This window comes from Hassallia byssoidea VB512170 (assembly GCF_000817785.2).
Taxonomy (GTDB): domain Bacteria; phylum Cyanobacteriota; class Cyanobacteriia; order Cyanobacteriales; family Nostocaceae; genus Hassallia; species Hassallia carrinoi.
Map to the genome: position 1 here is coordinate 1 of NZ_JTCM02000042.1, position 53479 is coordinate 53479.

Consider the following 53479-nt stretch of genomic DNA (forward strand, 5'->3'; position numbering starts at 1 on the left):
ACGACAAATGTGGACAGCCTTCATCCGAGGTTGTCGTGGGGCATCGAGGATCTATTAAACAAGGCTGTCCACATTTGTCTAGGGAAGGACTCGCCCATTGACGATTCCAGCGATCATACAGTCTTCTTCAAGCGTCCCCCAAATCCACGCACATGGCGATCGCCAACACGAACAATCCAGATTTGAGCGTCTGGATGATGAGCTTCGAGACGATTGCAAGCAGCTACTTCGCACTTATCAATTTCCCAGTCACCCGTTTCAATGTCAATCGCCACAATCTTGCCGTAATTGCCAGCTTCGACTTGTTGACAAATCTGAGTTTGGTAGATTTCGTCACCACGTCTAGCAAATTCTTCTTTGCTGTAGCGGGGTTGTCGGAGTGTCATAGGGTTGACCTCGTTTCAGCTTTATTCCTCTATTTTAATTTGGGTGACAGCTTGGGGATATTACTCTGTTGTGGGAGTTAGGAGAATGATTTGCTGCCGAGTCATATTATGTCCGCTTAATTACTTACTAAACAAAGGAGAACCCCACCCCTTTCAAAGCGTAGCTTTGTCTCCCCTCCCCGCTTGCGGGGAGGGGATGCGCTCTTCTTGGGGTGCAATGACTATGGGAATCATAAGTAATTACCCGGACATGATATCAGAGCGATCGCACCGCAATATAACTGTTACAGGCAGCATGTACCCCGCAGTATGCTTGTTGCCTTTCTTCTGTAAAATATCTTCAATCTCGAATCCAAAGCGCTAACCCACCTCCACGACCACGTGCTGCAATCAAGTCTGGTGTCACTAAAAAGAAAGCGAAAAAAGGCAGAACAGAAACAGGTCTATTGTCAAAATCTTCAAGCTTAGTCTTACCCCCGCGAATCTCACCGTTATATATAGTCCGATTAAATAAACTGATTTGCATTTGAATAAATTCAAACGCTAGTAAATTTTTCTTACCCACGTATTTAGCTGGTCCAGTTAGTTTCAGTTTCAGTGAAGCAAATTCAACGGAATTACTAATTTCCCCTTTGTCAGCATCTTCGGTGGCACTAAAACAAATATGTGCTGCTGCAAATTTGGGGAGATAAAAGCCGTTGCCTAACTTAATTCCCCTACGATGCTTAACTTTCTTGGTTCCAGTTGTAAAGCACAGGCGCCATTTACCAAGTATTGATTCAAATGGGTAGAGGAGTCGTTGTTGTTTGGCAGCTTTTTCTGCTTGTAACAAGGCATTGACAACCGATAAAGCAGGAGGACGTTCTATTTTTTGCCCGCGATAAGCTTCTTGGGTCTGTGTTAATAAGGTGATAAAGTCTTGGGTAATAGTTTTTTCCAATGTTCTGTTAAATGGTGAATAAGTTTGTAGTAAGGACTTTAGTCCTTGATTTGAGCGCTGAAGCGCTCACTACGAATCGCTTTTAATTATAAGTTTGTAGTAAGGACTTTAGTCCTTGATTTGAATTAACTGTTTTTGTATAGCAATCATAACAGCAGCGTGGCGATCGCTTACTCCCAGTTTATGTAAAATCGCATGAACGTGGACTCTGACAGTTCCCGGTGTTATGTAAAGTGCTTCGGCTATTTCTTGATTAGTTTTCCGGTTTGCTAACAATGATAAGATTTCTTGTTCGCGCTGCGTGAGAGGATTTGCAACTGTAGATAACTTAGAATCAAGCTGGATGGGTTGAGACGCAAAGGTAGAACGTATTTCTTTAGTAGCATTTTCATCCCACCAGGAAGCCCCAGCAGCTACAGAACGCAGTGCTAAAACTAACTTTTCTGCGGCAATTCCTTTCAAACAATAGCCTTGAGCGCCGGCTTCTATCAACCGCGCAATCAGTGATTTCTGGGAATGGGAAGTCAAAACTAATATCGGTAAATTGGGAAATCGCTGCTTTATTTGCCGACAAGCTTCAATTCCCCCAATTCCTGGTAATCCTACATCCAAGAGAACAATATCAACAGCTTGGTGATTTACTAACTCGATCGCAGTTTCTCCATCTTCAGCTTCGGCTACAATTTCTAAGTTAGTTTCTTGTTGCAATCGTACTTGCAATCCCAAGCGGAAAAGTTCATCATCCTCAACCAAGAGAATTTTTAGTTCAGTAGATGGCATCACAGCACAGCTTAAGATGGCTGATATGGGTAAACTGAGAGCTTGAACCCAAAGATAGCTCCACTTTTAGCAGTTGCGGAGATATCTTTAGAATCAGTTCTGTTCTCTGCCCAAATTATACCGTTATGCGCTTCAATAATTTGCCGAGATAAATAAAGCCCTAATCCTGAACCTTTAGCTTGGCGATCGCTATTTCCCTGATAAAATCGTTCAAATAAGTGGGGGAACTGTTCTGGTTGAATACCTGCACCAGTATCTAAAATTTTCACAACTTGATAATCAGCTTGAGATTCTAATATTACTTCCACGCGATCGCCTCTTCTGGAATGATTTATTGCATTAATCAGCAGATTTGTCAATACTCGTTGCAATTGCCAAGCATCACCTTTTACCCACAACGACGAGCGAAAATCCGAGTCACCATAACGAAACGATAAATTAACTCGTCGGGTTGCAGCGACTTCCATAAGAGTAGTAGCTACCTCTTCAGCCAATACAGTTAAATCTACAGGTTCTAAATGCAGCTTTAAACCTTCAGTATCATTACGATAAACATCTAATAAAGTTTCCACAAATTGCAGAGAACTATCATGACTGTGAATCATCGTTGCTAAGACTTTCTGCTGTTGCGAGGAAACGCTGCCAAATTTTTCTTTTTGGAAAGCTTTGAGAGTTTCAATTGCTCCCAAAAGAGGTGTTTTTAAATCGTGAGTGAGTGTAGAAGCAAAATCTTCTCTTAGTTTAACTAATTGTTCTTGTGCTTGTAACTTCGCTTGGGTGAGTGCGATCGCTTCTTGCGTTCGTCGCAGACGTAAACTTAAAAGTCCCGTTACCATCAAAGCCATAACAGCGATCGCTCGATTAGCTACTGTCGAAGCAATAATCACCTCACCCCCAGGTACCCACACATTCAACATCGTTAAAAACATTGCTACGCATGTTGCGTGCAACGTTGCTTTATCCTTCAACCAAGAAGGTGAAACTTACATGAGTTACGCCAGCCAAATGTTGGGATTGGGGTATCATATGTTCACCTCAGCAGCTACGGGAATAGCAGTAGCGATCGCTTTTATTCGCGGTTTAACAGGTAGACCTTTAGGCAACTTCTATGTAGACTTAATTCGTATAATTATGCGGATTTTGCTACCCATTAGTATTGTCGGGGCAATTGTGCTGATAGCAGCTGGAGTTCCAGAAACTTTGGCGGGGACTGTAGTAGTTCCCACCTTAGAAAATCCTAGCATTAGTCAGGCGATCGCGATCGGTCCAGTTGCTCACTTTGAAATTATCAAAGAACTAGGGGAAAATGGCGGTGGATTTTTTGCGATTAACTCAGCACATCCATTTGAAAATCCAAATCCCTTAGTTAACTTAATTCAGCTTGTCGCAATTTTGTCAGTGCCTACCTCATTGATATACACCTATGGAGTGTTTGCTAACAACCTCAAACAAGCGTGGTTAGTTTACAGCATTCCCTTTGCCATCTTGGTAGTGTTTATCATTATTACAGCGATTGGTGAATACAACGGTAATCCTGCCATCAACGCACTTTTAGGTTCACAGCAGCCAAACTTAGAAGGTAAAGAAGTTAGATTTGGCTGGGCGCAATCTGCATTGTACGCCGTTTTCACCACCGCAACCATGTGCGGTGCGGTTAATAGTTTGCACGATTCCTTTATGCCCAATGGTGGTTTCGTCACCCTATCAAATATGTTCTTTCAAATTGTCTTTGGGGGACAGGGTACAGGAACAGCTTATTTATTTGCTTATCTAATTTTGGCAGTGTTTGTCACCGGTTTGATGGTGGGGCGCACCCCGGAATTTCTCGGACGCAAAATAGAAAAGCGGGAAGTAGTGCTTGCCAGTTTCCTAATTTTGTTAGTCCACCCCATTGCGATTTTAATACCTGCGGGGATAACTTTAGCATTTCCCGATCAATTAGCCGGAATTAGCAATCCTGGTTTCCACGGCTTTTCGCAAGTTATTTACGAATACGCCTCAGCCGCAGCTAATAACGGATCTGGATTTGAAGGCTTAGGCGATTCTCAACCCTCCCCTAGTGCGATCGCCACAGGTACAGCACCAACCGCAACCGCTTTATGGTGGAACCTGAGTACTTGCTTCAGCTTGCTAGCTGGACGTTATATCCCCATCGTCGGTTTATTATTTCTTGCTGATAGTATATCGCGCAAACAACCGGTTCCCCTCACAGTTGGGACATTGCGAACCGACACCGGACTATTTACAGGTGTAACTGCCGGTGTAATTCTCATCCTCGGCGCCCTCACCTTCTTCCCAGTCTTGGCATTGGGACCAATTGGTGAAGCCTTTCAAATAGCAAAAGGTATTGGGTAATAGGGAATAGGTAATGGGTAATAGGTAATGGGTAATCGGTGAGAAAGAAGAAATGTTTTTCGCTTTTCCCCTTCAAGAATGCCCAATCCCCAATTACCCATTACCCATTACCCATTCCCCATTCCCCATTTTCCATTCCCAATTCCCCATAATGTATGCAAACCACCACTTCCCCCCAGCAAACCCGTGAATCACACAAACGCGCACCCAAAGCAGATATGCGCGGACTTTACCAAAAAGCAATTCGTGAGTCATTTGTCAAGCTAAATCCGCGAACTGCTGTGAGAAATCCGGTAATGTTCATAGTCTGGATTGGGACAATTATCGTTTTTTTAGTCACTTTGAACCCCAACTTATTCGGCACAATTAACGCAAACATCAACCAGCAACGCTTGTTAAACGGCTTGATTACCTTGATTTTATTTTTTACAGTTGTATTTGCCAACTTTGCCGAAGCCGTTGCGGAAGGACGCGGGAAAGCTCAAGCAGATGCACTTAAATCTACGCGATCGCATACCACCGCCCGGAAAATGCTACCAGATGGTACAATTCAAGAAGTTAATTCTACCGACTTGCGCCGGGGCGATCGAGTAAAAGTAATTGCTAATGATATGATGCCCGCTGATGGCGAAGTTATACAAGGTATCGGCTCAGTCGATGAGTCGGCGATCACTGGAGAATCTGCCCCTGTACTGAAGCAACCGGGCACAGATATTGCGAGTTCGGTTACTGGTGGTACGCGGCTTTTGTCAGACGAATTAATCATTCGGATTACTGCCGATCCCGGTCAAGGCTTTATCGATCGCATGATTTCTCTGGTCGAAGGCGCCGAACGCAGCAAAACACCCAACGAAATCGCGCTGACAGTGCTGCTTTCGGTGCTGACGCAAGTATTTTTAATCGTCGTTTCCACAGTTCCCCCTTTCGCCGGCTACATCGCTAACTTTGTCAGCACATTGTATGGTGCAGAAGCGGGTAACAGTTTGCGTGCTGGTGTCAGCGTTGCCATTTTAATCTCGCTGTTAGTCGCTTTGATTCCCACTACTATCGGTGGATTGCTGAGTGCGATCGGTATTGCCGGGATGGACAGAGTTGCCCAATTCAACGTTATTGCCACATCCGGACGAGCAGTAGAAGCTTGCGGTGACATCAACACCTTAGTACTAGATAAAACCGGCACCATCACCCTAGGCAACCGGATGGCTGATGAGTTTATTCCCGTCAACAATCACTCAGTAGAAGATGTAGCTCAAATATCCTTGAATGGTAGTGTTTTTGACGATACACCAGAAGGTAAGTCCATCGTCGGACTAGCAGAAAAGTACGGGGCTAAGGTAGACTTCAACAGCAACAATGCAGAGGCTGTGGAGTTTTCCGCCAAAACAAAAATGAGTGGCACTAATTTACCCAATGGTAAAGAAGTCCGTAAGGGAGCGGTGGAAGCGATTAAAGGCTTTGTCCGTTCTCGTGGAGGTCAAATTCCCAACGACTTAGACGCAGCCTATGAGCGAGTTTCCCGCTTAGGAGGTACACCCTTAGCCGTGTGTCAGGAGAATGATATTTACGGCGTTATTTATCTCAAAGATATAGTCAAATCAGGTTTGCGCGTTAGCGAAGCTCGCCGAAGGCATCGCTTTGACCAACTCCGCCGCATGGGTGTAAAAACCATCATGCTCACAGGCGATAACCGTATTACTGCTGAGGTAATTGCTACTGAAGCGGGAGTTGATGATTTCATTGCCGAAGCCACTCCAGAAGACAAAATAGAGGTAATTCGCTTGGAACAATCAGAAGGTAAACTAGTAGCCATGACCGGAGATGGCACCAACGATGCACCCGCACTAGCTCAAGCAAACGTCGGGGTAGCAATGAACTCAGGGACGCAAGCTGCCAAAGAAGCTGCGAACATGGTAGACTTAGACTCCGACCCGACAAAGTTAATTGACTTAGTAACAATTGGTAAACAGTTACTAATTACCCGTGGCGCATTGACGACATTTTCTATTGCCAACGACATCGCCAAATATTTTGCGATCATTCCCACAATCTTCGCAGCATCGGGAATTGGCGCACTTAACATTATGGGACTCAAAAGCGCTCAATCTGCAATCATCTCAGCACTAATTTATAATGCTCTGATTATCCCCGCACTCATTCCCCTAGCACTCAAAGGAGTAAAATTCCGTCCCCTCACAGCAGATCAACTGCTACAACGCAACATCCTACTTTATGGTGTTGGCGGCGTAATTGCACCTTTTATCGCCATCAAACTAATCGATATTATCCTACCTTTGTCTTAATTTTTCTTTTTCGTAGTAAGCGCTTCAGCGCTAAAGCGCCGACTACAAAGCAACACAATGTTATCAAAATAAACTCAAAGAGCGCTAAAGCGCCGACTACAAAACAATACATATGAAAAAACATCTTATACCATCACAACAAATCTCGGAACAAACATTAGAAACAGCAACCGAAATTTGGTCACAATGGCGTAGACAAAAGCTGCCGTTGTATCTGTTCTTAGCAATGTGTTTCAACTTAATAGTAGCGCCTATAGTCTACGCCGCTACTGGTGAAACACTCTCCCGCCCTCAATCTTGGGCATTAGGACTATTAGGATTAGTCGTTCTAAGTCTTTCAATATATCTCTTTTTCGTCATGTTTGTACCGGAGAAATTCTAATGAGTTTTGCACGCGATGCCGGCAGAGCCGTTCGTTCTACCTTATTACTGTGGGTGATTACAGCTATTATTTATCCTTTGCTGATGATTGCCTTGGGACAAATTGTATTTCCCTTTCAAGCAAATGGTAGTCTAATTAAGAATGCCCAAAATCAAGTTATCGGTTCTGCCTTAATTGGTCAGCCTTTTACTTCAGACCGCTACTTTAACAGTCGTCCCAGCACCACCAGCTATAGTACAGCAGACCCGAAAAAAGATGAAGCAGGAGTGTTGAAAACTGGAGTATCCGGTGCTAGCAACTTGGCGCCGAGTAATCCTGCATTGCGCGATCGCATCGCTGGAAAAAACGACGAAGGTGACTTCAATCGCTTGAAAAATGCCGGCGTGCAACCGACAGCAGATTTAGTTTACACCTCTGGTTCTAGCCTTGACCCCCACATCACCCCCGAAGCCGCAAAAACGCAAATTGCCAGAGTAGCAAAAGCGCGAGGAATTCAGCCCAACCAACTCGAAACCCTAATTGCCCAAAACACCGATAATCGCTTTCTCGGCATCTTTGGTGAACCTGGAGTCAACGTCTTGAAGTTAAATCTCGCTTTGGACGGGTTTTAAGCTGGAAGTTAGCGCGATCGCCGAACACCATCACATACCCAAAATCTTTACAATATTAACTAAGGTAAAGATGTTATTCAAAAATTAAAGCAAAAACAATGGCGATATTTGGATTTGGTAAAAAACTAACCGTGCCCACTCCTGAAGAAGCTTTGCCAGGACGGGCAGAAGAAATGCCACTAACCAACCGTCACTATGTCAACGGTAATCCCCTCAAGCCACCATTCCCCCAAGGTATGGAAATGGCAGTGTTTGGTATGGGCTGCTTTTGGGGTGCAGAACGCAAATTTTGGCAACTTGACGGAGTATTCACCACTGCTGTAGGTTACGCTGCGGGTTCAACTCCCAACCCCACCTATAAAGAAGTATGCAGCGGCATGACCGGTCACAACGAAGTAGTGCTGGTTGTGTTTGACCCCAAGGTAATAAGTTACTCAGACTTGCTCAAAACCTTCTGGGAAAGCCACAACCCCACCCAAGGAATGCGTCAGGGAAATGACACCGGCACTCAATATCGTTCCGGAATTTACGTGTATTCTGACACTCAAAAGCAAGAAGCCGAAGCATCAAGAAATGCTTATCAAGAAGCCCTCAATGCCGCAGGTTATGGCAAGATTACTACAGAAATTTTAGATGCTTCTGAGTTTTATTACGCAGAAGACTACCATCAACAGTATCTTGCCAAAAATCCCGGCGGTTATTGCGGCTTAGGTGGAACAAATGTTGCTTGTCCTGTAGGTATAGGGCAAGGGGCATAGGGCATTTTTTCAGAGGGGAAAAGGTTAAAGGGTAAAGGGTTTTTGAAGAGGGGTAAAGGGAAAAGGAAAAAAGGGGAAAGGGGCGTCCTTGATTTAAAATTAGTACAAATGTTTAAAACTACTTCTTCCTTTTCCCTTTACCCTTTACCCTTTTCCCGGCACGAAGTGCCCTTTACCCTTTCCCCTTTCCCCTCTTTCTCATAGCATCGAGGCAACAAAAGCGATCGCACCCCACCACATCAGCAAACTAATTGGTACGCCAATCATCAGTCCGGCGATCGCCCAGCCTCTTTGATGTTCTTTAAATTGTTCGATACTGCGCCACCTTCTACTTTTCCAAGCCCATTCATTACCTTTTGCACCGAGAGCGAGGGTGACGACAAAACCAGTTTGCGGTACAAAACATAACAATCCTACCCAAACTTGATTAGTCCACAACCAAAACCAAGGTAATAGAAATGCACCCCAGTTCCACCCCTTAATCTCATCAGGAACTTCTTCGGCAGTATTATTTATCCCGCACCCAGAGTTATTTATTACTTCTTTGCGCGGTAACTCTCGATTGTGTTTAGCCGGTTTGAGAGCAAGACCATTTTTAAGCACCTCCAAAGCTTGACGAGCGCTTGCAAATCGTTGTTCTGGCGCAGGTTCTAGTATCTTTTCCAGCCAACTCACAAAACCCGAATTAAGATTAACTCGGTCAGCGAATTGAATCCGCAATTCGCGCACTGGTAAATCAGATGGAGCAGTACCTGTTAACAAGTGTATTAAAGACGCTCCCAGCGCATACAAATCCGATGCTGGAACCGCTCTACCTCCAAATTGTTCCATCGGTGCATAGCCATAAGTTCCCACCACAGTGAAAGTTACACCCTCTTTTGCGGCTTTATCTTGAACTGCGCCGAAATCAACTAAATAAATATGATTATCTTCACCCCAAATTAAATTACTCGGTTTAATATCGCGATGCAATACTGTAGGATTCAACTCATGCAAATGTATGAGAATATTTAAAATCTCTACAGCAATTTTTCTAACTTCTTTTTGGCTAAACCTTTTCCCGGCATTAAGTTGTTCTTTGAGCGATTCACCAGGAATATATTCTTGCACCAAGCCAAACCAAAGTGTTCGGTCATCGACACAAAAATAATCGAGATACTGGGGAATGCGGGGATGATTTAGCTGTTTGAGAATTTGTGCTTCTCGTTCAAAAAGTTTCAGGTCATCCCATTGTACAGTACCGCCAAAAGCAAGGAGTTTAACTACAACAAGAGAATTATCAACATCAGTAGCTTGTAAATCTGTTGCTAGCCAAGTTTGACGAACTCCATTATTGCCGAGTTGACGTTGAATTTGGTAACGATTTTGTAATATCTGTTCTGCTTGCAGCATTCGACACCTGCGCGACTTACCAGCCTAGTTTCTCTAATTTAGCGAGAAGTTACCCAGTACTGACAACTTTGATAGTAAGAAAGCTACTTTCAGTTACTAATTGTTACGAAACCGTGATGTAAAGCTCCGTAGTAAGCACTTTAGTGCTTAAGAAAGCGCTGAAGCGCTTACTACGGTTTAAGCTAACTCGCAGATTGAAGATAATTTTTGCGATAATAAGCCTGATATTCTTCAGATAAAAGTGGTTCCCACCAATCGCGGTGAGTGAGATACCATTCAACGGTGAGACGTAAACCTTCTTCTACTGTTACCGAAGGTGTCCAGCCTAACTGAGTTTGCAGTTTATTACTATTAATTGCATATCTTCGGTCATGTCCCAATCTATCTTTAACAAAAGTAATCAAATTTTGGGAAGGACGCACCGGCAAATCGAGTGCTAATTCATCCATTAACTGACACAACATCTGCACAAGGTTGATATTTTCCACTTCATTATTGCCACCGATATTATAAGTTTCTCCTGGTGTGCCGCGCTGAATCACTACTTCTATTGCACTACAATGGTCGTTGACATAAAGCCAATCTCGCACGTTTTTACCATCACCGTAAATCGGTAAAGGTTTACCCATCAAAATGTTGATGCACATCAGAGGAATTAGCTTTTCTGGAAACTGATAGGAACCGTAATTATTGGAACAATTCGTAATAATTGCTGGAAGTCCATAAGTATGGTAATATGCACGAACTAAGTGATCGCTGCCAGCTTTAGAAGCTGAATAAGGACTATTGGGAGCATAAGGTGTAGTTTCGCAAAAAGCTGGGTCATTTGGTGCTAAACTACCATAAACCTCATCTGTAGAAACGTGTAAGAATCGATAATTTAAAGGTTGATTGTTTGTTTGCCAATGTTGACGAAAAGCTTCTAATAAAGTGAAAGTTCCGACTACATTGGTTTGCACAAAAGCACCAGGACCGAGAATTGAGCGGTCAACGTGAGATTCGGCGGCAAAATGGGCTATTATGTCGATATTTTCTGTTTGGAGTAATTTGTCAACGAGAGTGCGATCGCAAATATCCCCCCTCACAAAGCGAAAATTCTCTTTCCCCTCCAAAGAAGCTAAATTACCACGATTTCCCGCGTAAGTTAAAGCATCTAGCACCACCACTCGGTCATCTGGATAAGTTTTACACCAGTGATGGACAAAATTCGAGCCAATAAATCCAGCACCACCCGTCACCAATAACTTACGACTCATCACACCTCTTGTGTTTAAGTTTTGTAAAGTAGTAAGTACTTTAGTACTTGAAAGCGCTAAAGCGCTTACTACTTAGAAAAATATTTCTTTCTTAATTTATCAAAAATGCTTTTTGTTCGTAATTTTGCGATCCGCATTTTCGTTAAACTTTTGATATTGCCAGGGTAATGCATTTTGTGATCAAAAAAATCATTGAGTTCATCTATAATTACTTGCAACCGCTGATTAATATTTTCTATTCTATATTCTGCTAAAATATGTTCTGGGATTGAATATGATGGATGTTCAAGTGCTTTTAAAATACGTTTTACATCATATTCTTTTGAATATCCAGCAATTTTATAGCAATTAAATCCCGGATCTAAATAATCAGAAAGTCCGCCGTTAATGCTAGAAAAAACTTGACACCCACAAGCTAAAGCCTCTAGCGGTTGCATTCCAAAGCCTTCACTGACAGCTTGTTGTGCCCAATACTCTGCGGAGTCGTAGAGGTATACTTTAGCTTGATTAAACAGCTTTGCTAAATCTTCGACATACGAATCAACAACTAATACTTTACATTGCTGCTGCAAAGCGGGAATTAATTCTTTAATTAAATATTCCGAAGATTTTCGAGCCTGAATTAAAACATCAATATCGCGCTGAATATTTAAGTTTTGAAATTGATTACCAATTTGATTGGGCAAATAATAGATAAGAGAGTGCGGAGAATGTTGTCCCCAATATCCGATTGTATTTCGGCTGACAGCGATGATGGGAATATTCGCCGGCAGCTTAAATTTATAACCTGCACTGTGGGCATGATAAACTATATTATGTGGCTGTAATTTGCGAGCAAGTTTAGCTACATCAAATCCCCAACTGATAACAAAAATAACATCATCTAAATTTTTCTCTTTCAACACATCATCTAAAAAAAGCTTACCTGATTCTCTTTGTCGATAAGTCACAACATCAGCATGACAAAATTGTTGAGCGAGTTTAATTGTATTTAACTCTACCCAAAGACCACCGCAGGCAAATTTGCCATCTGTCCCAGGTAGTAAAAAATAAAGTTTTCTCATGATAAAAATTCCTTGACAATATTAATCCTGGGAAAAGGATTTTATATTTTTGCTGTCGCTTGCATGGGATTGTAATAAAATACAGCTTCCGGGTTCTCCATCAGGATATCCATTTCAGCAGCGACTTTTTCCCATTCAGAAAATGTGGTGTATCCAGCTTGAATCATGCTGTCGAGATGACTGTACATCAAATCTTTCCAATACTGTAGAAAAGTTAATCTTTGGTGAGGCGATCGCTTATCTAAGTGTATGATGCAGGGTGTAACTTCGATATCCCGATAGCCAGTATCGCTCAACAGTACACCAAGACGAGCGCCGACGTTAGGATCTCCCTGAATAGAATATTGAAAATCGATGCTGTTACGCCAATAATTCATCACTGCTGGACATGGCGGGTACAAAAATAAGCTATCATTAAAAACTTCGGTAATACTTATTAAAGAATTTGTTGGTATAACGCGGCGTACTTCTGCTAATACTTCTTTTGGTTGGGGTATATGTTCTAACACCCAGATAAATAAAACAGCATCTATACCCGCAGTATCCAAATTATCCAGCTTTTTCGCATCAGCCTGAATTATCTCGTATCGCTTGGCAAACTGCGGAAACATCGCCAGATTTTCCTTTGCTTGAGCAAGTTGTACTTCTGACAATTCCACCCCAGTAATGTGCAGATGCGGAAATTTTTCTAACAGTAAGATAGTCTGTGCGCCTACACCCACACCAATTTCTAACAGGTGTTGGCAATTTGTCAAGTCAATATTTCGGAAAATGTATTCTGATAATATTCGGCTTTGTCCTAATAAACGCTTTTGTTCGGTGGTGCTGTATCCGTGAATGTATTCCGTTTCCATACGCTGGTTTTAATACTTAATCAAATCACGCACAGTTCAGGATAACAGCTTATTTGATTTTACGAAAAGCCTAATAAAAGTAATTCTCCCCTGCCCCCTGCCCCCTGCCCCCTGCCCCCTGCCCCCTGCCTTATTCTTGCCAGCGCACCTTGACAAAATGCGCTTCGCGTCCCCACATATCGCGAGTGACGGTAATATTTTCAATTGCCAAGTTAAACGGTATCGCAGTTGTCACATATCGCTGCGCTAAAGCACCGATATCTGGTGCTATTTCAGCCGCTGTCGTTGCTGCCAAACCCAAACCGACTAATTGCTCAATTGGACGAAATGGAAGCAGCAGATGCATCCCCACCGCTAACCCAGCTGTCAGCAGCATAGCGACTGATGCATTTGTACCACACCTCGGATGCACGGCTAAATCAACTTCTCCATTGGTGAGGCGATGTAAAGCCAATGTTACCGCACGTCGCAAGTTACTAATATTCACTTCACCATAAAGGTAAAATCCTTGCTCGGTAGATAAACCGCTTAATAGTTCGTTATCAACTTGAAAATTGCTTGAGTATGAAGTTGATTGACCCAGAACCCATACAGTAGCATGTTCTAAGGCGTGAACCTGCCGCAGCATGAGAATTTCTTTTAACCCTGGTACAAAGGATAGCTGTTTAAGTAAATCGGCATCTTGTGTGGGTTGCCCAAAGTCTGAGTCAATAAAACCGACATTAGCAACTTTTTCAGACATTGATGCCGTTAAATCAAAGTTAAAAAAATCAAAGAAAGATGAGGTTTGTTTGGCAGAAGCAGAGGTATTCATAGCAACACTGCTCCCTACGAAAAAATGGAGCAACATAGATTTGTTTCAAATGTAGCGTTTCAGCCCGTAGATTGTTGCTAATTTTTGTTAGGGAATGGGGAATGGGGCTTTTTTAAGAGGGGGAAAGGGGAAAGGGGAAAGGGGAAGGGAGAAAGGGGAAAGGGGAAGGGGGAAAGGGGAAAGGGGAAAGGAAAAAAGGGGAGGCAGTGCGGTGAGACCAGCCCCCGACGGGCGCGGTCTCCCTGATCGATGGGGGACTGGCGAACCCGAAGGGTCTTGGGGTTCACCTGCGTGGAGCACCTGCCGTGAAAGGAAAGGAGTTATTTAAAATTAGTACGAATGTTTAAAAGTACTTCTGACTTTTCCCCTTTAACCTTTCCCCCTCTTAAATCCCCTTTCCCCTTTCCCCTTTAACCTTTCCCCCTCTTAAATCCCCTTTCCCCTTTTTTCCTTTACCCTTTGACCCAAATTAAAAAAGCCCTATGCCCTTTATTATGATGACAGACGCGATAAATCGCGTCACTACTAGGCGTTTAATCGTTCGGATTAGGCAGAGCACAGCAATTTACATCATTTAAACAGACTTTGCCCCACTGCAAAGCCCAGCGCACAAGCGCTACTCGGTTTTCTGTCTGCGTTTTGGTGAGGATGTTGCTGATATGGTTATCAACTGTACGTTTGCTTATTTCCAGTTTCCCTGCAATTTCTTGGTTAGTTAAGCCAGCGGCTACTAAATCGATTATTTGCAGTTCTCTATCTGACAGACTAACAGGGGTCTGAGATTCGCCACCAGCCATGACTTTTTCAATCCTCCCTTGGTATATGTACTCAATCGCTCTCTCTAATTCTAGAAGATTCTTTGCTAGCTAGGGATTTCAAGTCTTAGCAGTAATACGATTGTCAATATTCTCTTTATAATTAAAATTTATGGCACTCAAACCAAATGCAAATAATTTGCTCTTATTTTTATACATTAAATTAAAGAATTTAGCGAAGTATTACTTAGAAGTTTTTCCCAAATAGGAGCATTTACAGCTTATATAAGTAGCAAAAATGGCTATTTAATTCTGTGAACAACTGGCGACAGAAGAACCAGATTGTTGTAGATTTTATACTGGAAATTCCTAGTGAAAAATCGAAAATCTATAATGAAATGAGCAATCCCCGTGTTTTGTGCTTGGGTGAAGTTTTGTTTGATCTTTTAGCCGATCAATTAGGGCTAAAGCTAGAAGAAGTTAAATCGTGGACTCCTTATCCAGGAGGGGCACCAGCTAACGTAGCCTGTGCTTTAATGAAGCTGGGAACGCCAGCAGGCTTTATCGGTTGTGTGGGTGAAGATGAACCTGGGAATTCTCTGGTAAAGTTGTTAGAAGAAGTAGGTGTAGATACAACGGGGGTGCAAAGACATCCTACAGCACCAACGCGGCAAGTTTATGTTACACGCTCTTTAGAGGGCGATCGCACTTTTGCCGGCTTTGGCGAATATGATACTTCTGAATTTGCTGATGCTCGCCTCAAAGCTGAAGAATTATCACAATCGCTATTTCAAGAAGCAGATTTTCTGGTTTTGGGTACTTTAGAATTAGCATATCCGGAAAGTGCTTCGTCAATTCACCGCGCTCTTGATTTAGCAGAACAATTTGACTTGAAAATTATGCTAGATGTCAATTGGCGTGAGGTATTTTGGACTAATCCTGATATTGCACCGGCAAAAATTCGCTCGTTATTTAAGCGGGTGGATTTTCTCAAATTAGCATTAGAAGAAGCCGAATGGTTATTTGATACCACAGATGCGGGGGCGATCGCTCATCGTCTTGATTCGATTGAAGGTGTATTAGTAACAGATGGAGATAAAGGTAGTGCTTATTGTCTTGGAGAAAATGAAGGCAAATTACCTGCTTTTTCCATTCCTGTGGTTGATACAACTGGTGCGGGGGATAGCTTTTTAGCAGGGTTAATTCATCAATTACTCATTCATGGTATCCAAAACTTGAGCAACCCGGAAACAGCACGCGCAATTGTTACTTATGCTAGCGCGGTAGGGGCGCTGACGACAATGAAACCAGGAGCGATCGCTTCTCAACCCACCGCAAATGAAGTTGAAGCTTTTCTTGCTTCGCATCAACTTTAGAATGTAGCATAAATTGGGATATCAGTTGCGTCGTCGGCTGATATTCCCAACTAGTAAATATTACTGGAGTTTAGACTAAGGGACTTCCAAAGAATAAATTATTCCAAAAAAACAAGAGGCAACAGATATTTCATAATAATAATTATTATCTTTGGTGGAAATGTTTTGTTTTTTGGAAGTCCCTGATGTCCTCAAAGCAATTACACCTAAAATGATTGCATCTCTCACATATAAGCGACTTTATCCTTGAAGCCTTATTTAGCGCAGCTTCATAAAGAATTGGTATCAGGACGATTGATGGTAGAATTATCAGACCAGATGGAATAACCATCCGCACAACATCATCAATAAAGAATGGAGACAGCCGTATCATGAACGACTGGAATTTGCCTTGGGAAGGCGGATGCCGTTGCGGACAGCTGCGGCTTAAGGTGAGTGCCGCGCCTCTGCTGACGATGGCTTGCCACTGCACGGGTTGCCAGCGAATGACCGCCAGCGCTTTTTCTTTAAGCGTCGCGATCCCAAGCGTTGGGTTCTCGGTACTGAAAGGTCAGCCGGTTATCGGTGGCTTGCACGGTGCAGCCCGCCATTACTTCTGCCCGCACTGCATGAGTTGGATATTTACTCGACCGGAAGGAATAGACGAGTTTGTCAACCTTCGGGCGACGATGCTAGACGATGCGTCATGGTTCATGCCATTCATCGAAACTTGGACTACAGAAAGGCTGTCATGGGCGACGACCCCTGCGGTTCATAGCTTTGAGACTTTGCCCGCTTACGAAGAATATCCAGGGCTGGTAGAAGAATACGCTCAACAAGCGTCGAAACCTGCATCCAAGACTGCAACTTAAGACAAACTCAATCTTCGCCCCCGTTCTTGGCATCTCGCCATGTTGCAATCAGAGCGAATGTCGTATTTCCACCCAACGCAGAAATCCAAACTGAGACACTACCTTTTTGCTGGTGCTGATTGTCTCAAAAATCTTGAATTATGAGAAAGATTTTAAGCTTATGCTTTTACATAACCTTTGTAAAAGTATTTATTATAATTTAATTACTAGTATTAGAATTGATGAACCGAAAGTACCACTTGCTGAAATAAATAAATCGCTAATCTGAAATTCCTAAAGATACTCTAATATTTTGCACAATTTCCTCTGGCGACTGGGAAACATTAACCGAAATCGCCTCTGTTGGCTCCTCAAGGGTATCAAACTGGCTTTTGAGAAGTTTTTCACTCATAAAATGATTGTGACGCTTTTGCAAGCGTTTTTGAATCAACTCAAACGAACCCTTCAGATAAACTAACTTAACACCTTCATTACCAATTAAAAGATACTGACGATAGCTAGCTTTCAGTGCCGAACACGCCAAAACTACATTTTTATTTTCTTGCAGCCAATGTTGTATTGCTTGTTGCATTGCTAGCAACCACGGCATTCTATCTAAATCGTTGAGGGGAATACCGTGGCGCATTTTCTCAATATTTTCTAGGGAGTGAAAAGAATCGGCATCTCTAAATTCCCAATGCAAAGATTCCGCCAGCAGTTGCCCGATGGTAGTTTTACCGGAGCCAGAGACACCCATCACGATAATTATCATACAAGGCTATTTGAGACAGGTTTCAAGAAAAATATTGTCTATGATATTTGTCACCTAATTATCGGGCATTTCAGTATATTGAGGTAAGCGATCGCTGATTTCAAACCAGGGTGCTTTGTCAGCAACAAAGATATGAACAGAGGGTTTAATACCAGCATCATCGTCTAAAGTTCCCATCGGGATACGCACATGATTCGTCTGTGGAAACACTGATGGAATGTTCGATCCGCAAACTCTACAGAAATTGCGTAAGTTTTTTTCTGATGATTTGTAGCTTGTAATTAAATCTTCACCGCGCAGCCAGCGGAAATTTTCTGCCTTTGCATGACTGAATGTTGCAAATGCTGAACCATGAAGCTTTCGACAAATTGAGCAGTGACAATGATTTGCAGCAAACAGATTGTCAGATAGTTCGTATTCAATGCCACCGCAAGCACAACTTCCTTTCATATATTACCTCTGTGTGCATATCGATTTTCAGGCGTTGCTAAATTAACATCTCAAATCGCTAATTTATCGAGCGAGACGTTCCAACGGAACGTCTCTACAAAGGTTATTGGTTTCTACAGGCAAGTCTAAAAAGCAGATTTAGCATTAACCTAAACTTAGGCTACTTTGCTCCAACTTATATAAGGTAACTTTGCCGCAGTAGCTCGAACTTGTTCAGAAGAAGCGACCAACTGACCGCAAGCATCCCAAGTGCCGGCAACAAACATGTTTTTCGCACCTTCACCCATTGAAACTGTGCCAGTAAAATCGCCACATTGCACTTGCATTGTTTCCAGATTCACTGTCATTGATGCTTGGGGATTGTTTGTAACAATTTCTTGCAATTGCTTGACAGTGGCAGCATCAGCCGTAACGCAGGGAATTCCCATTGCGACACAGTTACCGAAGAAGATTTCGGCAAAGCTTTCGCCTATCAGCGCTTGAATACCCCATTTTGCGATCGCTTGCGGTGCATGTTCCCGCGAAGAACCACAGCCAAAGTTGCGGTTAACTATTAATATCGAAGCACCTTGATATTGCTTTTGGTCAAAAGGATGCTCACCTTTCAATCCTGTTCTATCATCAGCAAACGCATGTTCGCCCAAACCATCAAAAGTTACACAACGCAAATACCTCGCCGGAATAATGCGATCGGTATCAATATCATCACCCACCAAAGGAATACCGCGTCCGGAAACTGCTTTAACTTCACTTACCATAAAATTCTATTAGGGAGTAGGGAGTAGGGAGTAGGGAGTAGGGGTTAGGGGTTAGGGGTTAGGGATTAGGGGAAACATCTTATTTCATTCCCCACTCCCCACTCCCCACTCCCTACTCCCCATTTACAACAACTCGCGCACGTCGAATACTTCGCCTTTCAACGCTGCTGCCGCAACCATTGCCGGACTCATTAATAAAGTGCGACCGGAGGACGAACCTTGGCGTCCTTTGAAGTTGCGGTTAGAGGAAGAAGCGCTAATTTGCCTTCCTTCAAGTTTGTCGGGATTCATCGCCAGACACATTGAACAGCCTGCTTCGCGCCATTCAAAGCCGGCTTCGACAAAGATTTTATCTAGTCCTTCTGCTTCCGCTTGCTTTTTCACTCGTTCCGAACCTGGGACGACGAAAGCTTTAATTCCCTCAGCAACGTGATGACCTTGGGCAATTTTCGCAGCTTCGCGCAAATCGCTGATTCGTCCGTTGGTGCAGCTACCAATGAAGCAAACATCAACTTTCGTACCTTGGATGAGTTGACCGGGAGCCAAATCCATGTATCGGTAAGCTTCTTCAGCAAGAGTGCGATCGTCTGCGGGTAATTCGTCGGGAGTGGGTACGGCTTGGTTAACTCCAATACCTTGACCGGGGGTGATGCCCCAAGTAACGGTAGGCGGAATTTCGGCGGCATCGAAAGTTACGACATCATCATATTCGGCATCAGCATCACTCTTGATCGATTCCCACCAAGCAACGGCTTTATCCCAATCTGCGTCTTTCGGGGCAAAGTCTCTACCCTTGAGGTATTCGTAAGTAACTTGGTCGGGATTGATGTAGCCGCAACGCGCACCACCTTCGATGGACATATTGCAGACTGTCATTCGTTCTTCCATGCTCATTTGCTCAAAGGTGCTGCCTGCAAATTCGTAAGCGTATCCGACACCACCTTTGACACCGAGGGTGCGGATGACGTGCAAAATCACATCTTTGGCGTAAACACCGGGTTTGAGTGTGCCGTTAACTTCAATTTTGCGGACTTTCAGTTTGGAAAGAGCGAGGGTTTGAGAAGCGAGGACATCACGGACTTGACTGGTACCGATACCAAAAGCGATCGCACCAAATGCACCATGAGTTGATGTATGGCTATCACCACAGGCGATCGTCATTCCTGGCTGTGTCAGTCCTTGTTCTGGCGCTATTACATGCACAATTCCTTGACTTCCGCAACCGATGTTATAAAATGTAATGTTATTTTCTTTACAGTTTTGCTCAAGCGCTTGCATCATTTCTTCTGCCAGGGTATCCACAAATGGACGTGCCTGATTTTCTGTTGGCACAATATGATCCACTGTAGCGACAGTCCTTATAGGAAATAATACCTTTAAATTGCGCTCTCGTAACATCGCAAAGGCTTGGGGACTGGTGACTTCATGAATCAGATGCAGTCCTATAAACAGTTGCGTCTGTCCTGATGGCAGTGTCCCAACTGTGTGCGAATCCCAAACTTTATCAAACAGCGTGCCCTTGCTCATACTCAATTTGTCCCTGGATCTGTCGGATCTATGATGTTATCAAAAAAGTGAACTACCCTTGGCAACAAGCCAAACCGTTGGCAAAGGGATATTTATTTTTAATTCCTTTAATCACAATAGAAAAACTTGTTAATTATGTCCAATATATTTTTTGAGTTTGATTAATATTTTTTAAATATGAGTTCTATCATCCGCTTTTGATTATTAAAATTTGCATTCTGCCAAACCCAAATATTGAATGCCTTCTGGAGTGACTTGAAAACGACAGGGTAAAACTTCTAAACCGAGAGCGATCGCACTCCGCAACAACTGACCATATATAGGGTCAGTAATATCACCTGGGGCAAAATGCGTACAATCACCCCGATTAATAAAGTAAAGCATCACCGCACGACTTTGGGGCAACAGTGCCATCAGTTCCCGCAGGTGCTTTTGTCCCCTTGTCGTCTCCGTATCGGGAAATAACGCCAATCTTTTTTGCGCCAAAGTTGTGTTTTTCACTTCTAAAAAAATCGGGCGATCGTCATCACTTCCTGTCAAGAAAAAATCAACTCGACTTTTTTTATCTTGTCCATAAACCACCTCACCGCGAATTTGGCTATATCTACCCAATTCAGGAAAAAGGTATGTTGCCAAAGCTAGCTTCACCACCCGATTTGGCAAAGCAGTATTAACACCTACCCAAGTTGGCTCGTTATCATGTACCTGAATCAGTTCCAAAGTATAAGGTAGTTTACGCTTTAGATTATCGCTTAAAGATAACTGCACCGCACTCCCAGGAGTTGAAACCCCAGTCATCGGTCCTGTATTCGGACAGTGCGCTGTTACTATTTCCCCAGAAGCAAGTTGAATATCTGCAAAAAAGCGCTTGTAACGCTTCAGCAAGATACCAGGATATAAAAGCGGGTAGCGGTAAAGCCAATCATTCATCATTTTGGGAATTGGGAATTGGGAATTGGTAATTGGTAATTGGTAATAGAGAATTGGGAATTGGGAATTGGTAATAGAGAATTGGGAATTGGGAATTGAAAATTGGTAATAGGGAATTGCGAATTGGGAATGGGTAATAGATTTGGCTTTATTCCCATTACCCATTACCCATTCTCCATTACCCATTCTCCATTACCCATTCTCCATTACCCATTACCCATTCCCCATTACCCATTACCCAAATCCATTGATTTTGCAGTAATTTTGCTTAAGGTAGCTAAAAATCAATACTAGGCGATAACCATGCGTGAAAATCAACTTAAACGAAAACTCAAGCGGGGCGAGGTTGTCCTCGGTACATTTATGAATTGCGCTTATCCGGCGTTTATCGAAATCTGCGGACACGCAGGATTTGATTTTGCGGTGATTGACATGGAGCATGGACCTTTGCATACACTGGCTGCGGAAGACCTCTGCCGTGCGGCAGATTGCGTAGGAATTGCCCCAGTGATCCGCGTCAGGAAGAATGACGCACCGCAAATTCAAAGAGCGCTTGACATCGGTAGTGCTGGGGTGCAAGTGCCGCAAATTGAAACGAAATCTGATGCTGAAGCTTGCGTTAAGGGAGCCAAGTACAGTCCTCTCGGTTTGCGCGGACTGTCATTTGCGACGCGGGCAGGTATGTACACAGCAGCGGGAACGCAAATCACAGACAAGTTAAACGAAGAGTCTTTGGTTGTGGTTCATGTCGAAGGTCAGCGCGGTGTGGAGAACATTGCAGAGATTGTTAGTGTACCCCACATTGACGTTATCTTTCTCGGTCCCTACGACTTATCGCAGTCGCTGGGTATTCCCGGTCAGGTAAGAGATCCGCGTGTTATTGAGTTGATGCAGCAATGCGTCACTATTATTCGCGACTCCGGCAAAGCAGTCGGCACTTTTGCCGACAATCCCGAAATTGCCAAGCAGTGGATTGACGCAGGAATTCAATACATTGGGCTGGGGGTGGATGTAAGCATCTTCTTAAAAGGCTGTGAGAATTTAGTCAACGCCGTCAGGAGGAATTAATCAACTTGTCCCTAGTTGGGACACATATTGTAGAGACGTTCCGGACCGAACGTCTCTACTTGGGGGAATCGAATCACGTGCTATATCATAAAAGGGAAATTTCTGTAGTCTATTTAACGACATTTACTAAAAAAATAATTTATACTTAATATATAATCCCAATAAAAAAATTGGGAAAGTATCAATCTGCAACCCGGAAAGTATTATGCAAAAAGTATCGGAATCGATGCAATTGGAATATGCCTTTATGTTTACATTGCGAAAGGTAAATTCCATCAATCCAAAAGGCTTTAAACAGTTTTTTAATGATTTGCCTCTAGACCCTTATATTAAAGGTAGCTATCGCTTTAGAAGATTATCTCGTTTTATAGTTTCGGAAAATAAGTTAAGCAAATTACCTCATGGCTACCTTTTTCAAAGCAAAGAATACAATCCATTAGTGGGTGATGTTAAAAGAGAGTTTGCAGAATTAGATGATGCACTTATAGAACTTGATATTTTTAAATATATGGTTTTGGCATTTAGTGATTCTTGTAAACTTCACCCAGAAGCAGAAATAGGAGTACATCAAATTAGAACGACTTGTTCACCAAATAATTTAGGAAATCCCGCACCTGAAGGTATTCATCAGGATGGTACTGATTTTATCGGGATATTTTCTGTTGATAGAGAAAATATTCAAGGTGGAGAAACGCATCTTTACGCTGCCAAAAAAGAAAAGCCCGTTTTTAATAAAGTTCTGAATTCTGGAGAATTACTCTTGGTTAATGACCATGAATTTTATCATTTTACTACTCCGATTAAACCTCAAACTGATGCTCAGGGAACAAGAGATGTTTTTGTTTTAACTTCCCCAAGTTTGCTTTGTGATTAATTGAGTATAAGGATTTATAATTTAGGCGTTGCTAATTGACGGGATGAATGTTTCGCGCACTCGTAGCGAAGAACAATTCATCCTCTTTAGCAATGCCTAATTTTTTGAGTGATGATGTAAACTGGAATTGAGGCTGATTATTTTTACTTATTCGCACTAATAATGTTAACTCGTTGCTTGATGGCACTGCTACTCCTAACCAATGTCGGCTGCTCAAGCTTGTACAGAGCCGATGTATCGAGTTTATACATTCAGAATAAGTCAAATAGACTCGTGCCGATCGCCTCCAACCCAAAAACTGTAAAAAACAAAAATATGGCTTTTGACTTAAAATCCTACCAATGGAAAAACCGCCTTTTGCTAGTGTTTGCAGATAACGAAAATAATCCCGCTTATCAAAAACAAATGCAGTTATTTCAAGGGCAACAAGCTGATTTTTCTGAGCGAGATTTACTATTGGTGGAGATATTGACAGAAGGGACAAGTCGTGCATCGGGTAAGGCGATTGATGAAGCAGATGTTACGAAAGTGCGATCGCGTTTTCAAGTTTCCCCCGAAGATTTCCGAGTCATCTTAGTAGGTAAAGATGGTACGGAAAAGCGCAGCGACTCCAAACCCGTTGAGGCAAAGGTAATTTTTAACGAGATAGATGCAATGCCGATGCGTCAGCAGGAAATGCAAAAATAAAGTAGAAGATAAATGTCTAAGTATGACAACATATATGCAATTGTCCGCCAAATACCAAAAGGTAGAGTGGCAACTTACGGACAAATAGCAGATTTGGCTCACTTGTACGGAAAAGCGCGTTTAGTCGGATATGCTCTTTATCAAGTTGATATCAGTTTATCAGATATACCTTGGCATCGAGTGATTAATGCCAAAGGCGAGATATCCCACTCAATGCAGCGAAACGGCACAGATTACAAACAGCGATCGCTTCTGGAAGAAGAAGGAATAAAATTTAGCCCAGAAGGGAAAATCAATTTGCGTGAGTATCTCTGGCAACCTGAAGATTGATTCGTAGTGAGCGATTTATCGCTCAATTTCAAAGAAAGCCGTTGAACGCGGCTTATCAGCGAAACGGTAAGCCTGACGGGGATCAGTATGTCCAGTGTGAAGCGGTATCGAAAGCAAATCGAAAAGGCGTCAACTCAAATGTCAAGGTCTTCGTGACGAATTATTTACGATTCGGCAAAACTACCCATATAGTGAGCCTGTAATGAAAAAATTATCTTAGGCTGCCCCTTTAGAGACAGCCTCTTTGTACAAAGACAATCACAGTTTCTTACCCTTTTTTAAAAGCAGCAGCAAATTCTGAAGCAAAATCTTCCAACTTTACTTTGCCCATAGCAATTGGCTTATGCAGGTCATAATCCTGCCGCAATGCACCGCTGTGAATGCTGGCACCCAGTTCAACAAAGTTGGCTACAATATGTGCTGACACTCCTTTGTTTTCCATACCGTCCTGCATTTGCTCATCGGTAAAGATTACCCATTTTAAATCAGGCTTGCCAATGGCGGTGCCTAAGATGTGAGCGGTTTCGTTAGCTGTATGCTCGTCGCTTGCCACATATCGCACTTGCTTGCCGGTAGCCGGTGTTGCTAGCTCTTCGGTGGCGACGGCGGCAATATCGATTGGGGCAACCATTGCAATCTTGCCGTCGCCACCATAGTTTGCGCCAATAAAGCCCAGCCCTTTTATCATGTCTACATAGTTATACAAATTGTAGTAGATGTAACCAGCGCGCAGATGCGTAATGGCTACGTCTCTTAGCTCATTCAGAATGCCTTCTACATCGTGAGAACCGACGATGAATCCGGTGCCCTTATCTAAATGCGCGCCCCAACTGCTGAGATGAACCACACGCTTTACGCCCGACTGTTGAATGGCTTGTGCATAGTTGCTGCCAATTCTCCGGTAATACTCTCTGTGATCGGGCACGGTAAAGTTTGGCGGCACCATAGCAAACACGGCATCGGCACCGGTAAAGGTGGAAACCAGGAAATCAACGTCTGACAATGAGCCGATGGCGGCGGTGGCGCCCAAGGCTTCAATGTCTTTTTGCTTTTCCGGCTTGCTGCTGATAACCGTAACCGTATGACCTTTTTCTACTAACTCCTTAGCCAGTGGCTTGCCGATGTTTCCTAAAGAACCAGTTACTATAACTTTCATAAATATTTCGTTTTTGTTTGCTAGGGTTTCTGAATCGGTTAGTGCTAGTTGTTTTGTCAAGGTAATGGTAATTATTAGGATGGGCGTACATTCCTTATAATTTCATTTTTTGAAACTCTTTCACTAATATAACTTTTATTAAGAATTTAGGTATTATTTAGAACTAATATGTACGGTGAATTGAATTGGCTCCGGCGTAGCCCAACCTAGGCATCGCCCTTGAGAAAAACTTTGCGATTTACTGATTGTAATAGTTAAAAATTAGTCGCACACTACTCCCCTCAACGGTAGGATGGAAAAAGCAGGGTAATGTTTACCCTGCCGCAAATTTGCTGAGTAATGCTTAATACACACAAAATAATATTTAACAAGAAATATCTATGGATTCGACAGTTCCCCCTAAAAGTCGCAAGTTGCCAACCCAAGCAATAGGTGCGAAGATTTTCCACTTTTGTAATATCATTAGTTTGTTTATCATGCTCAGTAGTGGGCTACAAATTTACAACGCTAACCCTGTTTTTGGGGGACGTGCAGGTTTACATATTCCCCCTCTATTTACTTTAGGAGGTTGGCTTGCGGGAGGCAGACATTGGCATTTTGCGGGAATGTGGTTATTTTCGCTGAATCTATTGTGGTATGGAATTTATGTTTTAATTACCCGACGTTGGCGACATCGGTTTGTAAATATAAATGATATCAAAGCATTACAAAAAACTCAAAACTCGAAGCGTTTAAGTTATGCTTGGCATCGCATCGTTTATACAGCTATTATTCCCATTCTACTGCTGGCTTTATTCACAGGAATAGGCATGTATAAACCTGCTCAATTTCCCTGGATTGTTGATATGTTTGGTAGTTGGGAAGCATTACGAATTGTTCACTTTTCTTCAGTACCAAGCGTTATCCTGTTTGTATTAGTTCACTGGCAGTTAGGGCGCAAAGCTGGAGGGGAACAGTTGACGGAATCGATGTTTTGGTAGTGGTGAGAAGATAAATAGACTATTTGACGACAAATAACAAAGGACTAATTTTATGAATTTAATTCGCGTACCTCGTTCTGAATTAACACGCCGGAGATTTTTACAATTTTCGGGCATTTCTGGTATGGGTTTTCTTCTTAGTGGTTGCGGCGCACCGCTATTTAGTGATGTTGTGAACAACCTTTCTGAACCGTTAAATCAGAAGGTTGAAACATTAATATTTAATCCCCAAAAGCCTGTACCTGAATTTTCCAAGAGTGATATTAAACCGAAAGAGTTGCTAGTTAATAGTTTCAAAGGTAATCCAATTATTGACCAAGCAAAATATCGCTTAATTGTTGATGGCGATGTCAACAATCCTCTTAGCTTGAGTATGGCAGATATTCAGGCTTTGCCGCTAACTTCCATGATTATTCGTCATGTTTGTGTTGAAGGTTGGGCAGCGATTGTGCAATGGGGTGGTATACGTCTGCGGGAAATTGTCGCCCTTGCCCAACCTAAAGCGAATGCCAAATTTGCTTACTTTAAATCTGCTGATGGTTATTACGAAAGTTGGGATATTGCTTCAGTATTGCATCCCCAGACTTTATTAGCTTATCAGAAAAATGGCGAACCTTTGCCAGTTGAAAATGGTGCCCCCTTGCGTTTAGCTTCGCCAATTAAACTTGGTTATAAGCAGAGTAAGTGGGTGACTAAAGTTACTTTGGTTAGTTATTTGTCGCCGATGAAAGGTTACTGGGAAGACCAGGGTTATGAATGGTATGGAGGGTTGTAGAAAGTTAGAGTTATGAGTTATGAGTTATGAGTTATGAATTTATAACTCATAACTTAGTTTTGTTTGTGATGTTTTAAATATTTAATATGAACTTTTTTGATAAATTGAGTCAGGCGATCGCCCAAAATCAAAGCTTACTATTTGTCGGGCTTGATCCCAATCCAGAGATGATGCCCGCTCGCTACACTTCTAGTGATATCATCTCTAGTTTGTGGGATTGGTTGCAATTCATTATTGCCGAAACAGCCGAACAAGTTTGCGTTTATAAACCGACACTCGGCTTTTATCAAGCTTTGGGTATTCCTGGTTTAGAACTGCTGCAAAAAACTTTAGCATCTATCCCCGCTCACATTCCAGTTATTTTAGATGCCAAACACAGTGATTTAAATACCAGCACAATTTTCGCCCGCACTGTGTTTAGTAAATGGAATGTGGATGCAATTACTCTCAGTCCTTATGCCGGACAAGATAATGTCGCACCGTTTTTGGTTTATCCTGGGAAAGCGGTGTTTGTTTTATGTTGTACTTCTAATTCAGCCGCAGAACCTTTACAGCAATTTCCAACAACGGAAACACCCTTTTATTTGCAAGTAGTAAAAGAATCAAAAAATTGGGGTACTCCAGAACAATTAGGTTTAGAAGTGGGAACAACAAAGCCTGATATTTTCGCCCGCATTCGAGCAGATGCGCCGGAACGAATTATCATGGCTCGTAGTATCTGGGCAGAAGGTGGCAACCTTAATCAAGTTTTAGCGGCTGGTTTGAATACTAATGGTGAAGGTTTGCTGATTCCTGTTCCTCAAGATATGTTGAGTTCAACAGAATTATCTCAAGAAGTTCAGTCTTTAAATGCCCAAATTAATCAAGCAAAAACTGAAATTATCCAAGATATTTCTAGCTGTTCTCTATGGTTGCCAGATGTTTGTTTTTTGGATCAACATCCGCAACAAGATTTAATTTTGCAACTTTATGATATCGGCTGCATTATATTTGGCAACTATGTCCAAGCATCGGGAGCCACATTTCCTTATTACGTCGATTTACGCAAAATAATTTCTAATCCGCAAGTTTTTAATCAAGTTATCATCGCTTATGAAGAAATTTTGGTCAACCTCAATTTTGATAGATTAGCAGGTATTCCCTACGGTTCTTTGCCTACAGCTACTGGTTTATCTTTGCGTCTTCAATGTCCGATGATTTTTCCTCGTAAAGAAGTGAAAGCACACGGAACCCGCAGAGTAATTGAGGGTGATTTTCATCCTGGGGAAACAGTTGCGGTAGTTGATGATATTCTCATCAGCGGTAAAAGTGTTATGGAAGGGGCAGAAAAGTTGAAATCGGCAGGATTAAATGTGAATGATATTGTAGTTTTTATCGACCATGAACATGGCGTAAAAGACAGATTACGAGAAAATGGTTATCAAGGTCATGCGGTTTTAACTATTTCCGAAATTACACAAACGCTGTATCAAGCTGGACGGATAAATGATGAGCAATTTTCAGCTTTGAAAGAAGTACAAAGCCCTAGCGACTAGAAGTCGCGGCTACACAAACAAAGTCCGCCTGCGCGGACTATAAAAATCTAGGGTTTTGAAGCCTGCGCTCGTCTGGCTTTGTATTTGAGCCTGCGGCTTCCAGCCTGAGGGCGAAAACGTGCATTCTTCAAAATGTGAGCAAACTCAATAATTATCTGTGCTTTTATATCCTAAAATTTGTAGGGTGGGCATTGCTCACCCTAAATCTGCTAATTTTGAAGTTTTAATTTTGAATTAATTATGACTGTTTCACTCAATCAATTACTTAAATGGTTAGTTATAACGCTGATATTTCCTTCAGTTTTTCTCAATGGTTGGCTAGTATTTCGATTTTTTCAATATTTTCAACCTTTGGTGACAACTTTTGTTTTGGCAACTTTGCTAGCATTCATTTTGAATTACCCCGTTTCAATTCTTGAGGAACGTGGAGTTAAACGTAGCTATGCCATCGGATTAGTTTTTTTCTCTACTATTATAATTTTAGCTGCTTTGGGTCTTATTTTGGTTCCCATTGTATTAGAGCAGTTTCATGAAATGGTTAAACAGCTTCCACAATGGATTGATTCTAATAAGCAAAAACTTTATATTTTAAATGATTGGGCTATCAATCACAGATTAAAAGTAAATTTTAGTCAAATATTTACGCAAATAACAGACCGATTGCCTAACGAGTTGGAGTTTCTCGGAGACAAAATTTTTAGCGTTATTTTAGATACTATTGATAGTATTTCTGAAGCATTAATTACAATAGTGCTAACTTTTTATCTTTTAGCTGATGGCAAGAGAATATGGGATGGGATATTTAAAAAGTTACCTTGGAGTTTTGGTCAGAAGGTAAGGCAGTCGATTCATAAAAATTTTCAAAATTATTTGATTGGTCAGGTAGCTTTGGCTTTGTTGATGGGAGTTTCACTGACAATAGTGTTTTTGCTTCTCAAAGTTCCCTTTGCTTTACTCTTTGGTTTGGGAGTGGGGATTTTGAGTTTAATTCCTTTTGGTGATGTAGTAAGTCTTGCAGTGATAACTTTAATAATAGCGTCACATGATTTTTGGTTAGCAGCGAAGGTTTTAGCTGCATCTGTTGTAGTTGACCAGTTAATTGACCAGGCGATCGCTCCCCGTCTTTTAGGTAGTTTCACAGGACTTAGACCAATCTGGGTGTTAGTTTCTTTGCTGGTAGGAACTTATATTGGTGGATTGTTGGGATTGCTGATTGCTGTACCTGTAGCTGGTTTTATTAAAGATGCAGCCGAGAATTTTGTTTCTATATCTGATTATTCAGATAATAAGGAAAAATCACCAGAAATGTTAGTGAATGAGTAAATGCTGGGGATACTTGCATAATTTAAGTTCAGGAATGAGCGCAAAAACTCTCTCGCTCCTGTTATAACTTGGCGTCCTTGGCGTCTTGGCGGTTCGTTATTCAAAATTTATTTTTCACAACTAAGATATAACTGTGGCAGCATGACCTAATTAACAACTTTAGGACTTACGCTTTTAAGACCAAAAAACGAACCGCCAAGACGCCAAGGACACCAAGAAAAAAAAGAGAGAATCTTATGAATCATTTAGGATTGCTATATAAACGCATACCGAAAAGGGAACTATGATAGAAGTTCCTCTCTAATGTGGTGCAAATCCGATTATGGATATTAATAATTTATTGATTTGGATAGTTTGTTTATCATGCGTTACTACCACGATTTCTGCTGTTCGTAATTCTTTTCATCACAATCGTGGCTGGATTTTTGTTTCTACATTTATCTTTGTTGTGACAGCAGTCACATCTTATCTAATTCCCAATTTAGGTGGTTTGGTTGGGGGATGCTTTTGGGTGATTTTCATACTCATACCCAATTTTGCTAACAGAAAAGTTAATCAACTCGTTGCTCAACAACGTTACCATCAAGCCAGCAAATTAGCTCAATTTGTGTCTTGGTTGCATCCTGCGGATGGTTTGCGGGAAAAACCGGAAATGTTACGCGCTTTGGATTTAGGTCAGCAGGGAGCGATCGCAGAAGCTTTAGCCATTTTAAACCGTTACAAAACGACGGATACACCGACTGGTCGATTAGCCATTGTTACACTTTACCAAATCGATGCTCGTTGGGAAGAAATGCTGGTATGGATACAAGAAAATCTATCTGAAGCAAGATTGCAGAAAGATAGTGAAATGCTGCTTTATTATTTGCGATCGCTTGGCGAAACTGGCGATTTAAATAGTTTACTGCACGCATGGGAGTATTATGAACGCAGCATTGAGCAAATACCTAACTTGATTACACGCAATCTAGCACGTATGTTTGTGTTAGCGTTTTGCGGTCAAATAGAACAGGTAAAAACATTAATTAATGGTTCACTCAGAATTTATTCGCCAACAATTCAAGTATTTTGGCTAGCAACAGCTAATCTAGCAGCAGGAAATGAGTTATTAGGTAGAGAACAGTTATTAAGTATCCGCAACAGCAATGATATTCGCTATCATGGTCCGATTGAAAGACGTTTATCTCAGCCTGTAGTTGAAGCTGAAACAATATTAACTGATAAATCCAAACAGATTTTATCTCGAATTGCTGCTGAATTATTGCAAGAAGCTAAATACAGCGGCAAAGCTGACTTAACGCAACCTAAACCAAATGCGACTTACTTTATTATCGGGTTGAATTTATTTGCTTTTGCCTTAGAAATTCAATTTGGTGGTAGCACTAATTTCTTGACTTTGTACCGGTTAGGTGCATTAGTCCCAACAGAAGTTCTCAAGGGAGATTGGTGGCGTTTATTTACTGCTGCCTTTTTGCACTTTGGTTTTTTGCATTTATTAATGAATATGTTTGGTCTTTATGTATTTGGTCGTTTGGTGGAATTTAATTTAGGAATAGCACGATATTTAATATTGTACCTCACCACTGGTTTAGGCTCAATGCTAGCCGTTACTTTTATGTCGGTAATGGGATATTCTAAAACTGAATTTGTGGTTGGTGCATCTGGATGTGTGATGGGTTTAGTTGGTGCTTTTGCCGCTATCTTGTTTTACGACTGGCTAAGACATAAAACGCGGATTGCATCTAAGAGTTTGCGGGGTATTTTATCACTAATTATGCTACAAGCAATCTTCGACTTAACAACCCCACAAATCAGCTTTGTTGGACATACTTCCGGGGTAATTATTGGCTTTGTGGTAGGGTTTTTGTTGAAAGTTATTGGTAAGTAAAATTGAGGCGATCGCTTTCATATCTAATTTATCAAGTCAATCTTAAAGAAATTATCGATCTTATTCAAAAAACATGGAGAGACTTGTCAACAATTCAAAGCTGGATAAACTTAACAAAAGCTAGCCCAGGAAATACTTTGGGGCTAGTTTGCCCTTGGTGATAGCGCACCTTTACATTACCCCTAACAGTGAAATGTAATAAAATCCCTTGGTTTCAAGACCAAAAAAGACCAATCTATGAGAAATTATGTAGATAACTCCGCTATGAAATTATATAAAAGATTTATGAAAGGACACAGGCATCCCAGAATTACATGACGAACTAAAGACGCGAGTTAACTTAGCACTTACACCGACAGGTATAAAAGGACTGGTAGAGTGGATTGGGTGGGGATTAATACCTATTGGCAACTTATCCTCAGTACCGCAGTTGCGATCGCTGCGGCACTGCCCAACCATCCGGCTATTTACCTGCTGATGCGCGGGCGATGCTGCCAAACAGAGCTGCGAGTACGCGATCGCATTTTTTCCATTAGACTGATTTTAAATTCGATAAATACTAATTTTCCCAACCCTATATGGATCACCAACCTGGAGATATTATACATCAGCGCTATAGAATTATCTGCTCTATCGGTAAGGGCGGATTTGGCGAGACATATCAAGCGGAAGATACACAATCACCAGGACTTGTTTGTGTTGTTAAATACCTAAAGCCCCTAGACAACGAGCCATTAAAGTTGCAGATTGCAGAAGAAAAGTTCCGTCAAGAGGCAGATATTCTGCGTCGCTTAGGGACTTACAACCAGCAAATTCCACAACTTTATAATTACTTCCAAGAAAATCAAAAATTCTATTTGGTTCAGGAATATATTGAAGGTCAGAATTTAAAGGAAGAAATCAAAAATCAGCTTTTAAGTGAAAAACAAGTTATTGATGTTTTGTATGATGTTTTAAAAGTATTAGATTATCTCTCTGGTAATAATGTTATCCACCGCGATATTAAACCTGATAACTTAATCCGGAGGACGAGCGATAATAAAATTTTTCTGATTGACTTTGGGGCAGTTAAAGAAGTTAGTGTTTTATCAGTTAATCCTGAAGGACAAACAGTATTAACAATGGTTATTGGTACACGGGGCTATATGCCACAAGAACAACTTATAGGAAAACCAAAATTTGCAAGTGACATACATGCTTTGGGTGTAACCGGATTCGTACTTTTAACAGGACGAATTCCTGTGAAGAATCAAAAAGACGAAATTATCTGGAATGGAGTACAGATTAGCCCGTACTTAGCAACAATTTTAGACAAAATGGTGCGCTTTGATTATCAACAGCGCTACGAAACAGCAGCTGAAGTTCTCGCAGATTTAAAACCCCTCACTCTGTTGGATCAAACACTGAACCAGCGCTACTACATTAAAAGCTACTTGGGCGGAGGAGGGCTTAGTTATACATATTTAGCAGAAGATTCACAACGTCCCTACCAAACTGATTGTATCATTAAACAACTTCAGCTGCCAGGCAAGAACCAGCAAATTTTGCAGTCAGCACAAAGTCTCTTTGCAACCGCAATCACAGAATCCCAAAATTTTCCTCACCAACAAATTCCACGACTTTTGGATCACTTCCAAAAAAATCAAGAATTCTATTTGGTTTATGAATTTATAGAAGGTGAGGCTTTAAGTAGAAAGATTACACCAGGTAATCGCTTAAGCGAACCAGAAGTTATTGCTTTATTGAAGGATGTTTTAGAAATATTAGCATTTATCCATCACTCAGGTATCATTCATGGAGATATTAAGCCTTCTAACTTAATTCGACGACAGCGGGATAACAAAATTGTTCTCATTGATTTTTCTAAATGTAAGCAAATTACAACTTTAGAGATTAATCCTCAGAGAATAGTTGTTGTCAAACCAGGGGGAACACATGGATATATGCCTGCCGAACAACTTCAAAATAAACTGAACCCTTGCAGTGATATTTATGCTTTGGGTCTGACAGCAATCCAAGCTTTAACAGGAGTATCTCCTGAACAATTACGGACAGATTCTCAGGGAGAGTTTGTATGGCGAAATCGAGCCAAAGTTAGCCCTAAATTAGCAAGAATCTTAACTAAGATGGTGCGCTTCCAATTTGGACAACGTTACCAATCAGCACAGGAAGTTTTAAAAGCTCTAAATCCTCCAAATCTTCTAAATTTTTTGCAATCGAGGCAATCTTTCCGACTCTTGCCCATCTTTGTTCTGGTCGGTGTAGTTAGCATAGGTTTGATTTTCTACAAAAAATTACGAAATGATCGGATAGAAGAGTTTTTTAACACAGGTAAGTCGCTAGAAAATAAGGAAAAGTATGAGGAAGCGATCAAAGCCTACGAACAAGCAATAGCACTTGATCCAAATTTCATAGAAGCTTTGGTAAATAAGGGCTATGCCTTAGGCAAACTCAACAGAAATGAAGAGAAATTAAATGCTTGTACAGAAGCGACTCAGAGGGATAAGAATTCCTTTGAAGCTTGGCTTTGTAAAGCAAATGCTGAATCTGATTTGGGGCAATACCCAGAATCAATGGAATCTGTGGAGATGGCTAAGGATTTAAGTTGTAAATTGACTAAGAAAAATTATGTTAATGATTGTTCCAATGCTTGGAATAGTCAAGGTCTAACATTGATGCGATTGAAACAACCAGATAAAGCGCTCATCGCATTTAACACAGCAATTGAAAAGAATTCCAAAAATCATGTTGCTTGGACTAATAAAGGTGACTTGTTGACTAAAAATTCTCCCCAAGAAGCTCGTAAAGCCTACGAAGAAGCCCTTCGTATTAAGTCAGATTATGAACCAGCGCAAAACGGTATAAGAGATTTGGGAGGGTAAAATAGGCGTTGCACCAATCAAGGTATGAATGAGCGTAGAAGCAATTCATGAATTGCTTCTACAGTAAAATGTAGTGTGTGTTATAGACCAAACGCAAGAGCGCACCACTGGAAGGTTTTGATGCCGTACTCTCGGAGCGATAACACTCCCTACTGGACTATTCATTAAGGTTAAGAAAAAATACGAAACGACAATACCGACTAAATCCAATTACCCGCTAGAATAAAAGGTGCCCAGTATAAAGGATGATTGTACTCATCACCTTTTAAAAGAGATATTTGGGCACTGCGAAGTGCTTCCGCTCTATTCATTTTTTTGTCACGGTTAGTTAAATTTTTGTAGAATTCTTCCATCAGCACTGCTGTAGCAGCATCTGATACATTCCATAAAGTGGCAATTGTACTATTCGCTCCAGAGCGCAACACTACCCCAGCGATACCTAAAGCAGCTCTCTCGTCTCCTGAAGCTGTCTGACAGGCACTTAAAACAAGTAATTCAATGTTTCTGTTCCTAATTGTATCTTTAGGGTTGAGCAAATTCCGGAACTCATCTATATAAATTCTATCATTATCCCCAGTCATAATAAATGTTTGCTTGCGATTAGAACTAAAAACACCGTGAGTTGCTAAGTGTACTACATTAGGATAAGATTGAATTTTTTCTTTTAAATTCTTTTTATTAAAATTTCCATTGCGAAGTTCTTTATAAGGCACTCGTAAACTATTACTAATCTCTTCAATCATATCCAATTCTGTACCTACTTTTTCGAGTTCTTCACTAACTCCCGCTGCTAAAATTCTGAAATTTTTTTGTTCAAGTGGTTTTGGCTGTATCAGTTGCTGACCTAAATTTAGAACTATATTATACTTTTCCACAAGATAATTTTTGCCATCGTAAAGAGCAGCTATTGGAATTTTCTGGAAAGGGCGATCGAGCACAAAAACTAAAGTTTTTATATTTTCTTTGATTAACTGTTGCTTTAACTTCAAAGGTATTAACCAATTATATATTTTTTGGGATAGTTGTAAAATTTTTGCTTTATTTGAATTTAGTTCTGATTTGGGATTTCCAGTTCTTACTATATTTATCGCCGAGTTTGGTTCTACTTTGTCGTTGTATATAAGATTAGCAAAATCCTCTAAAGTATTCCTAACTTCTTTCTTACTTATTTTCTTTGGATAATTATGGGATTGTCCAGACCGAGAGACAATGACTTCTAAGCTATTTTCCAAAATAATTGGATAGATAACTGCTGTACTCTTATCAATCTTGTCAATTTGGACTGGTTTAGCTATTGCTGGTGAACAAGGTTCTTGAAAGAAATTATCTAGCTCTGCCAATTGCAAAGATTCCATGACAAGACGAGCTATATCTAAGGGATTTTTTGGTGTTTCATCCTTCGCAGATTTGTTTGCTCCTGGAATGTTATTTAACAATACCAATTTTTCTACATCAATTTTATTGATTTCAGCTTGTACTAGTAAATCGATAAACTCTCGATATACAGGTTCCACATCTTGACGAAAAGCAAACTGGTTATCAGCATTAGTAACTAAATCTCCACGGAGCGACTGGAGTATATTCCATGCTTCAGCGTAAGATGCAAGTGCTGCTTTAATATCTCCTTGAGCTTTAAGAATGCGTCCTAATTGGCTTCTCTGACGATATAAAATTTGACGGTTATCAACATTAATATCAGCATATAATTTTATAGCTTCTTGAGTAAAGCTTTTTGCCTGAGCAAGGTAGAGTTGCTCTTGTTTTGTTAGTTTTTCTCTATCTGGTACTTGCAGTTCGTATAGCCTAGCAAGATTACTTAAAGCTGCTGCTTCTGCTTGCTTGTCTTTCAAGTTGCGAGCTTCTTGAATAGCGTCGAATAGAAATTTAGCAATTTTTTGTTGTGAAAAGTAGTCTTTGTTAGTATTATTTTTAAGATTAATCAGATTATGAGTAAAATTAATCTGCGCGTATACTTTTTCACGACTCTGCGATAAGTTACCCAAATGAGACTTGATTTTAGGCAACAAATCTTCTACTTTTACTATAGTATTCAATTTTTCTTGTATATAATTCTTGTTTTCCGGTAAGTTTACCAATATTTTTTGTATATCACCCAATCGCTGTTTTGATTGTTCAGAAGTATCAAGCTGTTTAATTTGTCTGTGAAGCAAATCTTGGTGTTTTTCAATCTGTTCATCCCACCATGCTTGCATTTCGATTCTTAGGCTGAGTTGATTCAGTTCAGCCTGAATCTGTGTTATTAGTAAAGCCTGGGGTTTTGCTGCTTCATAATGCTGGAATGCTTGGTTATATAGCCCCAAAACTTCTTCTTTTTGTTCCTCACATTTATTAGATTCTGGTTCACACTTTTCTTCAATAGTATATAAAATTTTCTTGTAATCTAACTCATCTCGGTTTTTATTACCTATAGCACGTTCTAAATTGCCTAATGCGAGTTGAGATGCACTCTTTTGTTGGGGATATTCTTTAGATGCTTGCAAACTTATTTCTAAAACTTGTTGGGATAAATCTAGTTCGCCAAATCTTTGTAAAATCTCACCGAGAAGACGCAAACCAATTATCTGATTAAGGACATTTGATTTTGAGCTTATATCTTTAATAAAATTTTGATTTTTCTCTTCATCTTTATCTTTATCTTTATTAATTAATTCCTGGCAAGTTAAATTAAATTTACCAAAAGCTTGCAGAAGTTGACTACATGCTTCTGGATAAAGCCCTAGAGATTGCAAAGCTTTGGCTTTATTAATTAGATTTTTGTTTTTATCATCCTCATTTTTACCATAAGCATCTGCTGCTTGTTGCCAAGTTTCGGCAGCTTCGGCAAAACGTCCAGCGTCATAGTAGTCTTTTCCTTGCTGTTCCAACTCTAAGGCATTGGATGTTATAAAAGTTGGTTGTAATTTACTTTCAAATGCTACAACTTTAATTGCAGGAACAATTAAGCTAAAAATTAATGTTAATAATGCTAAAAATAACGCTACTAACTTCTGACGATGCTGATATCTAAACCTATTTTTTAAAATGGATTGTACTGCACGGAAAAATATAGACCTTTTTCTTGCCATGTTCTATCCCTCGAATTAACATCAACTAAAGGAATGCCATAATCTAAACGAGCTTTGAAACGTTCACCCATTTCCCACTGCAAACCCAAACCAACACTAGCTAAAGTGTTAGGATTTGGAGTATTTCTGCCGGAACTATTCCAAGCAGTACCAATATCAACAAATGGAATTAACTGTAAAACATTTTTTCCGTTATCTGTATTGTAAATAGGTAATTGCAAATCTGCGGAAACAAAAACACCATTATCACTAAAAACAGCATCTTGACGATAACCTCGCACGCTGTAAATACCGCCTAATGTAAACTGTTCTAAAGGCACGATCGCTCTGCTAGCTAGTTGCACATCAGAACGCAGTAAAAGTTTCGGTGCAACCCGTGGATTGTCAGTTTCCAAATTAAGTAAGCGCAACCACTGTAATTGTCCTCGCCATGCAAAAAAACGACCATCGGGAGCCTTATCATTAATTGTGGCATCAAATGCACCCACACCCAAACTAAACTGAGAGCGGGCAATTAAAACTTGTTGAAAACTACTTCGCTCGTACTCTTGAAAGAAACGCAATGCGGAAATCCGGGTGTTTCCTTGTGCGTCTGCTCCTACGGAAATGGGAAAGTTTACCCCTAAAATAGAAGTATCGCTTTCTCGCCGAGTTAATGTCAAGCCAAGTGCCAATTCTTGGGTGAATTTCTTGTTAGCATTTTGCACTATTGGCTGACGCACAGTGAGTTCATAGTTGCGATAATTTGACTCAATATCTAAGTCGTCAAATGGCGGTTCAATGATATTGCTTAAGGTGGTGCTATAGCTAAAATTAATAGTACCATTGTGAGGATTAATCGGTATGGTGTAACTTGCATCTATGGCGTTGCTGCCATCGGTATTGTTATAGGCTATATTCAGGCTATCTCCTAATCCAGTTAAATTAGCCTGTTCTATTTCTAATCCCCGTCGAAAACTGCCAATACTGGGGTTTCTGCTATTATCAGCAATAATTTGGGTGCTAAAAGAATCTGCTTCCTCGATTGTGATTTTGAGTAAATTCGTCCCAGGAATTGTGCCAGCAGATAGTTCTGCTGATATCTTTGAAATCAGGGGATCTTGTTGTAATAGTTGCAAAGCTTCTTCTAAATGTCTGACATTCAGGGGTTTTGCAGTGGCTAAATTTAAACGCGATCGCACATAATTATCATTCAACCGTCTGGAACTTGTCTGCTCTCTAGCAATCCGAATCTCTTGCAAACTACCTTCAACAATCTGGATTTTGACAACATCACCTGTTAGGGTTTGTTCTGGGATATATGCACCAGAAGTATAATATCCCTCTTTGATGTAGAGAGCGGTTATTTTAGAAGCAGCTTGGAGCAATTGGGCAAAACTAATATCTGTGTTGGTAAATTCTTCTAGTAGTTCTTTACGCAACCTCTCTTGACTAAATACTTCTTTTGTGTTGCCGACAAAATCAAAACGTTTAACATTAATGGGTCTAGGAATATCGAGATTTTGTTCGGGTAAGTTCGGTGCTGAGGGCAAAATTTGCAGAAGTTCTTCTTGAGGAAGTAGCAGTTCAGGTGTCTGGGGTTGCTCCCGATTGGGAATTTGAACTGGGGGAATATTCTGCGATCGCGCTGACAAATATATCCCACTCACAGCCAATAATCCCAGATTCAGCACTAACAACTGCCAAAAAAACCTCATCCTGTAAGAATTTTTAACGCACATGGCAGTCAACTGTGGGTAGCCTGAAAGTTTGAGTGTTAGCCGCATTAGCTGTAAGAACTACTTCACCAAAGCTGTTAACTCCCCATCCTGTAGCTGGTCGCGGATAATTATTTAATGGCAATGGCGATCGCTCTGTTGTCGCACTTACCCTGACTGCTTCACTGCTAAGTGGTTCCGTAGGGCTAGGCGGTAGTCCACCACGTCCGGTAATAATAAATTGACTGCGGTCTTTTCCTACCTCTGCTGCACAAGCTTGCGTTACCTGGTTTTCCGGAGCGAGAACTGGGACTTCAACTAATCCTTGACTCGGTGTCACATCTGGAGTATTTATAGTTACAATCCCGTCGAATTGAGGTCCCAAGGCAGAAGTGGCAGCGATCGCATCCCCAAGGGCAAACAGTCCTTGGGTGGTAATTTGCACATTTCCCCCTAGTCTGCCAGCATTTGCGCTAATGCTGCTATTCTCTAAGATGGCGAGGGTATCTGCGGTAATTGTGATGTTACCACCATTGCCACTTTCACCAGCAGTAGTAGATATTTGAGAGTTACCGCGCAGTTGCAAAGAATCTTGAACTTGTAGATTAATGTTAGCGCCGTTACCCAAGACCGTTAACCCGATAATCGAGCCATTATCCAGCTTGATAGAGTTAGCTCGTGCTTGCAGGTTGCCAGCTGGTCCTGAACCTCTAGCACTCACCGACACTTCAGCCCCATCTCGAATACTCAACAAGCCAGTGTTAATTTCTAAGTTACCACCGATTCCTGTAGCTTCATTTTCTCCGATATTTGGTCTTGGTTCTCCAGACAAAGCAAACAAACCACTGGCAAATCTAGATGTCTCAATTTGTCCGTCGCGGACTAGTTGCACCTGCCCTATCCCACTCAAATCTATATTATCTGAGGCATTAACAATCAAGTTACCACCCCTACCACCAGGGATGCCGTTTTCACCCCTACCACGAGTAGAGACTGAAATTCTTGCACCATCTTTAATCACCAACCGAGGTGCATTAACCGTTATAGACCCTCCGTCTTTCGTTCCTTCAGTAGCAGCAAACAAACCGCTGCGGCTGAAGATTGCACTGTTGGGAATAGCACTTGCCCCAATCAGTTCTACTAAATCGGAAGCACGGACATTAAGCTCTCCCGAACTCCCGGTTCCAAAAGCTGTAACCGAAACGTCTGCACCATCGCTGACTCTCAACTGCCGAGTATCAATGCTGATATTACCAGAGTCTCCCGTACCACGGGAGGTAGCAGCTAAAGTACTGAATCCTCGATTAAGAATTGATGCTCCAGTTATATCTATAACATCAGCTTGGACGGTAATATTTCCTCCCTGACCGCTACCCGCAGTGCCTGCTGATACTTGTGCCCCATTTTGAATAATTAACTGCCCAGTTTCAATTCTGATATCTCCCCCATCACCTGTAGCTGCATTTTCTGGGATAGTTGGTCTTGTTTCTCCAGACAAAGCAAACAAACCACTGGCAAATCTACCATTTGAACCAGTACCGCTTAGTTCTATCACTTTCGCATTGACAAGCAGATTACCACCTTGACCACCTAGTTTAGCGCCCTCCCCTCTACCGCGTGTAGACACGGACACTCTTGCCCCATCTCGTACTTGCAAGTTAGGGGTATTAATTGTTATATCTCCGCCATTTCCAGTTCCCTCAGTAGCGGCAAACAAACCACTACGACTGAAGTTTTGATTATCCGAACTGATGCGATCGCCAATTAATTCTACAAACTCAGAGGCATTGACAGTCAGGTTTCCTCCGTTCCCAGAGTTAAAACTTGTCACCGACACATCACCACCATCTCTGGCAGTCAACCGATTGGTTGTAATATTTATGCTTCCAGAATCACCAGTTCCTCTTGAGGTAGCTGCAATTGTGCTGAACACTTGATTGTCCGGTGATGCACCGCTGACTTCTACCGCATCAGCTTGCACGTTGATTCTACCTGCGTTCCCTTGATTCAAAGCTTGTACAGTAATTCTAGAGCCATTTGTGACAGTCAAATCTTTAGCTCGGACAAAAATTTCCCCACCGTTTTGACTTCCAGAATTATCAGAGACAATTCTCGATCCATCAGTCAGCGTTACGCGATCGCCTTGCACTTGGATATTACCACTATTCGCACTTACCGTAGACTGGGATAGTTGAATATCGCCTTGCACTTGGATATTACCACTATTCGCACTTACCGTAGACTGAGATAGTTTAATGTTGCCAAAATTATTTATACCGCTATATCCTAAAGTCCAGCCGTTAGCTGTGGAATTCAAGTTTACCAAACTGTTCCCGGCAACACTACCGAGTTCAATTCGTCCTTGTGGTGCTGTTAACTGACTATTTTCTAGGGTGACATTTCCACCCACTAAAGCGATAGTTTTTTCCGGCAATACTTGAAGATTAGCAGTGCGATTGATAATGTTTGCAGGCATTCCGGGAAATTGCAAACCCAGAGGAACAGTGATACTCAATAAAGATGTACTTTGAGGATTAATAGCACTGAATTCATTGCCATCAGGAAATTTGATGCTACTTGCTGTACTAGCGACAAATGAACCCCCAATATCCAACGTTGCATTGCGTCCAAAAATAATTCCGTTGGGATTAATTAGAAATAAGTTGGCATTACCTGTAGCTTTGAGTAAACCATTAATATTAGAAGCCGAATTGCCTGTAACCCTTGTGAGAATATTTTGAATATTTAGGGAATTATTAAAAGATGCTGTCTCACCAGTCAGGACGGAAAATTCTTGAAAACTGTGAAATAAGTTACTTCCAGCCACAGTTCCCCCATTAATGAGTTTGATATTTCCTTGGGGTGTGACAACTGAATTGACACTCAGGGTGTTATCTGGAACTATTTGCGCGAATGCGGGATTTGTTGCAATCAGCAAGCACAGGGGAAGACTGCAAGCGAGCCAGTCAGAAAGAGCATATCGTATTATTGGATACACGGTGGCTGGGCAATGGTGAAACTATGACTAGTATTGATAAATACTACAAATCATCAGCAAAAGTCAAACAATCAGTTAAAATCTTAAACAGTTTTATTCGTCAAGCTGTATGAAAGTCCAAAAATCATTGTTGTTTGGTTTGACTACGGTCGCGATCGCTTTCACTGCTACCCCAACTTTCAGCCAGTCAAGTTCTAACAGCAATACTTTATTTGGCTGTGAGATAATTAAGGATACACCAACCACTGTCGCTTACAATCCCAAAAATCAGGAAGAATACAAACCGCTGATTAAATGGGAAAAGGAGTATATCGAGTCACAGGATCTTGTCTCACATTGTCAACGCGCAGCTAAGATATTAAAGAACCGCTACGACAAAGAAGAACTGGGTTTATGGGGATTAGAGCTTAATTCAAACAATCAAACTGCTGTTATTTGCTTGATTAATCAACGAGGTAAAAGCTGCAATCTTAGTGGTGAGGAGTTCTTTCGTGTCAAAAATGTTAAGACAGCACAAGACTTCTACAAGGCTTTATCTGCAATCGTCGTTCCTCCTAATATAATTGAGCTAGATGAAAAGACAATTAAAGATAAATTTAGAGCTGGTGCTGTTGATCAAACTTACTCCAGAATGAGACCTAGAAGTTGGTTCCAGATATTATTTCAGTAGAAAATATTAGACATCGACCGAATTTAATGGTGCGTTACCTGAAATCCGTGTAGGGACAATTCATGAATTGTCCCTACATTCATATTCACACCTATAGTCCTCTAACTTCTGCCACCATATTTGCTTGTATTTGAAAATGCGATACTCTTACAGAGTCACTTTGCGATCGCATTCCTGTAATTACCATTTTCACATTATTTGCAAGTGCTAGGTTAAAACCATTATGTCTGGCTAATTTTTCCGGTTGTTCGCAAGCAAACTCCATAAAGATAAAAGTAAAAAGTAAAAAGATAAAAGTAAAAAGTAAAACGATTAAAGATTATCTAGAACAAAGCACATTTAATATTTCTTTTTCCAATATTCAGCAACTCGCTTTTGCCACTGTTCCCAGTAATTATTCATTGCTTCAGAATCAAACCAAAATACCTCAGCCGGCATTTCTGGAATCGCTACCACTAATAAAGCATGATTTAACTTAATATCATAATCTCGATAATAATCGTTTACGGCTCCCATATACGCTACAAGTTGCAGTGGATACTCATATAAACGCTCAATTGAATTTTTCGGTTTGTCTGCTGTTTTCCATTCGCAAATGCAGGGAATGCCTTTATAATTAGCAACACAATCAACTTTTCCTGAATAGCTCAAATCGTAGTGAAAAACTGAGCCTTCAATCAGCTTCACTGTGTCAATTTCTTTCAAAATCGGTTTGATACTCTCCCAATAAGGAAGACTTGCTTCTGGACAAATCGGATTTTCACCAAGTAAATAGCGCTCAATTTGTTTGTGGGTTTGAGTTCCCCGACGACTTGCGGTTGTAGAAATACGGGTAGCTTCTTCTGTACCTACACGCGCTTTCCAGTTGAATAGTCTGTCACGTTCTTCTTTTGGTTTCGTGGCATTAAGTATAGTTGTCACACTCGGAAAGCGACTTCCTTTAGCATCTACATAATATTGTTTACCATTTTCCCGGACGGATTTGGCATTTATACGGGGTAGTAGTTCGGTATCAAATGGCATCAGTTGAATTTGATTTTGAGAAGAAATTGCTTTTTTATGCCTTAAGGCTTACCTCTAATACCAGAGGTAATATTCACCCATGTTAACTAAAGTTGTAAACGAAATCACTTTTTCTTGTTCTTGTGCGTTCTTGCCCTTTTCCTAAATAACTGCAAGAGGTATATGTACACTAACTTCATCTTAATATTTCTCAATGTTTTGTTGCTTTTTTGCATTATTGGCAACAATTATAAATTATACAGAAAAATAATAATATCTTATCTATTTGTTTTACTTAACATCAGAAGAGAACATCTTGACAAAGCCAGTATATTAAAATACAGTTATTAGCTAACACACAGCTTATAATTACAGCAAAGAAAAAGAACTTGTTTGTAGACTAAAGACAAGTAATAAAAAAGAATTTGGATAAAACAAATGAACAGCAAAATTATTGCAGCTTTGGCAATCATCGCAAGTGTTACAAGCTTGGGAAATTCAGTTTACGCCCAATCATCACCAAACACACCACAATATACGTTAACTGGTAATTCTCTCAGCGGAATTAATAATAGAACAGCACAGGACGACTACGCCAAGTTTTTTGCACCAAGCAATTCTGCAAACGCTCGTGGCAATAATAGTAGAGAAACAATTGTACCTACAGGTGTTTTGCAAATCGGCGATGGTGTCCAACTAAGGAGATCTGACGAACCTCTAACACTGCCAGACACTCCGATTATTCTGCAACCGGCTGAGTCTGATAATGACATTAATGATGGGGTGCAAGTGCAGCTTGTTGGTCAATAGCATTGATTTTAAGCACAAAGCGTGCTTACTACGGCTTTTTCTCAATCGCTGCGGATTTAGTCGGTGTAGAATCAAATAGCCCCTCTGCCTTGCGTAGTTGAAAAGCAACTCAAAGACAGAGGGGACTTTATTTTTAGGCGATACTCCGAACGCATGTGCGTTCCGCAGGAAAGGAGTTGCTCCGCGATCGCCTCAAAGTAGCCAAGCAAATATAAATTGGCATTTTTGCCAATTTGTAAACACTTTGCAGTAAAATTATTCCTTTAGATAGAGGAGGGCAAAAAAGATGACTCGTGTGATCATCGTGCGCCACGGTCAAAGCACATATAACACAGAAAAGCGTGTCCAAGGTCGCATAGATGCGTCCACCATAACCGAAAAAGGTCGTAATGATGCCAGTTTAGTAGGCAAAGCCCTGAGTAATATTCAATTTAATGCGATTTACAGCAGTCCTTTACAACGAGCGAAAGAGACAGCAGATATCATCCAAAGTGAATTGACAATTCATTCTAGAGAATCTCTTGTTGGGCAAACTTCTCATAAATTGCTGGAAATTGACCTTCCTTTATGGGAGAAAATGCTCACTGCTGATGTCAAGCAGAAATTTGCCGACGACTACCGCACCTGGAAAGAACGTCCTCACGAACTGCGGATGCTAGTTCCAGAAACTGAGGGAACAAGAGAACATTTCCCGGTTTTGGCTTTATACGAACAAGCGCGGCAGTTTTGGCAAGAAATTTTGTCTCGCCATCAAGGGCAAACTATTTTGATTGTCGGGCATAACGGTATTAATCGAGCGTTAATCAGCACCGCATTGTCGATTTCTCCATCTCGCTATCATTCCATACAGCAATCTAACTGTGGCATCAGCGTACTAAATTTTTCTGGGGGATTAGGAGAACCAGTTCAACTAGAATCGATGAATCAGACGCAACATTTGGGAGAAACTCTGCCTTCGTTGCGACCGAATCATCAAGGAGTAAGATTGTTGCTAGTGCGTCACGGTGAAACTGAATGGAATCGTCAAGGTAGATTTCAAGGACAAATTGATATCCCCCTAAACGATAATGGTAGGCTTCAGGCACAAAAAGCCGGCGAATTTCTTAAACTTGTAGCAATTGATTTTGCCGTTAGTAGTTCAATGCTGCGTCCTAAAGAAACAGCGGAGATTATTTTAGAGCATCACAAAAGTGTAAAGTTGGATTTAGTTGATGGTTTAAGAGAAATTAGTCACGGACTTTGGGAAGGAAAATTTGAAAAAGAAATAGAGCAAGAATATCCCGGAGAATTGGAACGTTGGCGAACAATTCCCGCAGAAGTACAAATGCCTGAAGGGGAAAATCTGCAACAGGTATGCGATCGCAGTATTGTTGCTTGGCAATCTATAGTTGAAACAGCAATCTCAAATCAACTTCAAACCGGCTTAGTAGTCGCTCACGACGCTACAAATAAAACCTTGCTTTGTCAGATTCTCGGTTTACCATCAGAAAATTTCTGGAACTTCCGTCAAGGAAATGGCGCAATCAGCGTTATCGATTACCCTTCCGGACTGCATGGTTTACCAGTACTGCAAGCAATGAATATTACCACTCACTTAGGTGGAGGCGTACTCGATAAAACCGCAGCCGGCGCACTGTAAAAAAAGTGAGGAGTGAGGAGTTATGAGTGAGGAATAAAGTTAGGACGAAGAAGCAAAAAGTAAATAACTTCGCTTTTCTTAACTCCTAACTCCTACTCCTCGTACAGACGTTCCGTCGGAACGTCTCTACCTAACTCCTAACTCCTAACTCCTAACTGAAAATTTTTATGACTGAACTGCTGCAACAAGTACGAATTATCGACCCAGTTTCTGAAACTGACCAAATAGCTGATGTGTTGATTGCTGATGGTTATATCAGAACCGTCGCAGAAAGTATTTCTGATATTAGTGCCGATACTCAAATCAGAGATTGTCGGGGATTAATTTTAGGATCTGGGTTGGTAGATTTATATAGTCACTCCGGCGAACCTGGGTTTGAAGAACGGGAAACTATTTCCTCTTTGTTGCAAGCTGCTGCTGCTGGCGGCTTTACAAGAATTAACATCTTACCCGATACATCTCCACCGATTGATAACCCAGGTGCGGTAGCGCACTTGTTGCAGAGGGAGAGAAGGGGACAAGGGGGACAAGGGGACAAGGAGACAAGGAGACAAGGAGACAAGGAGACAATTCTTTCTCCCCATCCCCCCATCCCCCCATCCCCCCCTCTCCCCCTCCTCCACCTCTGGGGTGCTATCACTCAAGATGTTGCGGGGAAGCAGATGACCGAATTGGCGGATTTGGCGGCTTCTGGGGTGGTTGGTTTTGCTGATGGCGTAACTATTGAAAATTTGGGGCTGGTGCGTCGAGTGTTGGAATATCTCCAGCCTTTAGGGAAACCGATCGCCTTTTGGTGTTGCGATCGCCTGATTATGTCCAATGGAGTCATGCGTGAAGGACAAGATTCTATTCGCCTAGGTTTACCAGGAAATCCCGCTATCTCTGAAACTGCCGCGATCGCTTCTTTGTTGGAATTAGTCGCCGCCATCGGTACTCCTGTTCATATTATGCGCGTTTCCACCGCTCGCAGTGTCGAACTCATCGCCAATGCAAAATCTCAGGGTTTACCCGTCACCGCCAGCACTACTTGGATGCACCTTTTACTTGACACAAAAGTAATTAAGAGTTATAATACCAGCCTGCGTTTAGAACCACCTTTAGGAACACCGAGCGATTTAAGGGCTTTGCGTGCAGGTGTGCGGATGGGAATTATAGATGCGATCGCTATTGACCATACACCGCATACTTACGAAGAAAAAGTGCAAGCGTTTGCAGAAGCTTTACCTGGGGCAATTGGTTTAGAGTTAGCATTACCCCTGTTGTGGCAATATTTAGTAGAAAGCGGTGAATTTACAGCTTTGGAATTATGGAAAGCTTTGAGTAATCGTCCTGCGGAGTGTTTAGGACAGAAAATGAGTGCGATCGTCAAAAATGAAAAGGCAGAATTAACTTTATTTAATCCCCAAGAAAGCTGGAAAGTCAACAGCGAAAATCTCTACACTTTATCTTGTAATACACCTTGGTTAGGACAACAGTTAACAGGTCGTGTCGTGCAAACTTGGTGTTAAATATGAATTAAAGCAGCAAAAATCAAATTAGAAAATGACAACTCTTAACGCTCGTAATTTGTCCCTAGAAGATGTTCAACGTCTTTTCGGCTTTCAAAAACAGTACGCTGATTCATTCACCCCGTTGTTATCGCTAGAACCGCTAACAGAATTAGAACAGCAAGAACTTGTACAAATACGGGATGACTTTGATAGATATTTAACAGCTGGTAAAGTTTCCGAAGGGCAAGTAAAGTTTCTTGTAGTTGCACCTTTAATGCGTTTAGCCGGCTTTTATCGCTATCCTATCCAGATTACTTTGGAAGAAGATATAGCAGATATCAATATAGAAGATGAAGATACAAAAATTACTGGTAGGATGGATATTTTAGCTGTTACTAAAGCGAAACGCATAACAGCTAATACATCTTTTTGGATATTGGTAATTGAATCTAAAAATAGTAGCGTTGCCCCAATAGAGGGTTTGCCGCAATTGCTGACATACGCCTATAAAAGTTTACAGTATCAAACTTCGGTTTGGGGATTAGTGACAAACGGACAATATTATCAGTTTGTGTATATCAAACAAAGCGATGCCCTAATTTATCAGCTAATGCCAGTGTTAAATTTTATGGAATCTCAACGTGCAATTGATTTGCTACAAGTTCTGAAAGCAATTTGTCAGTTATAGCGTGATGTGCAACTTATTCTCAGAACTTCTCTCCAAACCTCTCCTCCGCAGGGAGAGAGGCTTTAATTCTTAGTCCCCTTCCCTCGTAGGGAAGGGGTTGGGGGTTAGGTTTGAGAGAAAGTCGCATACGGCATGTTATAGCAATAAAATATAACTTCTGAGGAAGAATTCCATTATGGAAACACATACAGATATAAGAGTGAAAGTCACAGCAGAAGGTCAATTAGAACTTCCAGCAGAAATTAAAGCAAAACTGAGTCCTGGTGATGAATATATGGTGACAATTACAGAAGCAGAAATTGTTCTGAAAAAAATCCGCAAGCCGACTGTAAACCTAGATGAATTTCTCCAACGCCTTGATGAATTGGAACCAGACCCTAATCAACTTTCTTTAGAATAAATTAGTGAAATTGTCAAGGAAGTACGACGGGAAAGACGTTCTAAAGCATGAGGATTGTATTAGATGTCAATATCACAGCAGCGGCTTTGCAAACTTAGTATTTAATAAAAAGCGCAAGTTCACCAAGTTATATTATGTGAGGATAATTGCTTGTCATTGCGAACGGAGCGAAGCGAAGTGTTCGCGCAGCGTGTCGCAGACAAGCAATTTGAATATTTTTTATAAAAAAATTAGAATTTAATGCTGGGTTACGGCGCAAATGTAGATTTATGGTATTGCTGCAAATATTTATTGTGCGTCTCCACCTGTAACTACAAATCGATTTATCCCCATTTAATAATATAATCATGATATTAATTGGGCTATTATTGTGAGTTTTGATAATGTCTGTAAAGTGCTGGCAGAGAAATATTCAGCAGATTTTGTTAGGTGGTTAATTGCTGAAGAATCTACCAATGTTAAGGTGTTAAAAACTGAGTTAAGTTTAGATCCAATTCGTGCAGATTCTGTGACTTTTCTACAAACTGCTAATCAGATTTTGCATATTGAATTTCAGACTTTAACACAGTCAAATCCGGCAATTACTTTCCGAATGCTGGATTATTCTGTGAGGTTAAAACGTCAATACAAGTGTCCAGTTGTACAGGTAGTAATATTTTTGCAGGAGACGGATGATGAAATTGCTTTTACTGAAGAATATGTGGATGATACAACCATACATCGCTATCGTGCAGTAAGAATGTGGGAGCAAGATTCAAGCTTATTTTTGAGCAATTCGGCATTGTTACCGTTAGCACCTTTGTGTCGAACTGATTCCCCGCGAGATTTATTATCGCAGGTTGCTCAGGAAGTCGCTAAAATTTCAGATAGGGAGACAAGGCAGAATACAGCAGCTTATACTGAGATTTTAGCAGGTTTGCGGTTTGAGAAGGGTTTGATTGGTCAGTTATTAAGTGAGGATATTATGCAGGAATCGGTTATTTATCAGGATATTTTGCAGAAAGGTGAGGAACGTACAATCATACGCCAGCTTAATCGACGTTTTGGTGAAATAAATTCGTCATTAATTGATCAGATTAAACTGTTACCTATTGAAAAACTAGATACTTTGGCAGAAGCATTACTAGATTTTTCAGCTTTATCTGATTTAGTTACTTGGCTTGAGCGAAATACAAGCAGTTAAGTAATCGTGGTTAAAATCTTGGGTTACGACGCACTAAAGATTGATGCGATTCTACTTGTCATTGCGGGAGCGATCGCCTAGTGTTCGCGTAGCGTCTCGAAAAGAAGCAATCGCATAGACTTTGCGATTACTTCGCTTCACTTCGTTGCGCTCGTAATGACATATTGTGGGTGATTTGCCGGACATCATATTACCTCACGTCCGGGTGAAGAATCTCGCACATCTGCAAAAACTTCGGGTTCAATACTTACTGCTTCTAATTCTTGTTCTTGGCAAAATTTTTCTAGGGATTTCCAGAATTGAGACTCACCACTCACGATTATTGTAGATTCGTCTAGAATCTCAATAACTATTTCTTGCCCATCAGGAATGTTTATTTCCTGAAATATTTCTATACTATTTCTGCGCTTGATGCCTTTTATTTTCATAGTTTTTGTTCTAGAAGTAACAATTTGCTTGACTGACAAATCTTGTGTGTTGCAGTCTAACTTACCCTGCAATAAATTGATTGCTCATAGCTCAAGTCTACTTTAGTAGACTAGGTATGCTTTTCAGTCTACTTTAGTAGACTTCTGCTGTTAGCTTGGGAATTGATTCGCAAGCGGGGAAGATTTGTTAACCCAGTGCCAGGTAAGGTCAACGTATAAACCGCAATACTTCGTGGGGAATGACTTATTTGTGAATCTTTACAATTTACTGTAAGCCTTATATGTTACAGTTTGCAAGTCTCGACGCGAGAGAAGAGAAAACCACGTCGCCCTCCCACAAAACGAAACGCTTCTTATAACTTTTAACCAGCATATAAAAGGGAGCAACGGGAAGGTGTCCAACGGGAGCATAAGTCTCAAAAGTGAGGTCTGTGTATTGCAGCCATTCGCCCCCTCTTTGCCAGCCGACGCGATCGCCAAACTTTTCCAAGTCTTTTCCTACACTTTCCCAAATGCGCTTTTGCACACTAAACCCAAAGTGCCCATTGCCGTATTTTACCCACAGTTGCTCAATAGTGCGTAGGTCAGTGCAAGGAAAGTTTTCAATAGATTCAACACTAAGCCAGAGTTCTTGTTCCCTGCCAGCGGCTTTGAGCATCACTGTCCGAGTTTCTTGATCTGCTTGTTTCCACTTTTCAGCTTTGAGTAAATCGCGCAAGTGCGTGTAGTCTACACCCTTGTCAGAACTGAGATGATCATTCTCCTGCGTTGGTTTTGTCGTGGTTGTCTTAGTAGCTTCTTCTGCTTGTTGCTTCTGTAACTCCGCTGATTTTTGATATTCCGCTTCTACTGAAGATGCAATCTCTAACTCAATTGCTGCGACATCCTCATCCCTAAGACCTAAAATATCCTGCTGATAATCCTTCAGTATCTTACGAGTATGTTCATCCAGGGGATATTTTTGCTCAACTACCTCAACAAAAGCTTGTTTGTAACTTTCCAAGTTTGCAAACCGTCTGCGGAAAGGTTCTAATACTTCGCTTTCTATTTCCTCGGCTTTTTTATCTGTAATTCCAAATGTTTTCCGTTTCGGCTTTAAGATTAAGTAAGCAAGTTTACTAAGTTCACCATTTTGGGCATATTGTTCTACAAGCTTGCGATACTCTGCCTCTGCATTCTTGGGGGCATGTGCTAGTAGAATATTAAAGCCTTCTTTATCCAGAATGATCTCTGGTGTCATCTTCGGCTTTACCGCTTGAACTTTTGCTTTAGCGTAAGCGTGCAGTTCCTGTACATGAATATTCCCATCGTTGTCTGTGTCTGCTGCACCTGTCTCAATTCCCTCAACTAAATATTGAGTGTAGAGCGAAAGCGGTAAACCTTCCTGCTCAAATGAAGTTTGAGTTGCACTACTAGATGTGAGAACAACTCGTCCCTCAGCACCTAGCTGCTTTTTGATATCGACACCGACACTTTTTGTCCTCCAACCTTGAGCGATCGCACCACTATAGCAAGCATCCAAAATCAATACTTGCCGTTTAGCATAGCAATTGTTTGATTGCCCTTGGATAAAATTTGCGTCTACAGCAGTAGCTTCAAAGTCGTCTTTAGCTGTAATCCGAGTTGTTAAATAGAGATGACCATCATCATTAGTAATACCATGACCAGAGAAAAACAGTAATACTAAGTCATCTTTAAGAGCTTCTTTAAATAGCTTTTGAATTGCCTTTCGCATTTCGCTATCAGTGGGATTAAGCAGCCGTTCGACTTGCTCAAAACCTCCCAGACTTGGGTTAAGCAAAACTCGCTGCATAGCTTCCACATCATTGAGAGCAGATGATAGGGGAGGGATACCTTCACCATATTCACTGACTCCAATCAGCAGCGCTATCTTCTTAGGCATTTTTGCCATCACCCATTGCAGCCAAAAGGTCTTTTGCTATTCTCTCACTCTCTAATAGCTCTTTTCGGCTTTTTGCTTCAATGTTGACTTCTTTATCTCCAACTTTGACACTAATTTTCATCGGCTTGTCTGCCAAGCGATCGCCCAAAAAACCTAAAAAGCTTTTGACATTCTTCATGCTTACTTCAGCCGTCAGCACTCCGATTAAAGTGGCAAACCCTTTACTTCCCGCTTCCGGGTTCAAATCTTCCGCACGGTCTGCCTTCTCAACCTCATCCAAATCCCGGATTTCCTGTAGCAGCTTGTTTGCTATTTTTTGTCGTCTCTCATCATCTAACTCTGGATCTGAAACGGCAAAGGTGAATTTAATAATCGGTTCGCCTGTCATTTTAACCTTGAAAGTCGCGTCATCTACATGGTAATAGATTACATTTTCAGATTTGACGTTCCGTCAGAAAAAAGATAGCCCAAAAGCGATCAAGAAGCGATCGCAACGTCTAATAGCCTGCGGAGGCAGGCTTTGTTCGTATAGCCCCACCCTTCTTGGGTGAGGGTAAATAAATCACATAGTTTTGCGTAAATGCGTAGCGTTTTTAAATGCATCGCTCTGCATTAACATAACATCGCTCTGCATTGGCATAACATCGCTCTGCATTAACATAACATCGCTCTGCATTGGCATAACATCGCTCTGCAT

47 protein-coding genes and 2 pseudogenes are annotated in these 53479 nt (G+C 41.2%); 25 read left to right on the forward strand and 24 right to left on the reverse strand.

Annotated elements, in window-relative coordinates; all coding sequences use genetic code 11:
• Window positions 1-113: 113 nt before the first annotated feature.
• The 4 genes and pseudogenes from PI95_RS18225 to PI95_RS18240 form a co-directional block, all read right to left on the reverse strand.
• Window positions 114-386, reverse strand: a complete 273-nt coding sequence (locus PI95_RS18225; RefSeq protein ID WP_039752784.1) for a hypothetical protein — start codon at window positions 384-386, stop codon at window positions 114-116.
• 340 nt (window positions 387-726) lie between these two features.
• Entirely contained in the window at window positions 727-1326 is a 600-nt protein-coding gene (locus tag PI95_RS18230; RefSeq protein WP_039752783.1) for a hypothetical protein, read from the reverse strand.
• Window positions 1327-1434: 108 nt separating this feature from the next.
• On the reverse strand, window positions 1435-2106 hold the full coding sequence (locus tag PI95_RS18235) for a response regulator transcription factor (protein WP_039752782.1): 672 nt from the start codon (window positions 2104-2106) through the stop codon (window positions 1435-1437).
• A gap of 11 nt (window positions 2107-2117) precedes the next feature.
• Window positions 2118-3080, reverse strand: a pseudogene (locus PI95_RS18240) (sensor histidine kinase); the annotation flags it as partial.
• Between the two features lies 1 nt (window position 3081).
• Between PI95_RS18240 and kdpA the strand changes: the two are divergent.
• The 5 genes and pseudogenes from kdpA to msrA form a co-directional block, all read left to right on the forward strand.
• A pseudogene (kdpA, locus tag PI95_RS18245) lies at window positions 3082-4461 on the forward strand (potassium-transporting ATPase subunit KdpA); the annotation flags it as partial.
• 155 nt (window positions 4462-4616) lie between these two features.
• Entirely contained in the window at window positions 4617-6761 is a 2145-nt protein-coding gene (gene kdpB / locus PI95_RS18250) for a potassium-transporting ATPase subunit KdpB (RefSeq protein WP_039752781.1), read from the forward strand.
• 112 nt (window positions 6762-6873) lie between these two features.
• Window positions 6874-7143: a potassium-transporting ATPase subunit F gene (locus PI95_RS18255; RefSeq protein ID WP_039752780.1), complete on the forward strand. Its 270-nt coding sequence runs from the start codon at window positions 6874-6876 to the stop codon at window positions 7141-7143.
• Window positions 7143-7754, forward strand: a complete 612-nt coding sequence (gene kdpC / locus PI95_RS18260) for a K(+)-transporting ATPase subunit C (RefSeq protein ID WP_039752779.1) — start codon at window positions 7143-7145, stop codon at window positions 7752-7754. Before PI95_RS18255 ends, kdpC begins: the two co-directional genes overlap by 1 nt.
• Window positions 7755-7852: 98 nt before the next feature.
• Complete coding sequence (gene msrA, locus PI95_RS18265) at window positions 7853-8512, forward strand: peptide-methionine (S)-S-oxide reductase MsrA (protein WP_039752778.1); 660 nt, start codon at window positions 7853-7855, stop codon at window positions 8510-8512.
• 198 nt (window positions 8513-8710) lie between these two features.
• On the opposite strand, the gene PI95_RS18270 is transcribed toward msrA, so the two are convergent.
• The 6 genes from PI95_RS18270 to pedR all read right to left on the reverse strand — a co-directional run bounded on the left by PI95_RS18270 (window position 8711) and on the right by pedR (window position 14689).
• Complete coding sequence (locus PI95_RS18270) at window positions 8711-9904, reverse strand: serine/threonine protein kinase (RefSeq protein ID WP_039752776.1); 1194 nt, start codon at window positions 9902-9904, stop codon at window positions 8711-8713.
• A gap of 182 nt (window positions 9905-10086) precedes the next feature.
• Window positions 10087-11160 carry a dTDP-glucose 4,6-dehydratase gene (rfbB, locus tag PI95_RS18275; protein ID WP_039752775.1) on the reverse strand — a complete coding sequence of 358 codons (1074 nt, stop codon included), beginning with the start codon at window positions 11158-11160 and terminating at the stop codon, window positions 10087-10089.
• Window positions 11161-11228: 68 nt separating this feature from the next.
• Window positions 11229-12224: a glycosyltransferase gene (locus tag PI95_RS18280; protein ID WP_039752774.1), complete on the reverse strand. Its 996-nt coding sequence runs from the start codon at window positions 12222-12224 to the stop codon at window positions 11229-11231.
• Window positions 12225-12265: 41 nt separating this feature from the next.
• Complete coding sequence (locus PI95_RS18285) at window positions 12266-13078, reverse strand: class I SAM-dependent methyltransferase (RefSeq protein ID WP_039752773.1); 813 nt, start codon at window positions 13076-13078, stop codon at window positions 12266-12268.
• A 130-nt stretch (window positions 13079-13208) separates the two neighbouring features.
• Entirely contained in the window at window positions 13209-13892 is a 684-nt protein-coding gene (locus PI95_RS18290; RefSeq protein WP_039753980.1) for a DUF6391 domain-containing protein, read from the reverse strand.
• 533 nt (window positions 13893-14425) lie between these two features.
• A complete protein-coding gene (gene pedR / locus PI95_RS18295; protein ID WP_039752770.1) occupies window positions 14426-14689 on the reverse strand; it encodes a photosynthetic electron transport-dependent transcriptional regulator PedR in 264 nt (87 codons plus the stop codon).
• Window positions 14690-15045: 356 nt separating this feature from the next.
• On the opposite strand from pedR, the gene PI95_RS18300 reads away from it, so the two are divergent.
• Together PI95_RS18300 and PI95_RS18305 are read left to right on the forward strand one after the other, a co-directional pair.
• Window positions 15046-16023 (forward strand): carbohydrate kinase family protein, encoded by a 978-nt coding sequence (locus tag PI95_RS18300; RefSeq protein WP_039753979.1) that lies wholly within the window; start codon window positions 15046-15048, stop codon window positions 16021-16023.
• Between the two features lie 371 nt (window positions 16024-16394).
• On the forward strand, window positions 16395-16874 hold the full coding sequence (locus PI95_RS18305; RefSeq protein ID WP_039752769.1) for a GFA family protein: 480 nt from the start codon (window positions 16395-16397) through the stop codon (window positions 16872-16874).
• Window positions 16875-17133: 259 nt separating this feature from the next.
• On the opposite strand, the gene PI95_RS18310 is transcribed toward PI95_RS18305, so the two are convergent.
• From PI95_RS18310 to sfsA, 5 genes are all read right to left on the reverse strand, one after another.
• Window positions 17134-17625 carry a gluconokinase gene (locus PI95_RS18310; protein WP_039752768.1) on the reverse strand — a complete coding sequence of 164 codons (492 nt, stop codon included), beginning with the start codon at window positions 17623-17625 and terminating at the stop codon, window positions 17134-17136.
• 54 nt (window positions 17626-17679) lie between these two features.
• The gene (locus tag PI95_RS18315) at window positions 17680-18075 is read right to left on the reverse strand and encodes a GFA family protein (RefSeq protein WP_039752767.1); all 396 of its coding nucleotides are present in this window, start codon (window positions 18073-18075) and stop codon (window positions 17680-17682) included.
• Window positions 18076-18230: 155 nt separating this feature from the next.
• Window positions 18231-18833 (reverse strand): 3-isopropylmalate dehydratase small subunit, encoded by a 603-nt coding sequence (gene leuD, locus PI95_RS18320; protein WP_039752765.1) that lies wholly within the window; start codon window positions 18831-18833, stop codon window positions 18231-18233.
• A 123-nt stretch (window positions 18834-18956) separates the two neighbouring features.
• Window positions 18957-20360 carry a 3-isopropylmalate dehydratase large subunit gene (gene leuC, locus PI95_RS18325; RefSeq protein ID WP_039752764.1) on the reverse strand — a complete coding sequence of 468 codons (1404 nt, stop codon included), beginning with the start codon at window positions 20358-20360 and terminating at the stop codon, window positions 18957-18959.
• Between the two features lie 204 nt (window positions 20361-20564).
• Window positions 20565-21290, reverse strand: a complete 726-nt coding sequence (gene sfsA / locus PI95_RS18330; protein ID WP_039753977.1) for a DNA/RNA nuclease SfsA — start codon at window positions 21288-21290, stop codon at window positions 20565-20567.
• Window positions 21291-21593: 303 nt separating this feature from the next.
• On the opposite strand from sfsA, the gene PI95_RS18335 reads away from it, so the two are divergent.
• The 4 genes from PI95_RS18335 to PI95_RS18350 all read left to right on the forward strand — a co-directional run bounded on the left by PI95_RS18335 (window position 21594) and on the right by PI95_RS18350 (window position 24249).
• On the forward strand, window positions 21594-22358 hold the full coding sequence (locus tag PI95_RS18335) for an HpcH/HpaI aldolase family protein (RefSeq protein WP_039752762.1): 765 nt from the start codon (window positions 21594-21596) through the stop codon (window positions 22356-22358).
• A 205-nt stretch (window positions 22359-22563) separates the two neighbouring features.
• Window positions 22564-23232, forward strand: coding sequence for a 2OG-Fe dioxygenase family protein (locus PI95_RS18340; RefSeq protein ID WP_039752761.1), 669 nt, complete (start codon window positions 22564-22566; stop codon window positions 23230-23232).
• A 162-nt stretch (window positions 23233-23394) separates the two neighbouring features.
• Window positions 23395-23919 carry a DUF4174 domain-containing protein gene (locus PI95_RS18345; protein ID WP_163518989.1) on the forward strand — a complete coding sequence of 175 codons (525 nt, stop codon included), beginning with the start codon at window positions 23395-23397 and terminating at the stop codon, window positions 23917-23919.
• Between the two features lie 12 nt (window positions 23920-23931).
• Entirely contained in the window at window positions 23932-24249 is a 318-nt protein-coding gene (locus tag PI95_RS18350) for an MGMT family protein (protein ID WP_039752760.1), read from the forward strand.
• 268 nt (window positions 24250-24517) lie between these two features.
• Here PI95_RS18350 and PI95_RS18355 read toward each other — a convergent pair whose 3' ends face one another.
• Window positions 24518-25465 (reverse strand): NAD(P)H-binding protein, encoded by a 948-nt coding sequence (locus PI95_RS18355; protein WP_236117100.1) that lies wholly within the window; start codon window positions 25463-25465, stop codon window positions 24518-24520.
• Window positions 25466-25785: 320 nt separating this feature from the next.
• Here PI95_RS18355 and PI95_RS18360 point away from each other — a divergent pair, with 320 nt between their 5' ends.
• The 7 genes from PI95_RS18360 (at window position 25786) to PI95_RS18385 (ending at window position 34788) form a co-directional block, all read left to right on the forward strand.
• Window positions 25786-26385 carry a cytochrome b/b6 domain-containing protein gene (locus tag PI95_RS18360; protein WP_039752756.1) on the forward strand — a complete coding sequence of 200 codons (600 nt, stop codon included), beginning with the start codon at window positions 25786-25788 and terminating at the stop codon, window positions 26383-26385.
• A 52-nt stretch (window positions 26386-26437) separates the two neighbouring features.
• Window positions 26438-27160 carry a molybdopterin-dependent oxidoreductase gene (locus PI95_RS18365; protein WP_039752755.1) on the forward strand — a complete coding sequence of 241 codons (723 nt, stop codon included), beginning with the start codon at window positions 26438-26440 and terminating at the stop codon, window positions 27158-27160.
• A gap of 86 nt (window positions 27161-27246) precedes the next feature.
• Complete coding sequence (locus PI95_RS18370; protein WP_039752754.1) at window positions 27247-28695, forward strand: bifunctional orotidine-5'-phosphate decarboxylase/orotate phosphoribosyltransferase; 1449 nt, start codon at window positions 27247-27249, stop codon at window positions 28693-28695.
• Between the two features lie 240 nt (window positions 28696-28935).
• Window positions 28936-30018, forward strand: coding sequence for an AI-2E family transporter (locus PI95_RS18375; RefSeq protein WP_039752752.1), 1083 nt, complete (start codon window positions 28936-28938; stop codon window positions 30016-30018).
• 322 nt (window positions 30019-30340) lie between these two features.
• On the forward strand, window positions 30341-31906 hold the full coding sequence (locus PI95_RS18380) for a rhomboid family protein (protein WP_039752750.1): 1566 nt from the start codon (window positions 30341-30343) through the stop codon (window positions 31904-31906).
• Between the two features lie 404 nt (window positions 31907-32310).
• A complete protein-coding gene (locus PI95_RS36870; protein ID WP_268896791.1) occupies window positions 32311-32442 on the forward strand; it encodes a hypothetical protein in 132 nt (43 codons plus the stop codon).
• Window positions 32443-32484: 42 nt separating this feature from the next.
• The gene (locus PI95_RS18385; RefSeq protein WP_052325755.1) at window positions 32485-34788 is read left to right on the forward strand and encodes a serine/threonine-protein kinase; all 2304 of its coding nucleotides are present in this window, start codon (window positions 32485-32487) and stop codon (window positions 34786-34788) included.
• Window positions 34789-34988: 200 nt separating this feature from the next.
• Here the strand turns inward: PI95_RS18385 and PI95_RS18390 are convergent, their stop codons facing one another.
• From PI95_RS18390 to PI95_RS18400, 3 genes are read right to left on the reverse strand one after another with little or no spacing between them, the layout of a single operon-like run.
• Window positions 34989-37874, reverse strand: coding sequence for a CHAT domain-containing protein (locus tag PI95_RS18390; protein ID WP_052325754.1), 2886 nt, complete (start codon window positions 37872-37874; stop codon window positions 34989-34991).
• On the reverse strand, window positions 37826-39571 hold the full coding sequence (locus PI95_RS18395) for a ShlB/FhaC/HecB family hemolysin secretion/activation protein (RefSeq protein WP_039752749.1): 1746 nt from the start codon (window positions 39569-39571) through the stop codon (window positions 37826-37828). Before PI95_RS18395 ends, PI95_RS18390 begins: the two co-directional genes overlap by 49 nt.
• 13 nt (window positions 39572-39584) lie before the next feature.
• The gene (locus PI95_RS18400; protein ID WP_336507247.1) at window positions 39585-42569 is read right to left on the reverse strand and encodes a two-partner secretion domain-containing protein; all 2985 of its coding nucleotides are present in this window, start codon (window positions 42567-42569) and stop codon (window positions 39585-39587) included.
• A 109-nt stretch (window positions 42570-42678) separates the two neighbouring features.
• Between PI95_RS18400 and PI95_RS18405 the strand changes: the two genes are divergently transcribed.
• Complete coding sequence (locus PI95_RS18405) at window positions 42679-43239, forward strand: COP23 domain-containing protein (protein WP_039752746.1); 561 nt, start codon at window positions 42679-42681, stop codon at window positions 43237-43239.
• A 91-nt stretch (window positions 43240-43330) separates the two neighbouring features.
• Here PI95_RS18405 and PI95_RS18410 read toward each other — a convergent pair whose 3' ends face one another.
• On the reverse strand, window positions 43331-43504 hold the full coding sequence (locus PI95_RS18410; RefSeq protein ID WP_163518991.1) for a hypothetical protein: 174 nt from the start codon (window positions 43502-43504) through the stop codon (window positions 43331-43333).
• A 74-nt stretch (window positions 43505-43578) separates the two neighbouring features.
• Window positions 43579-44262, reverse strand: a complete 684-nt coding sequence (locus tag PI95_RS18415) for a PD-(D/E)XK nuclease family protein (RefSeq protein WP_039752745.1) — start codon at window positions 44260-44262, stop codon at window positions 43579-43581.
• A gap of 417 nt (window positions 44263-44679) precedes the next feature.
• Here PI95_RS18415 and PI95_RS18420 point away from each other — a divergent pair, with 417 nt between their 5' ends.
• The 6 genes from PI95_RS18420 to PI95_RS18445 all read left to right on the forward strand — a co-directional run bounded on the left by PI95_RS18420 (window position 44680) and on the right by PI95_RS18445 (window position 50451).
• The gene (locus PI95_RS18420) at window positions 44680-45051 is read left to right on the forward strand and encodes a hypothetical protein (protein WP_039752744.1); all 372 of its coding nucleotides are present in this window, start codon (window positions 44680-44682) and stop codon (window positions 45049-45051) included.
• 286 nt (window positions 45052-45337) lie between these two features.
• Window positions 45338-46690: a histidine phosphatase family protein gene (locus PI95_RS18425; RefSeq protein WP_039752743.1), complete on the forward strand. Its 1353-nt coding sequence runs from the start codon at window positions 45338-45340 to the stop codon at window positions 46688-46690.
• Between the two features lie 167 nt (window positions 46691-46857).
• A complete protein-coding gene (locus PI95_RS18430) occupies window positions 46858-48198 on the forward strand; it encodes a dihydroorotase (RefSeq protein WP_039752742.1) in 1341 nt (446 codons plus the stop codon).
• A gap of 34 nt (window positions 48199-48232) precedes the next feature.
• Window positions 48233-48868 (forward strand): hypothetical protein, encoded by a 636-nt coding sequence (locus PI95_RS18435; protein WP_039752741.1) that lies wholly within the window; start codon window positions 48233-48235, stop codon window positions 48866-48868.
• Window positions 48869-49043: 175 nt separating this feature from the next.
• Window positions 49044-49268 (forward strand): AbrB/MazE/SpoVT family DNA-binding domain-containing protein, encoded by a 225-nt coding sequence (locus tag PI95_RS18440; protein WP_039753969.1) that lies wholly within the window; start codon window positions 49044-49046, stop codon window positions 49266-49268.
• A gap of 370 nt (window positions 49269-49638) precedes the next feature.
• Window positions 49639-50451: a DUF4351 domain-containing protein gene (locus PI95_RS18445; RefSeq protein WP_039752739.1), complete on the forward strand. Its 813-nt coding sequence runs from the start codon at window positions 49639-49641 to the stop codon at window positions 50449-50451.
• 185 nt (window positions 50452-50636) lie between these two features.
• On the opposite strand, the gene PI95_RS18450 is transcribed toward PI95_RS18445, so the two are convergent.
• The 3 genes from PI95_RS18450 to PI95_RS18460 all read right to left on the reverse strand — a co-directional run bounded on the left by PI95_RS18450 (window position 50637) and on the right by PI95_RS18460 (window position 53170).
• Window positions 50637-50879, reverse strand: coding sequence for a hypothetical protein (locus PI95_RS18450; protein WP_039752738.1), 243 nt, complete (start codon window positions 50877-50879; stop codon window positions 50637-50639).
• Window positions 50880-51156: 277 nt separating this feature from the next.
• Window positions 51157-52782 (reverse strand): caspase, EACC1-associated type, encoded by a 1626-nt coding sequence (locus PI95_RS18455; protein WP_163518992.1) that lies wholly within the window; start codon window positions 52780-52782, stop codon window positions 51157-51159.
• On the reverse strand, window positions 52775-53170 hold the full coding sequence (locus PI95_RS18460) for a hypothetical protein (protein WP_039752736.1): 396 nt from the start codon (window positions 53168-53170) through the stop codon (window positions 52775-52777). Before PI95_RS18460 ends, PI95_RS18455 begins: the two co-directional genes overlap by 8 nt.
• Between the last annotated feature and the right edge of the window lie 309 nt (window positions 53171-53479).

Bases quoted from the DNA above. Each gene is read 5' to 3' on its own strand.
- PI95_RS18225 (WP_039752784.1), bottom strand. From the start codon at position 386: ATGACACTCCGACAACCCCGCTACAGCAAAGAAGAATTTGCTAGACGT.
- PI95_RS18235 (WP_039752782.1), bottom strand. From the start codon at position 2,106: ATGCCATCTACTGAACTAAAAATTCTCTTGGTTGAGGATGATGAACTT.
- kdpB (WP_039752781.1), top strand. From the start codon at position 4,617: ATGCAAACCACCACTTCCCCCCAGCAAACCCGTGAATCACACAAACGC.
- PI95_RS18255 (WP_039752780.1), top strand. From the start codon at position 6,874: ATGAAAAAACATCTTATACCATCACAACAAATCTCGGAACAAACATTA.
- kdpC (WP_039752779.1), top strand. From the start codon at position 7,143: ATGAGTTTTGCACGCGATGCCGGCAGAGCCGTTCGTTCTACCTTATTA.
- msrA (WP_039752778.1), top strand. From the start codon at position 7,853: ATGGCGATATTTGGATTTGGTAAAAAACTAACCGTGCCCACTCCTGAA.
- PI95_RS18270 (WP_039752776.1), bottom strand. From the start codon at position 9,904: ATGCTGCAAGCAGAACAGATATTACAAAATCGTTACCAAATTCAACGT.
- rfbB (WP_039752775.1), bottom strand. From the start codon at position 11,160: ATGAGTCGTAAGTTATTGGTGACGGGTGGTGCTGGATTTATTGGCTCG.
- PI95_RS18280 (WP_039752774.1), bottom strand. From the start codon at position 12,224: ATGAGAAAACTTTATTTTTTACTACCTGGGACAGATGGCAAATTTGCC.
- PI95_RS18285 (WP_039752773.1), bottom strand. From the start codon at position 13,078: ATGGAAACGGAATACATTCACGGATACAGCACCACCGAACAAAAGCGT.
- PI95_RS18290 (WP_039753980.1), bottom strand. From the start codon at position 13,892: ATGAATACCTCTGCTTCTGCCAAACAAACCTCATCTTTCTTTGATTTT.
- pedR (WP_039752770.1), bottom strand. From the start codon at position 14,689: ATGGCTGGTGGCGAATCTCAGACCCCTGTTAGTCTGTCAGATAGAGAA.
- PI95_RS18300 (WP_039753979.1), top strand. From the start codon at position 15,046: ATGAGCAATCCCCGTGTTTTGTGCTTGGGTGAAGTTTTGTTTGATCTT.
- PI95_RS18305 (WP_039752769.1), top strand. From the start codon at position 16,395: ATGAACGACTGGAATTTGCCTTGGGAAGGCGGATGCCGTTGCGGACAG.
- PI95_RS18310 (WP_039752768.1), bottom strand. From the start codon at position 17,625: ATGATAATTATCGTGATGGGTGTCTCTGGCTCCGGTAAAACTACCATC.
- PI95_RS18315 (WP_039752767.1), bottom strand. From the start codon at position 18,075: ATGAAAGGAAGTTGTGCTTGCGGTGGCATTGAATACGAACTATCTGAC.
- leuD (WP_039752765.1), bottom strand. From the start codon at position 18,833: ATGGTAAGTGAAGTTAAAGCAGTTTCCGGACGCGGTATTCCTTTGGTG.
- leuC (WP_039752764.1), bottom strand. From the start codon at position 20,360: ATGAGCAAGGGCACGCTGTTTGATAAAGTTTGGGATTCGCACACAGTT.
- sfsA (WP_039753977.1), bottom strand. From the start codon at position 21,290: ATGAATGATTGGCTTTACCGCTACCCGCTTTTATATCCTGGTATCTTG.
- PI95_RS18335 (WP_039752762.1), top strand. From the start codon at position 21,594: ATGCGTGAAAATCAACTTAAACGAAAACTCAAGCGGGGCGAGGTTGTC.
- PI95_RS18340 (WP_039752761.1), top strand. From the start codon at position 22,564: ATGCAAAAAGTATCGGAATCGATGCAATTGGAATATGCCTTTATGTTT.
- PI95_RS18345 (WP_163518989.1), top strand. From the start codon at position 23,395: ATGTTAACTCGTTGCTTGATGGCACTGCTACTCCTAACCAATGTCGGC.
- PI95_RS18350 (WP_039752760.1), top strand. From the start codon at position 23,932: ATGTCTAAGTATGACAACATATATGCAATTGTCCGCCAAATACCAAAA.
- PI95_RS18360 (WP_039752756.1), top strand. From the start codon at position 25,786: ATGGATTCGACAGTTCCCCCTAAAAGTCGCAAGTTGCCAACCCAAGCA.
- PI95_RS18365 (WP_039752755.1), top strand. From the start codon at position 26,438: ATGAATTTAATTCGCGTACCTCGTTCTGAATTAACACGCCGGAGATTT.
- PI95_RS18370 (WP_039752754.1), top strand. From the start codon at position 27,247: ATGAACTTTTTTGATAAATTGAGTCAGGCGATCGCCCAAAATCAAAGC.
- PI95_RS18375 (WP_039752752.1), top strand. From the start codon at position 28,936: ATGACTGTTTCACTCAATCAATTACTTAAATGGTTAGTTATAACGCTG.
- PI95_RS18380 (WP_039752750.1), top strand. From the start codon at position 30,341: ATGGATATTAATAATTTATTGATTTGGATAGTTTGTTTATCATGCGTT.
- PI95_RS18385 (WP_052325755.1), top strand. From the start codon at position 32,485: ATGGATCACCAACCTGGAGATATTATACATCAGCGCTATAGAATTATC.
- PI95_RS18390 (WP_052325754.1), bottom strand. From the start codon at position 37,874: ATGGCAAGAAAAAGGTCTATATTTTTCCGTGCAGTACAATCCATTTTA.
- PI95_RS18395 (WP_039752749.1), bottom strand. From the start codon at position 39,571: ATGAGGTTTTTTTGGCAGTTGTTAGTGCTGAATCTGGGATTATTGGCT.
- PI95_RS18405 (WP_039752746.1), top strand. From the start codon at position 42,679: ATGAAAGTCCAAAAATCATTGTTGTTTGGTTTGACTACGGTCGCGATC.
- PI95_RS18410 (WP_163518991.1), bottom strand. From the start codon at position 43,504: ATGGAGTTTGCTTGCGAACAACCGGAAAAATTAGCCAGACATAATGGT.
- PI95_RS18415 (WP_039752745.1), bottom strand. From the start codon at position 44,262: ATGCCATTTGATACCGAACTACTACCCCGTATAAATGCCAAATCCGTC.
- PI95_RS18420 (WP_039752744.1), top strand. From the start codon at position 44,680: ATGAACAGCAAAATTATTGCAGCTTTGGCAATCATCGCAAGTGTTACA.
- PI95_RS18425 (WP_039752743.1), top strand. From the start codon at position 45,338: ATGACTCGTGTGATCATCGTGCGCCACGGTCAAAGCACATATAACACA.
- PI95_RS18430 (WP_039752742.1), top strand. From the start codon at position 46,858: ATGACTGAACTGCTGCAACAAGTACGAATTATCGACCCAGTTTCTGAA.
- PI95_RS18435 (WP_039752741.1), top strand. From the start codon at position 48,233: ATGACAACTCTTAACGCTCGTAATTTGTCCCTAGAAGATGTTCAACGT.
- PI95_RS18440 (WP_039753969.1), top strand. From the start codon at position 49,044: ATGGAAACACATACAGATATAAGAGTGAAAGTCACAGCAGAAGGTCAA.
- PI95_RS18450 (WP_039752738.1), bottom strand. From the start codon at position 50,879: ATGAAAATAAAAGGCATCAAGCGCAGAAATAGTATAGAAATATTTCAG.
- PI95_RS18455 (WP_163518992.1), bottom strand. From the start codon at position 52,782: ATGCCTAAGAAGATAGCGCTGCTGATTGGAGTCAGTGAATATGGTGAA.
- PI95_RS18460 (WP_039752736.1), bottom strand. From the start codon at position 53,170: ATGACAGGCGAACCGATTATTAAATTCACCTTTGCCGTTTCAGATCCA.